The sequence below is a fragment of the Streptomyces sp. ST2-7A genome (assembly GCF_021390475.1).
Classification (GTDB): Bacteria; Actinomycetota; Actinomycetes; order Streptomycetales; family Streptomycetaceae; genus Streptomyces.
On the sequence record NZ_JAJUWS010000017.1, the window covers coordinates 1 to 57,671 of the forward strand.

42 protein-coding genes and 1 pseudogene (1 of these 43 running past the window's edge) are annotated in these 57,671 nt (G+C 73.4%); 23 read left to right on the forward strand and 20 right to left on the reverse strand.

Going from position 1 to position 57,671, the window contains the following annotated elements; all coding sequences use genetic code 11:
• Positions 1–149: 149 nt before the first annotated feature.
• Complete coding sequence (locus LZF96_RS12400; RefSeq protein ID WP_233870506.1) at positions 150–1,709, reverse strand: glycosyl hydrolase family 18 protein; 1,560 nt, start codon at positions 1,707–1,709, stop codon at positions 150–152.
• Positions 1,710–2,111: 402 nt separating this feature from the next.
• Here LZF96_RS12400 and LZF96_RS12405 point away from each other — a divergent pair, with 402 nt between their 5' ends.
• Positions 2,112–2,906 carry an E3 ubiquitin ligase family protein gene (locus tag LZF96_RS12405; RefSeq protein ID WP_233870311.1) on the forward strand — a complete coding sequence of 265 codons (795 nt, stop codon included), beginning with the start codon at positions 2,112–2,114 and terminating at the stop codon, positions 2,904–2,906.
• 328 nt (positions 2,907–3,234) lie between these two features.
• On the opposite strand, the gene LZF96_RS12410 is transcribed toward LZF96_RS12405, so the two are convergent.
• Positions 3,235–3,807, reverse strand: coding sequence for a cob(I)yrinic acid a,c-diamide adenosyltransferase (locus LZF96_RS12410; RefSeq protein ID WP_233870314.1), 573 nt, complete (start codon positions 3,805–3,807; stop codon positions 3,235–3,237).
• A gap of 151 nt (positions 3,808–3,958) precedes the next feature.
• Here LZF96_RS12410 and LZF96_RS12415 point away from each other — a divergent pair, with 151 nt between their 5' ends.
• The 3 genes from LZF96_RS12415 (at position 3,959) to LZF96_RS12425 (ending at position 9,029) form a co-directional block, all read left to right on the forward strand.
• Positions 3,959–4,819 carry a 3-hydroxyacyl-CoA dehydrogenase family protein gene (locus LZF96_RS12415; RefSeq protein WP_233870317.1) on the forward strand — a complete coding sequence of 287 codons (861 nt, stop codon included), beginning with the start codon at positions 3,959–3,961 and terminating at the stop codon, positions 4,817–4,819.
• 678 nt (positions 4,820–5,497) lie between these two features.
• A complete protein-coding gene (locus LZF96_RS12420) occupies positions 5,498–5,791 on the forward strand; it encodes an STAS domain-containing protein (protein WP_233870320.1) in 294 nt (97 codons plus the stop codon).
• A gap of 562 nt (positions 5,792–6,353) precedes the next feature.
• A complete protein-coding gene (locus LZF96_RS12425) occupies positions 6,354–9,029 on the forward strand; it encodes an ATP-binding protein (protein WP_233870323.1) in 2,676 nt (891 codons plus the stop codon).
• A gap of 279 nt (positions 9,030–9,308) precedes the next feature.
• On the opposite strand, the gene LZF96_RS12430 is transcribed toward LZF96_RS12425, so the two are convergent.
• A complete protein-coding gene (locus LZF96_RS12430) occupies positions 9,309–10,631 on the reverse strand; it encodes an FAD-dependent monooxygenase (RefSeq protein WP_233870326.1) in 1,323 nt (440 codons plus the stop codon).
• A gap of 214 nt (positions 10,632–10,845) precedes the next feature.
• On the opposite strand from LZF96_RS12430, the gene LZF96_RS12435 reads away from it, so the two are divergent.
• Complete coding sequence (locus LZF96_RS12435) at positions 10,846–11,094, forward strand: hypothetical protein (RefSeq protein WP_233870330.1); 249 nt, start codon at positions 10,846–10,848, stop codon at positions 11,092–11,094.
• Between the two features lie 207 nt (positions 11,095–11,301).
• On the opposite strand, the gene nucS is transcribed toward LZF96_RS12435, so the two are convergent.
• Positions 11,302–11,985: an endonuclease NucS gene (gene nucS, locus LZF96_RS12440; RefSeq protein WP_233870333.1), complete on the reverse strand. Its 684-nt coding sequence runs from the start codon at positions 11,983–11,985 to the stop codon at positions 11,302–11,304.
• A 393-nt stretch (positions 11,986–12,378) separates the two neighbouring features.
• Here nucS and LZF96_RS12445 point away from each other — a divergent pair, with 393 nt between their 5' ends.
• Positions 12,379–12,771 (forward strand): SCO5389 family protein, encoded by a 393-nt coding sequence (locus LZF96_RS12445; protein ID WP_233870335.1) that lies wholly within the window; start codon positions 12,379–12,381, stop codon positions 12,769–12,771.
• A gap of 229 nt (positions 12,772–13,000) precedes the next feature.
• On the opposite strand, the pseudogene LZF96_RS12450 reads toward LZF96_RS12445, so the two are convergent.
• From LZF96_RS12450 to mce, 6 genes and pseudogenes are all read right to left on the reverse strand, one after another.
• Positions 13,001–14,032 (reverse strand): annotated as a pseudogene (locus LZF96_RS12450) (LLM class flavin-dependent oxidoreductase); the annotation flags it as partial.
• Between the two features lie 508 nt (positions 14,033–14,540).
• On the reverse strand, positions 14,541–15,536 hold the full coding sequence (locus LZF96_RS27030; protein ID WP_308294192.1) for an ABC transporter permease subunit: 996 nt from the start codon (positions 15,534–15,536) through the stop codon (positions 14,541–14,543).
• On the reverse strand, positions 15,533–16,519 hold the full coding sequence (locus LZF96_RS12465) for an ATP-binding cassette domain-containing protein (protein WP_233870341.1): 987 nt from the start codon (positions 16,517–16,519) through the stop codon (positions 15,533–15,535). The genes LZF96_RS27030 and LZF96_RS12465 overlap by 4 nt, the downstream gene beginning before the upstream one ends.
• Positions 16,520–16,858: 339 nt before the next feature.
• A complete protein-coding gene (locus tag LZF96_RS12470) occupies positions 16,859–17,806 on the reverse strand; it encodes a cellulose-binding protein (protein ID WP_233870344.1) in 948 nt (315 codons plus the stop codon).
• Between the two features lie 1,051 nt (positions 17,807–18,857).
• On the reverse strand, positions 18,858–22,130 hold the full coding sequence (locus tag LZF96_RS12475) for a hypothetical protein (protein ID WP_308294193.1): 3,273 nt from the start codon (positions 22,128–22,130) through the stop codon (positions 18,858–18,860).
• Between the two features lie 220 nt (positions 22,131–22,350).
• Entirely contained in the window at positions 22,351–22,803 is a 453-nt protein-coding gene (mce, locus tag LZF96_RS12480) for a methylmalonyl-CoA epimerase (protein WP_233870347.1), read from the reverse strand.
• Positions 22,804–22,938: 135 nt separating this feature from the next.
• On the opposite strand from mce, the gene LZF96_RS12485 reads away from it, so the two are divergent.
• From LZF96_RS12485 to LZF96_RS12500, 4 genes are all read left to right on the forward strand, one after another.
• On the forward strand, positions 22,939–24,120 hold the full coding sequence (locus LZF96_RS12485) for an acetyl-CoA C-acetyltransferase (RefSeq protein WP_233870350.1): 1,182 nt from the start codon (positions 22,939–22,941) through the stop codon (positions 24,118–24,120).
• Between the two features lie 290 nt (positions 24,121–24,410).
• On the forward strand, positions 24,411–25,394 hold the full coding sequence (gene meaB, locus LZF96_RS12490; protein ID WP_233870353.1) for a methylmalonyl Co-A mutase-associated GTPase MeaB: 984 nt from the start codon (positions 24,411–24,413) through the stop codon (positions 25,392–25,394).
• 256 nt (positions 25,395–25,650) lie between these two features.
• Entirely contained in the window at positions 25,651–26,331 is a 681-nt protein-coding gene (locus LZF96_RS12495) for a hypothetical protein (protein ID WP_233870356.1), read from the forward strand.
• A 260-nt stretch (positions 26,332–26,591) separates the two neighbouring features.
• Positions 26,592–27,374, forward strand: a complete 783-nt coding sequence (locus LZF96_RS12500; protein ID WP_233870359.1) for a hypothetical protein — start codon at positions 26,592–26,594, stop codon at positions 27,372–27,374.
• 204 nt (positions 27,375–27,578) lie between these two features.
• Here the strand turns inward: LZF96_RS12500 and LZF96_RS12505 are convergent, their stop codons facing one another.
• Positions 27,579–28,292: a PepSY domain-containing protein gene (locus tag LZF96_RS12505; protein ID WP_233870362.1), complete on the reverse strand. Its 714-nt coding sequence runs from the start codon at positions 28,290–28,292 to the stop codon at positions 27,579–27,581.
• A gap of 182 nt (positions 28,293–28,474) precedes the next feature.
• Here LZF96_RS12505 and LZF96_RS12510 point away from each other — a divergent pair, with 182 nt between their 5' ends.
• Together LZF96_RS12510 and LZF96_RS12515 are read left to right on the forward strand one after the other, a co-directional pair.
• The gene (locus LZF96_RS12510; RefSeq protein WP_233870365.1) at positions 28,475–29,134 is read left to right on the forward strand and encodes a response regulator transcription factor; all 660 of its coding nucleotides are present in this window, start codon (positions 28,475–28,477) and stop codon (positions 29,132–29,134) included.
• The gene (locus LZF96_RS12515; RefSeq protein ID WP_233870368.1) at positions 29,131–30,612 is read left to right on the forward strand and encodes a cell wall metabolism sensor histidine kinase WalK; all 1,482 of its coding nucleotides are present in this window, start codon (positions 29,131–29,133) and stop codon (positions 30,610–30,612) included. The genes LZF96_RS12510 and LZF96_RS12515 overlap by 4 nt, the downstream gene beginning before the upstream one ends.
• A 63-nt stretch (positions 30,613–30,675) precedes the next feature.
• Here the strand turns inward: LZF96_RS12515 and LZF96_RS12520 are convergent, their stop codons facing one another.
• A complete protein-coding gene (locus LZF96_RS12520; protein WP_233870371.1) occupies positions 30,676–31,152 on the reverse strand; it encodes a MarR family winged helix-turn-helix transcriptional regulator in 477 nt (158 codons plus the stop codon).
• Between the two features lie 291 nt (positions 31,153–31,443).
• Between LZF96_RS12520 and LZF96_RS12525 the strand changes: the two genes are divergently transcribed.
• The 3 genes from LZF96_RS12525 to LZF96_RS12535 all read left to right on the forward strand — a co-directional run bounded on the left by LZF96_RS12525 (position 31,444) and on the right by LZF96_RS12535 (position 36,793).
• Entirely contained in the window at positions 31,444–31,821 is a 378-nt protein-coding gene (locus LZF96_RS12525) for a DUF3817 domain-containing protein (protein WP_233870374.1), read from the forward strand.
• A 704-nt stretch (positions 31,822–32,525) separates the two neighbouring features.
• A complete protein-coding gene (locus tag LZF96_RS12530; protein ID WP_374203209.1) occupies positions 32,526–34,790 on the forward strand; it encodes a glycosyltransferase family 2 protein in 2,265 nt (754 codons plus the stop codon).
• A complete protein-coding gene (locus tag LZF96_RS12535) occupies positions 34,787–36,793 on the forward strand; it encodes a galactose oxidase-like domain-containing protein (protein ID WP_233870377.1) in 2,007 nt (668 codons plus the stop codon). Before LZF96_RS12530 ends, LZF96_RS12535 begins: the two co-directional genes overlap by 4 nt.
• Here the strand turns inward: LZF96_RS12535 and LZF96_RS12540 are convergent.
• Together LZF96_RS12540 and LZF96_RS12545 are read right to left on the reverse strand one after the other, a co-directional pair.
• Positions 36,781–37,758 carry a GNAT family N-acetyltransferase gene (locus LZF96_RS12540; protein WP_308294194.1) on the reverse strand — a complete coding sequence of 326 codons (978 nt, stop codon included), beginning with the start codon at positions 37,756–37,758 and terminating at the stop codon, positions 36,781–36,783. The genes LZF96_RS12535 and LZF96_RS12540 overlap by 13 nt on opposite strands.
• Before the next feature lie 113 nt (positions 37,759–37,871).
• A complete protein-coding gene (locus LZF96_RS12545; RefSeq protein WP_233870380.1) occupies positions 37,872–38,906 on the reverse strand; it encodes a glycoside hydrolase family 6 protein in 1,035 nt (344 codons plus the stop codon).
• Between the two features lie 355 nt (positions 38,907–39,261).
• Between LZF96_RS12545 and LZF96_RS12550 the strand changes: the two genes are divergently transcribed.
• The 3 genes from LZF96_RS12550 (at position 39,262) to LZF96_RS12560 (ending at position 42,096) form a co-directional block, all read left to right on the forward strand.
• Positions 39,262–39,768 carry a MarR family winged helix-turn-helix transcriptional regulator gene (locus LZF96_RS12550; protein WP_233870383.1) on the forward strand — a complete coding sequence of 169 codons (507 nt, stop codon included), beginning with the start codon at positions 39,262–39,264 and terminating at the stop codon, positions 39,766–39,768.
• 131 nt (positions 39,769–39,899) lie between these two features.
• Positions 39,900–40,280: a DUF3817 domain-containing protein gene (locus tag LZF96_RS12555; RefSeq protein WP_233870386.1), complete on the forward strand. Its 381-nt coding sequence runs from the start codon at positions 39,900–39,902 to the stop codon at positions 40,278–40,280.
• A gap of 115 nt (positions 40,281–40,395) precedes the next feature.
• Positions 40,396–42,096 (forward strand): methylmalonyl-CoA mutase, encoded by a 1,701-nt coding sequence (locus LZF96_RS12560; protein WP_233870389.1) that lies wholly within the window; start codon positions 40,396–40,398, stop codon positions 42,094–42,096.
• 424 nt (positions 42,097–42,520) lie between these two features.
• On the opposite strand, the gene LZF96_RS12565 is transcribed toward LZF96_RS12560, so the two are convergent.
• A complete protein-coding gene (locus LZF96_RS12565) occupies positions 42,521–43,174 on the reverse strand; it encodes an SPFH domain-containing protein (protein ID WP_233870392.1) in 654 nt (217 codons plus the stop codon).
• 552 nt (positions 43,175–43,726) lie between these two features.
• Between LZF96_RS12565 and LZF96_RS12570 the strand changes: the two genes are divergently transcribed.
• Positions 43,727–44,707 (forward strand): tetratricopeptide repeat protein, encoded by a 981-nt coding sequence (locus tag LZF96_RS12570; RefSeq protein ID WP_233870395.1) that lies wholly within the window; start codon positions 43,727–43,729, stop codon positions 44,705–44,707.
• A 595-nt stretch (positions 44,708–45,302) separates the two neighbouring features.
• On the opposite strand, the gene pyk is transcribed toward LZF96_RS12570, so the two are convergent.
• The 3 genes from pyk to pta form a co-directional block, all read right to left on the reverse strand.
• Positions 45,303–46,727, reverse strand: coding sequence for a pyruvate kinase (pyk, locus tag LZF96_RS12575; RefSeq protein WP_233870398.1), 1,425 nt, complete (start codon positions 46,725–46,727; stop codon positions 45,303–45,305).
• A 161-nt stretch (positions 46,728–46,888) separates the two neighbouring features.
• Entirely contained in the window at positions 46,889–48,100 is a 1,212-nt protein-coding gene (locus LZF96_RS12580; RefSeq protein WP_233870401.1) for an acetate kinase, read from the reverse strand.
• Positions 48,101–48,197: 97 nt separating this feature from the next.
• Positions 48,198–50,345, reverse strand: coding sequence for a phosphate acetyltransferase (gene pta / locus LZF96_RS12585; RefSeq protein ID WP_233870404.1), 2,148 nt, complete (start codon positions 50,343–50,345; stop codon positions 48,198–48,200).
• 426 nt (positions 50,346–50,771) lie between these two features.
• On the opposite strand from pta, the gene LZF96_RS12590 reads away from it, so the two are divergent.
• Positions 50,772–51,797 carry a 6-phosphofructokinase gene (locus tag LZF96_RS12590; RefSeq protein WP_233870407.1) on the forward strand — a complete coding sequence of 342 codons (1,026 nt, stop codon included), beginning with the start codon at positions 50,772–50,774 and terminating at the stop codon, positions 51,795–51,797.
• Positions 51,798–51,953: 156 nt separating this feature from the next.
• Here the strand turns inward: LZF96_RS12590 and LZF96_RS12595 are convergent, their stop codons facing one another.
• Positions 51,954–52,979, reverse strand: a complete 1,026-nt coding sequence (locus LZF96_RS12595) for a threonine/serine dehydratase (RefSeq protein WP_233870410.1) — start codon at positions 52,977–52,979, stop codon at positions 51,954–51,956.
• A gap of 56 nt (positions 52,980–53,035) precedes the next feature.
• Entirely contained in the window at positions 53,036–54,352 is a 1,317-nt protein-coding gene (locus tag LZF96_RS12600; protein ID WP_233870413.1) for an MFS transporter, read from the reverse strand.
• A 102-nt stretch (positions 54,353–54,454) separates the two neighbouring features.
• On the opposite strand from LZF96_RS12600, the gene LZF96_RS12605 reads away from it, so the two are divergent.
• From LZF96_RS12605 to LZF96_RS12615, 3 genes are all read left to right on the forward strand, one after another.
• A complete protein-coding gene (locus LZF96_RS12605; RefSeq protein ID WP_233870416.1) occupies positions 54,455–55,183 on the forward strand; it encodes a TetR/AcrR family transcriptional regulator in 729 nt (242 codons plus the stop codon).
• A 480-nt stretch (positions 55,184–55,663) separates the two neighbouring features.
• Positions 55,664–56,875, forward strand: coding sequence for an amidohydrolase (locus LZF96_RS12610; RefSeq protein WP_233870418.1), 1,212 nt, complete (start codon positions 55,664–55,666; stop codon positions 56,873–56,875).
• Between the two features lie 199 nt (positions 56,876–57,074).
• A protein-coding gene (locus LZF96_RS12615; RefSeq protein WP_233870511.1) for a class I SAM-dependent methyltransferase crosses the window boundary here: on the forward strand, positions 57,075–57,671 show its 5' portion. It continues 111 nt past the right edge of the window; the window shows 597 of its 708 coding nt (coding positions 1–597); its start codon is at positions 57,075–57,077; its stop codon lies beyond the right edge, outside the window.

Here is a 57,671-nt window from a genome sequence, read left to right on the forward strand (position 1 = left end):
GCTCCGCCGGGTCGGGGTCGGTGCCGTCCCCGGCGCGGTGTCCGCCGTGCTGCTCGTCGGGCCCGTCGTGCTCGTGGTGCGAGTCGTCCATGCACGCCAGCATCCCCCGCCTCCGGGGGACGGGCACGGGGTGCGGAGAGGGGACGCGGTTACCGCAGGCCCTCGTGGATGGCGGTGATCAACTCACCGTCGGAGGTGTCGCCGGTCAGCTCCCAGAAGAAGGCGCCGCCCAGGCCCTGCTCCTTGGCGTAGTTCATCTTCCCGGCGATGGTCTGCGGGGTGTCGTAGCTCCACCAGTCGTCGCCGCAGTGCGCGAAGGCGGTGCCGGCGAAGATCCCGGTGGCCGGGCAGGTCTCCTTGAGGACCTTGTAGTCCTCGATGCCCTGCTCGTAGCTGCCGGCGGCCGGACCGGTGGCCGTGCCGCCCGGGTCGGTCTGTGTGACGCCGGTCCAGCCGCGACCGTAGAAACCGATGCCCAGCAGCAGCTTCTCCGCCGGTACGCCCTGCGCCTTCAACTTGGCGATCGCCTGCTCGGTGGTGAACCCGTCCTGCGGGATGCCGTCCCACGGGCTGAGCGCGGAGTGCGGGGCGGTCGGGCCCTGCGCCGCCCAGGCACCGAAGAAGTCGTAGGTCATGACCGCGATGTAGTCCGCGTGCTCGGCGCCGTAGCCGTAGTCGGAGGCGTCGATCTTGCCGCCGTCGGAGGCGTCGGCGGTGATGGCGGCGGTGACCAGCTGGTCGCCGAACTCGGCGCGGAAGGCCCGCATCATGTCGCCGAAGGCGCGCGGCCCGCTGTCGTCGCAGGTCTCACCACAGGCGTTGGGGTACTCCCAGTCCAGGTCGATGCCGTCGAAGACGCCTTCCCAGCGCGGGTCGTTGACCAGGTCGTGGCAGGACTTGGCGAACCGCTCGGGGTTCTGCATCGCCTCGCCGAAGCCGCCGGACCAGGTCCAACCGCCGAAGGACCACAGCACCTTGATGTGCGGGTGGGCCTCCTTGAGCTGCAGCAGCTGGTTGAAGTTGCCGCGCAGGTCCTGGTCCCAGGTGTCCGCCTCGCCGCTCACGCTCTCGGCGGCGGTGTAGGCGCGCTCGATGGCGGCGTAGGAGTCGCCCATCACGCACTCGCCGTTGGTCACGTTGCCGAACGAGTAGTTGATGTGGGTGAGCTTCTCCGCCGAGCCGGAGGTGACGATGTCCTTGACGTGGTAGTCGCGGCCGTAGGTGCCCCACTCGGTGAAGTAGCCGAGGTTGACGTGTTCGCCGGGACCGGTCGGGTTCGGGTCGGGATCCGTCGGGTCGGGGTCGGTCGGGTCGGGGTCGGTCGGGTCGGGGTCGGTCGGGTCCGGGTCCCCGGGGTCGGGGGTGCCGCCGGAGCCGTCGCCGTCGCAGGGGTTGCCGTTGATCAGGCAGTTGATCGGCTCGCCGGCCCCCGTGCCGCCCAGGCCGACGGTGGTGGTGGCGCCGACGGCCAGAGCGCCGTTCCAGTCCTCGTTGGTGACGGTGTAGATGTTGCCCTCACGGGTCATCACCCCGTTCCACAGCGAGGTCACCTCGGTGCCCTCGGGGAACTCCCATTCCAGGGTCCATCCGTCCACGGCGGCGTCGCCGCCGTTCCCGATGGTCCATTGGCCGTTGAAGCCCCCGTCCCACACGGAGGGCTTGGAGAAGCTCGCCGAGACGCCGTCCGTGACGTCGGCGCCGGCGGACATCACCGCGACGCCGCTCAGCGGGACGGCCAGGGCGGCCGCGACGGCCACCAGTCTCTTCTTGCGGCTCCGGGCTCGAGTTCCTGTGCTCACGCTGCTCCTTGGGGCGCTTCCGGCGTACGGGGGCCGGAGGCGAGAGGGGTCGTGTGGGGGTCACCGCGCCGCCCGGCGTCGGCTGCGGGAGCCGAACCGCCGCGGTGGAACAGGACGGTAGAGAGGTCTGGACCACTGGGCAAGGGACTGAACCATCACTTCGGGTGTGGTTAAGGCCCCCTTAAGGAACCCACCCCCGGGACGGGCCCGGTCGGGGACCGATAGAGTGCCGCCGGCTCCCGCGGGAGCCGCACACCACGGGAAGCGCCACGGGGGAAGGCCCGGGGGAAACAGGGGAAGGGGGGCATCTCCATGGTGATGATCTGGATCGGTGTCACAGGTCTGGTCCTGGCCGGAATCTGCCTACTGGTGGCTCGATCGGCCGCCAAGCGGGTGCGCGGTATCGCCGGCACGGAGACCAGCACGATCGCCGAACTCGACGAACTGCACCGCGCCGCCGAGGAGGCGGCCGGTGCCGGCCACTTCCGCTACCGCTGCGAGATCGTCGCCGACACCGTCGCGCCGGCAGCGGGACCGCTGATCTCCGAACTGGGGAAGCGCGAGTGCGTCTGGCACAAGCACCGCGTGACCCACAAGTACTGGGAGACGCGCACCGACAACGAGGGCAACCGGCGCCGCGAGGAGAAGACCCGGGTCGTCTCACAGCACGTCAGCGAGGAGGACCTGCTGGTGCGGGACGCCACCGGGGACATCCTCGTGCGACCGGGGAAGAAGGAGATCGACCAGCCGGAGAAGACCCTCGACCGCTTCGAGCGTGACACCGGTGGCGGCTCAGGGGGGCTCTCCTTCGGTGGGTTCACCCTCAACCTGCCCTCCGGCGGCGGCAGCATCGGCTTCCAGCAGGAGGAGTGGACGGTCGCGCCCGGCCGCCGGCTGTACGTGCTGGGGGAGGCATCCGACGACCACGGCCGACTGATGATCGGACCGCCCTTCGACGGCGGCCTGTTCATCGTCTCCACCCGCAGCGAGGAGGAACTGTTGGGCTCCGCCCGGGGGCGGGAACGCGGCTTCGGGATCGCCGGCAGGGCGCTCGGCGTCATCGGCGCGCTGCTGCTCCTCGCGGGGGCGGTCTCCGCCCTGCTCTGAGCGATGGCGCCCGGTACGGAGCGGCGCGGACGCGTCACGAGGGACGACCGTGGCCGCGCACGATCCCGGCGGTGGTCCTCGCGGTGGTCGTGCCGGAGCTCCTGGTGCGGGTCGCTCCGGCCGCCGATCCCGGCGGGGCGTCGAGACGTTGCGCGGGTGGCGGGCCCGGGCCCTGATGGTGGGCGCGGCCCACGGTCTCATCGCGGCGGGTTGCGCGGTGTGGCCCAAGAGCCCGCCCCGGCCTCGGGACGGGCACCGACGGCGGGGGAGCGGCGGAACGCGCCGGGTGATCGCCCGTCCCGCGTCCCCGCCCCGGGAGGCGGGCGGCTCAGCGTTCGCCGCCGGGCACCCACAACACGTCGCCGACCTCCTTGTTCGCCACCCGGGCCAGGATGAACAGCAGGTCGGAGAGGCGGTTGAGGTAGGTGGCGGTGAGCGGGTTCATCGTCTCCCCGTGCTCCTCCATCGCCGCCCAGGTGGAGCGCTCGGCCCGCCGCACCACCGTGCACGCCTGGTGCAGCAGGGCGGCGCCGGGAGTGCCGCCCGGCAGGATGAAGCTCCGCAGCTTCTCCAACTCCTCCAGGAACCGGTCGCAGTCGGCCTCCAGCCGATCCACGTAGACCTGCTCCACGCGCAGCGGCGGGTACTTCGGGTCCTCCACCACCGGGGTGGAGAGGTCGGCGCCGACGTCGAAGAGGTCGTTCTGGACGCGGATCAGGACCTTGCGGACGTCCTCGGACAGCTCGCCCAGGGCCAAGGCGGTGCCGATCACGGCGTTCGCCTCGTTGGCGTCCGCGTAGGCGGCGATCCGGGAGTCGGTCTTGGCGGTGCGGCTCATATCGCCCAGGGCGGTGGTTCCCTGATCCCCGGTGCGGGTGTAGATGCGGGTGAGGTTGACCATGCGGTGAGCCTACGGCCCGGGCGACCGGCCCGTCCGAAGGTGTGATGTCCGCCATGTGAGACGTGACGCGTGTCTCCATCGCTCCCCAAAGGCCGTTCGCGGCACTACATTCCTGCCGGGGACCACTCAGCGTGCATCGGAGGAAACAGACGTGGCAGGAAAGCTCGCCGTCATCGGGGCCGGTCTCATGGGGTCCGGCATCGCCCAGGTCTCCGCGCAGGCGGGCTGGGAGGTGGTCCTGCGCGACATCACCGACGAGGCGCTGACCCGGGGTCGGGACGGCATCGAGCGCTCGCTGGGGAAGTTCGTCGCCAAGGAGCGGATCACCGCCGCCGACGCGGAGGCCGCGCTGGGCCGCATCACCACCACGACCGAACTCGAGGCCGCCGCCGACGCCGACATCGTGGTGGAGGCGGTCTTCGAGCGGATCGACGTCAAGCGGGAGATCTTCCGTGCCCTGGACGGGATCGTGAAGGACGACGCGGTCCTCGCCACCAACACCTCCGCCATCCCGATCACCAAGATCGCCTCCGTGACGGAGCGTCCCGAGCGGGTGGTGGGCACGCACTTCTTCTCCCCGGTGCCGATGATGCGGCTGTGCGAGTTGGTGCGCGGCCTGAAGACCACCGACGAGACCCTCGCCCGGGCCCGGGCGTTCGCGGAGTCCACCGGCAAGACCTGTGTGGTGGTCAACCGGGACGTGGCGGGCTTCGTGACGACCCGGCTGATCTCCGCCCTGGTGGTGGAGGCCGCCCGGCTGCGCGAGTCGGGGGTGGCCAGCGCCGAGGACATCGACACCGCCTGCCGGCTGGGCTTCGGCCACGCCATGGGACCGTTGGAGACCGCCGACCTCACCGGTGTGGACATCCTGCTGCACGCCGCCGAGAACATCTGGACGGAGTGCCGGGAGGACAAGTTCGCCCCGCCGGAGCTGATGCGCCGGATGGTGGACGCCGGTGACCTGGGCCGCAAGAGCGGTGTGGGCTTCCACGACCACCGCGCCGGGGACTGACCCTCCCGGTTCGGGAGCGACCGACCGGCGAGCCCCGCAGTGTCGTACCGGTTCCCCGGCGCCCGCCGCCGTTCTTCGTGGCATCCCGTCATCCTCCGTTGTCCCGCGCCGTGTTCCGGCTCGTCGACCGGGTCGTGACACCGCTCCCCGGAGTGGAACCGGTCGGGGACCCGGCCCGTCGCATCCTCCGGGGGGCCCGGTAATCTGTGGCCCCCGCCGCCCCGGTTCGGCGGTGTCCGGCACGAGGTGCCGGTGCATTCGGGCCGTGCCGGTTCCCCCACGCTCCTCACCGTTCCTTCCCGGGCATCGGCTTCGTGCCGCCGCATCGCACTCGTTCGGGTGAATCCAGTGCGGTTCCGGTCCGGGGCCGGGCATCGATGGGGAGGAGGTGGGGCACCCCCGGATCGGACCGGGTCCGCGGGGTCGGCGCACCGGCCGGGACTCCGGGGCGCCTCCCGGATCGGGATCGCCCCGCGCGGGTCGATCCCGTACCTCCCCGCACCACGTCACACCCCGCACCACCCCACCGCGCGGGACCGCCCCGGTCCGTGCGGTCCCGCAGCACACCGCACGCCCGGCGGCCGCCGCGCCGACCCCGGCCCACCCGTCCCGACGGGTGCCCGGCCGGACGGACACCGCCGGGGCACAACGACCGACCACGGATCTCGGGAGCGGAACATGCACATCACGGGCGACCACGCGGAGTTGGTCGTCGGGGGCCGCCTGGACGTGCGCAGCGCCGCCGACGCCCGCAGCGCCCTGCACCGGGCGGTCGACCAGGGACAGGGGGACCTGATCCTGGACCTCCGGACGCTGGACTCCTGGGACGCCACGGGGCTGGGGGTCATCATGGGCGTGCACCGCCGCGCCGGTCGCCGGGGGCGGCGGTTGGTGCTGCGGGACGTGCCGCCGCAGATGCACCGGGTCCTGGTCGCCACCCGGCTGCACCGCATCCTCACCTTCGCGAACTGACGCCGGGGTGACGGGTCGGTGGGACGGTCGTCCCGCGCCGGCTTCACGGCGGTTTCCCGGAACCTTCCCGGAACCTTCCCGGAACCTTCCCGGAACCCGACCCCCCGGGCGACTCATCGGCGAATCATCGATGAACGCCGTGGCCCGGCCGCGGACCGTCCGCGCGCTCCCGTGGTCGGTCGGATGCCCGCCGGGCGATCGGGGTCGGGCGCCGTGTGTGGCTTTCGTGACGGGTGTGGGCCGAACGCGGGACGCCATCCACGAGCCGCGCACTCATTGAAACGGGCATGGTGGATCATCCGGGATGAAATGCCGGGCTTTCGATGCCCCACGGGCGGACGTCACGGCTGCTTACCAAGCCGTGACATCGACCCCGGTGCCCCGGTGCGGCGCGAAATGATACGACAGTAACGTTGGGGTAGTCGGTAAGCGTTCGACGCCGTTCGGAGCCGGTCGACCGCACCTGGTGCCGGTCCCGGCGCCTTCCACCCCCGACGCCATCCGATGTCGAAGTCGCCATACCGCCCGGGCGCGAGCCCCGCACCGCTTCCGAGGGAATGCCATGGACCCCAACCACCCCGCACCGCGCGACGAGGAACCGCGGGAGACGACCGGCGGTCCCGAGCGCGTCACCGAGATCGTCGCCGGTGACTTCCTCGTCACCGTCAACCCCGTGGACGGCAGCCACATCCAGTCCTGCCCGCCGGGACGTCGCCCGATCTCCCCCCGGCGTCCCCCGGCCGCCGCCCCCGACGCCCCCGACGCGGTCGAACTCCTCGAACGCGACGAGGAGCGGGCCCACCTGACCCGCCTCCTCTCCCGCGGGCGTTCCGCGCGCCTCGTCGGCCCCGTCGGCTCCGGCCGCACCGCGCTGCTCGAAGCCGTGGCCCGGGAGTGCGCCGGTCTCGCCCCCGACGGCGTGGTCCGCCTCACCGGCCGCGGCCGTTCCGCAGCCGACCTGCGCCACGAGCTGTACGCCGCCGTCCACGCCGCGCCCCATCACCGCCCCGGTGCCACCGAGTTGCGCGCCGCCCTGCGGGGGATCGGCGCCGTCGTGGTCGTGGACGACCTGGAGTTCGGCGGCTCCGCCCTGGACGACCTGCTCGCCTCCACGCCCGAGTGCGCCTTCCTGCTCGCGGCCGATCCCGACGTGCCCGCAGCCGGCGACGACTCCCGGCTCGAGGAACTCCACCTCACCGGCCTCGCCCGTGCCGCCGCCGTCGACCTCGTCGAGCGTGTCGCCGGACGGCCCCTGACCGGCCCCGAGCGCGAGGGCGCGGCGCGGCAGCACTCCGCCGGCGACGGCCTGCCGTTGCGCCTGACTCAGTACGGCTCCCTGCTGCGCGAGCGCGACACCGACCCGGAGCAGGCCGGGAACGGGAGCGACCCGGCGGCCGACACCGGCGCCCCGCCCGCCGCCGAACTCGCCGGCCGCCTCCCCGAGGGGGCCCGGGAAATCCTCAGGCTGGGCCTGGCCCTGGGCGGCGCGCTCCCCGGACTCGCCCAGATCCCCGCCCTCACCGGCGACCACGACGCCTCCGCCCACCTCGACCTCCTCGGTCGCAGCGGCCTGGTCACCGGCAGCGGGGACCACCGCCGGCTGGCCGCCGGGGTGGTCGCCGACCTGGCGGGCACCGAACTCGCCGGAGGCGGCGCCGCCCGCGTCGACATCGCCATCGGGCACTACCAGTGGTGGCTGGAGGAGGGTCGGGCCGAACCCGCCCGGGCCGTCGCCGAACTCGACGCCCTGCTCGCCGTCATCCGCGCCGGCCAGCGCGTCGGCCTGCACGAGGCCGTCGCCGAACTCACCCGGGTCGCCGCCCCGCGAGCCGCCGTCTCACTGCGCTGGAGCCTGTGGGAGCGGATGCTGCGCAGCGGCCAGGAGAGCGCCCGCGAGGCCGGACTGGTCAGCCGCCAGGCCTATTTCCACCACGAGTTGGGCGTCCTGTCGATCTGCAACGGCCGACTCGACCGGGCCCGTGCCGAACTGGAGGCGTCGATCGCCCTGCGGGCGGTCCTGGCCGACTCCAGTGGGGCACACGCCGGGCGCCGCGCCCTCGCGCTGGTCGAGGACCTCGGAACGCCCCCGTCGCCGCCGCTGCGGCTGGAGAAGCCGGCCGCCGCCGGTACCGCCGTGCTCACCGGCGGCCCGGTCGCGTCGACACCGCCCGCCGGCACGCAGATCGCCCCCACCGCGCCGCTCGGCACGCCCGCCGTTCCCGCCACGGGGCCGGTGCCGGCGCTTCCGCCGGCCGTGGCCGCCACCGGACCGGTGCCCGCTCCGGGGACCGAGGCCCCCACCAAGGTGCTGCCGCCCGTCGCGGCGAGTGGCAGCGGGGCCCCGACCGGCCCGCGGCCCACCGTCGGTCACGCGGCCGGGGCGGCCGTGCCGGCGGCCCTCGCCGGCGACGGTGCCGAGGGCTTCGCCGGACCCGGTGGGGACCGGCCGCACGGAGGACCGGGCGGTTCCGGCGCTTCCGGGACGCACGGTGCCCGGCGCGGTGGTCGGTTCGCCGGCATCAGGGACACCGCCGTCGCCGGCACCCGCCGGAACATGGCGGGCGCCGGAGCCGGTGCCCTGCTGGTCGCCGTGCTCGGCACCGTCGTGGGCCTCGGCCTGACCTCCGGTGAGGGCGAGAACCCGGCGGAGACCGGTCGCCCCGACACCACGGCCCCCGACATCGGGTACACCGACGGCGGCACCGGTGCCGCCGCCGAGCCCACCGAGGAGACCGAGGAGGAGGACACCGAAGGGGCGGTCGAGGAACCGGCCGAGGTGGTCCGGCCGGCGAACTCCGAGCCGGAGCCCGAGCCGTCGCCCTCCCCGGACCTCCCGGAGGATCCCACGGGGACCCCGGAGCCCCCCTCGACACCTGGTGGGACACCTCCCGGATCGAACTCCCAAAACCCTTCCCCCAGTTCCCCGGAGACCACCCCGGTGGAGACCGGCACCTCCGGAGGTGGACCCAGCGGGAGTGGGGGTAATGGCACGGGGTCGGTCGGTAATGGTGGCACCACCGACGGTGGTACCGACGGATCCACCTCCGATGGGTCTTCCTCGGAGGGCGGCGGGGAAAACGGCGGCCCCGGCGACGAAACCGGTGGTGGGGACAACAACGGAGGGGCCTCCGAGGGGGTCACCGGTGGGGATGAGGGCAGTTCGGCGGCGCCCTCACCGACGGGCGCGCCCGACCCGTCGCCCACCGGCGGCAACTCCGCCGCGCCGGTCATCACCTGACCGACCCGTCCGTCCAGCGGTCGGAACGGCGTCGGCGGCCGGTAGGCCCGGGGCTCGTCCCCGGCCCGGGCCTCCCCCCCGTTCGCCGTCCCGGGGGCGAACCCGCCCGCCCGCCGGTCGGTCTCCGCCGAGTCGGCGATCGGGATGGGCGGACCCGTCCGGGCACCGGGGCCGGGGCGCCCCCGGACTCTCCCGGGCCGTCCCGGTGCCGCCTCACCCGCCTCGGTATCACCCGGCGGTCCGGGAGGAATCCCGTCGGCGTCCCGACCCGTTGCCCGCTCAGCCCGCTCCGGTCGTCCCGCCGGCTCCGCCCGCTCCGGTCGTCCCGTCGGTGCCCGTACCGGTTCCGGTGGTTCCGGCCCCGGTGGCTTTGTCGGTCTCCGCCCCGGCGTCAGCCGCCCCGGCGGGGGCCGGGGGCGGTGGGGTCCAGTCGAGGACCGGGGCCAGGGCGCGCAGCGCCATCGCCGGCGGGGTCAGCCGCAGCACGGTGTCGCGCAGCGGCGCGGCGAGGGGCAGGTGCCATTGGGCCACCGCGCCCGCCCGGCGGGACAGGGCGACCACCCGCCGGGCACGCGGTCGCCGCTCGGCGTCGTACGCCGCCGTCGCCTCCTCCGGGTCGGGGCGGGTGTCCAGCAGGGCGGCCAGGGTGACCGCGTCCTCCAGCGCCTGGTTGGCCCCCTGACCGAGGTTGGGCGTCATGGCGTGGGCCGCGTCGCCGAGCAGGACGACCCGGCCGCGCGCGTAGCGGGGGAGTGCCGGCAGGTCGTGGATGTCGTGCCGCAGGATCGTCTCCTCGCGCGCGGCGGCGAGCAGGCGCGGCACGGGGTCGTGCCATCCGCCGAACCGGCGGAGCAGTTCGGCGCGTTCGCCGTCCGGGGCCCGGGCCCCCTCGGGCACCCGGGCCGTCGCGAAGGCGTAGATCCGCCCGTCCCGCAGCGGCACGACGCCGAACCGTTCCCCCCGGCCGATCGTCTCCCCGGCCGCGCCCGTGTCCACCGGCTCGTCCACCACCATCCGCCAGGCGGTGTACCCGGCGTACCGGGGGCCGCGCGCGGTCGGCCACAGCGCGCCCCGCACGGTGCTGCGCACCCCGTCGGCCCCGACCACCACGTCGGCGCTCTCCTCCCCGGCGTCCGTGATCACCACCGGGCGTCCCCGGCCGTCGAGGCGCACCCCGGTGACGGTGACGCCCGTCCGCACGGTGTCGGCCGGCAGGGCCGCCCGCAGGATCCCCGTCAGTTCGGCGCGGTGCACGGCGACCATCGGGCCCCGGTCACGGACCAGGTCCCCGATGTCGGTGCGGGAGAGGAACCGTCCCGAGGGGGTACGTATCCCGCCGGTGCCGCCGGGCAGGGACCGGTCCAGCACGGCCGGTCCCTGCCCGATGGCCTCCAGGGCACGCACACCGTTGGGCCACAGGGTCAGGCCGGAGCCGGCTCCCGGCCCCCCGGCGCTCCGTTCCAGCACCTTCACCGGTATTCCCCGGGCGCGCAGCGCGACTGCCGTCGCCAGGCCGCCGACGCCCCCGCCGACGACCAGTACCCGGGGGCGGCCTCCCGTGCCCCGGGCCGTCGCCGCTCCCGCCGTTCGTGCGCGGTCCATCCCGATCGCTCCTCCCCGTCGTCCCCGTGACCCGTCCCGGCTCGCCGGGGCGCGGTCGTTCCCGGGGGTCGGTCGTCGATCCTTCCGCACGTCCACCGGTCGCCGGCGGTCGGCCCCGGGGAGGAGCGTCGCTTCCGGGGGGATTGGGGGTATTCGCGGTGGGCAGGTGCGGAGGGGGGAGAGACCCCCGTCATGCGATCCGAGGAGGCCGAGGATGACCCCACACAACGGTGCCGTCTCGACACCGCAGACAGCGTCGGAGCGGGCCGGCGGGGACCGGGGACCCTCCGCGGCGGGACTCGCGGTGGCGCTGCCGGTCGTCGCCCTCACGATGACGCAGGTACGCGTGGGCGGACTGCTGCGGATGATGCCCGCCGCCCTGGCCGCCTGGCGCGCGGTGAAGCGTTACCGCTCCCGTCGTCAGGGGTCCCGTCAGCAGGGCTCCCGGCATCGGGGACGGTAGCCCCGCCGATCGACCGACCCCGGGAGGGTTCTTCGGTGCCCGCCCGCGGGGGCGGGCACCGAAGAACCCTCCCGTTCGGCGTGGACGCCGGGCGTGCCCGCTCCCGGGGGAGGGACGGGGCAGTGCGTCGGGGGCCGGCGTGAGCGGGCCCCGGGAACCGGCGGGGCGCCCCGCCGTCCGTCGCGCCCGGGGCACGGGCCCCGGGGTTCAGAAGAGGCGGAGTTTGTCGTCCTCGATGCCGCGCAGGGCGTTGTAGTCGAGCACCACGCAGCGGATGCCCCGGTCGCCGGCGAGCACCCGGGCCTGCGGCTTGATCTCCTGTGCGGCGAAGACGCCCCGTACCGGTGCGAGCAGGGGGTCGCGGTTGAGCAGTTCCAGGTAGCGGGTGAGTTGTTCCACGCCGTCGATCTCGCCGCGCCGCTTGATCTCCACGGCGACCGTCGCGCCCTCGGCGTCGCGGCCCAGGATGTCCACCGGTCCGATGGCGGTGGGGTACTCGCGGCGCACCAGGCTCCACCCCTCACCCAGGGTCTCCATCCGGTCGGCGAGGAGTTCCTGCAGGTGGGCCTCGACGCCGTCCTTGATCAGGCCGGGATCCACCCCCAGTTCGTGGGAGGAGTCGTGGAGGACCTCGGTCATGGTGATCAACAGTTTCTCGCCGCTCTTGTTGATTACCGTCCACACCTGTTCGTCACCGTTCTCGCCGGTGCCCTCGTCGATGGCCAGGGTGCACGGGGGCGACATCCAGTTGAGCGGCTTGTAGGCGCGGTCGTCGGCGTGGATCGAGACGGATCCGTCCGCCTTGACGAGGATCAGCCGGGGCGCGAGGGGCAGATGGGCCGTCAGCCGGCCGGCGTAGTCGACGGAGCAGCGGGCGATCACGAGGCGCATGGTCGGTCACGCTACCGGCCCGGGGCGTCCGGGGCGAAGTCGCCCCGGGAAGGGGGCGATCGTTCCGTCGGAGGCGTGGTGGGGGGAGCGCCGAGGGCGTCGGGCGGGCGGTGACCGTTATGTCGTTCATGCGATATGACAGGAGATCGGATGAGAACAGATGGTTCCGTTCGTGGCCAGTTATGTGCTCATTCCACTGACATCGCCGGTCAGGGAGCCGTACGGTGTCCCCGGGGGTGTCGCCGTCCGAATTCATGTGATCACCGATGATCACCAAGGGGTGGTGCGGGGTGCCCGCATCCCGTGCCACCCGATTCGCCGGTGATCCGGAGGACCGACGCTCCCGGCCCGTCCGTCAGGCCCCCGCCCCGGGGGTCGCGAGAGGAGAACCCCATGTCGCTCGACGTCTCACCGGCGCTCCTGGAGCAGGCCGAGCGAGGCGAGGTCGACGAAGCCGCCTTCGTCGACTGCGTCCGCACCTCCCTCCCGTACGCCTGGGAGATGATCGGCAACCTGGTCGCCCGTCTGCAGGTGGACGGTGGCGAATTCGCCGACAACACCACCCCGCCCCCCACCGAGCAGGCCCGTGGTCAACTGCTGCGGGCGCTGGCCAGTGACGCCATTCGGGGCAGCCTGGAGCGTCACTTCGGTGTTCGCCTGGCCTTCCAGAACTGCCACCGGGTGGCGGTCTTCCCGCTGGACCCGGCGGTGGACGACCGGCTTGGTCGCTTCCGTTCCGTCCGGGGTCAACTGCTCAACCAGTCACCGGAGTTGCGGGACTGCTGAGCCGTTCCCCGGTTTCCCCGCCGAGTCCCCTTCCGGACGATTTGATCCACCCGGACGTTTCCGCTCGTCCCCTCCCCCGCCCCATCGGAGCCCCGGCCCCCGCCACCGGGAAGTCCGGGGGGCGGGGGCCGGTGACCGCCGGAACGGCCGGCGGCCGGGGCTCCGGGGGCCTCACGGACGACGGAACCGAGGGGGGTGGGGGCGCCGCGGGGCCGGGAACGGTGTCCGGCAGCAGCGGCACCACCTCCCTCCCCAGCCGCCACAGGGTCTCCTCGGTGAGCTCCGCGTCCCCCGATCCCTCCGCCAGCAGGGCGAACCGGGTGATCCCGGTGGTCTCGGCGGTGGCGGCGAGCCGATCCGCGCACAATCGAGCGGTGCCCACCGGGTGCAACTCGCACAGGAGTTCGGTGTATGCCAGGGGGTCGCGCATGGGGCGTTTCCGGCCGTCCACGGTGCGGTGCGCGGCCAACCCCTGCCGCAGCATGCCCGGCAGCGCGCGGCGCAGGGTCTCCACCGCCTCGGTGTGGCTGTCGCCGATCTGCGCCACTCCCACCGAGACGTGGCGGTCGCAGGCCACGGTCTCCGCGTCGTGACCGGCGTCGCGCGCGGTCTCCCGCCACAGTCGGACCATCGCGGCCTTCTCCTCGTCGCCCGCGTGCATCCCCAGCAGCATCGGCAGGCCGCGCTCGGCCGCCAGCCGAACCGTCCCCGGCGAGGTGCAGGCGACGATCACCGGCGGCCCGGCGGTGGAGCGTTCCGGGCCGGTGGGCACGGTGGGATCGGGGACCACCGGCACCGGACGGAAGCGGTGCTGCTCCCCGTCGGCCCCCACCTTCCCGCCGCGCAGCCACCGCAGCAGCACGTCCAGGGATTCCGGGAAACCCTTCTCGAAGGCGGACAGCCCGGTGCCGAACACCTCCAGGTCGACCCAGGGCCCACCGCGTCCCACGCCGAGGGTGAAGCGTCCCCCCGAGACCAGGTGCAGTAGCGCGGCCTGTTCGCCGAGCGCCACCGGGTGAACGGTGGAGAGCACACTGATCGCGGTGCCCAGGCCGATCCGACGGGTGCGGCCGAGCAGGTGCGCGGCCAGGGTCGTCGCCGAGGGGCAGGTCCCGTAGGGGACGAAGTGGTGTTCGGCCAGCCACGCCTCGGACAGGCCCGCCTCCTCCGCGGCCACCACGGCCCGGACGGCCCGCTCCAGCGCTTCCCGGTCGCTCTGCCCCGGGAATCTGCCGGCCAACACGAATGTCCCCACACGCATGCTTTCACTCCTTCGTGATGCGCCGTGTGCATCACATATCTCCATGGCATCAACGCCCGACACGTGCCAAGGGCACGGTAGGACACGAATTTTTTCCGATGATCATGGCTTTCGGGCGGATTTCGTGGTGAAAGGGGAATGGGGTACGGGAGAGGCGCGTTTTCGGTGCGTTCCGGGGCTTCCGCGCCCGGAGGGCGCGTCGTGGCACCGGGGCGCACATCGACGCGGCGGCCGATGGCGACTCCGCGCCTCCGTCGGAATGCGTAGGCTGGTGGCGCCCATCGGGGCACTCCCCGCACCGGGGCGTCCCCCGCACCGGGGGGAGTGCCCGGGCGGGATGGGCGGCGAGACCGGCGAGCGAACCAACGGAACCGGAGGTGCCAGGTGTCCCCCCGGCGCAACCACCGGCGCGACCGATCCCCCGGACCCCGGACCTCCGGGGAGGGCGGCATGCGCGGTATGGAGACCACCGAGGAGTGGCGTGGCGAGGAGTGGGTGGTGCGGCGCGTCAGCGGTGCCGCCGCCGCGAAGCACTACCGCTGTCCCGGCTGCGACCAGGAGATCGCGCCGGGCGTCCCCCACGTGGTGGCCTGGCAGCGGTTCGGCGCGTTGGAGGACCGCCGGCACTGGCACGGCGGGTGCTGGGGCGCCCGGGACCGACGGGCCCCCGTCGTTCGGCGCTCCCGCAACGCACCCCGGTACTGACCGAGCGGGCCAGTCGCAGCCGGGCGAGGACCAGCGCGACGGCCGCCAGGCAGCCCATGAAGAGAAGGTGGTGCTCCGCGCCGCCGTGCATGTGGGTGTGCGAGATCCGCAGCAGCACGGCGGGCACCGAGTACTCGACGATCAGGATCGACACCTCCGTCATCGCGTCCGACAGGCCGAGGAACGGTGCCGCCAGGGTCGGCACCAGAACCAGCGCGATCATCAGCGTCACCGTTCCCGCCGAGCCGCGCAGCAGGCAGCCGAGAGCCAGGGCGACCAGCGCCAGCAGGGTGATGTAGCCGGCGGTGCCCACCACCGCCCACCACCGGGCCCCGGCCGGCACCGGGTCGGCGTTCGAGCCCTGGTCCCACAGAGTGAAGGCCAACGCCGCCCCCACCGCCACCGCGACCACGGGGAACACCAGCCCGGCGGTGACCACCACCTTCGCGAACAGGATCTCCCCGCGCCGGGGTCGGGCGATCAGGGTCGATCGGATGGTGCCGTGGGTGTACTCGGAGGTGATCACCAGGGTGCCGAAGACGATCGCCCCGATCTGACCGACCAGGATGCCGACGTAGCCGGGCAGGGTGGGCGGCACGGAGGCGCTCGAGCCGGGCACGGCGATCAACATCGCGATACCGACGGTCAACAGCAGGACGGCACCCAGCGTCCACCTGGTCGAGGAGACCGAGCGCACCCGCACCCACTCGGAGGCGATCGCGCTGCCGGGCCCCACCGGACGGATCGGCAGCGGCGAGACGTAGGGCGCCGGACCGGGGGCGCGGGTGGGCGTGCTCATCGGAGGGCTTCCTTCCCGGTCTTCCCGGTCTTCCCGGCGCCGACGGGTGCGGCGCCGGCCCCGGCGGGGGAACGGTACTCGACCGCGTCCTCGGTCAGCGACAGGTACGCCTCCTCCAGGGAGGCGGTGTGCGGGGAGAGCTCCCACAGCCGGATGTCGGCCCCGTGGGCCAGATCCGCCACCCGGGACAGCGGCAGCCCGGTCACCCGCAGCGCGCCGTCCGACTCGGCCTCCACCCCGCCGCCGGCTCCCACCAGCACGCGTGTCAGCCGCCCGGACAGGTCCGCCGGGTCCGGGGGCACCTGCACCCGGGCGAAGCCCTCGGCGTGCCGGGTGACGAAGTCCCGCGCCGGCAGATCGGCCAACAGTTCGCCGCGACCGATCACCAGCAGGTGATCGGCGGTCAGGGCCATCTCGCTCATCAGGTGACTGGAGACCAGCACCGCGCGGCCCTCACCGGCCAACCGGCGCATCAGCCCCCGCACCCAGTGGATGCCCTCCGGGTCCAGGCCGTTGATCGGCTCGTCGAACAGCAGGTTCGGTGGGTCACCGAGCAGCGCCGCCGCGATGCCCAACCGCTGCCCCATCCCCAGCGAGAACCCACCGGTCTCCCGGTCGGCGAGGGCGAACAGGCCGACGGTGTCCAGCACCTCGTCCACCCGCCCGGCGGGCAGGGCGGCCAGTCGGGCCAGGGTCAGCAGATGGTCGCGGGCGGTCCGACCCGGGTGCCGGGCCCCGGCGTCCAGCAGCGCGCCGACGGAGCGGGCGGCGTTGGGCAGCCGGTGCGCGGGCAGGCCGTCCACCGTGGCGGTCCCGGCGCTCGGGTGGTCCAGGCCGAGGATCATTCGCATCGTGGTGGATTTTCCGGCGCCGTTGGGGCCGAGGAAGCCGGTGACCCGGCCGGTCTCAACCCGGAAGGAGAGATCGTGCACGGCCGTCACCGGGCCGTATCGCTTGGTCAACCCTCTGACCTCGACTGTCACATGGTCTCCTCGGCCGGCGGTCCGTGCCCCGCGGCGCGGGGCGATCCGTGGCCCCGGCGCTCCACGTCCCGGTCGGGACGACGCGTGGTGGGGAGGAGCGGGGGCGGGCGGGAGACGGAGGGACGGGGAACGGCCGGTCCATCTCCCCGGTGGCGCCAGGTGATTGTGACAGGCGTTCGGGTCGGCTGTCCCCGGCCCCGGGGTGCCCGGGCGGCCCCGGCGATCCGGAACGGTGGATCGTCGGGACGGCCGGAAAGGGAGAAGCGCCCCGCGCGGGACGCGGGGCGCTTCCACCGGGGTGATCCGACCCGCCCCGGTGGGGGCGGTGGTCGGATTGGTTCAGCGGGACTGCTGGGCGGGGACGCCCTTGCTCAGACCCTCGTTGTCGTCGTCGGTGTCGCCGAGCGTGGCGGCGGCCACCTGGGCGCCGGTCAGAGTGGCCAGCATCTCGCGGACGTTGGTCAGCTGGGCGTTGATGCTGTCGCGGCGGTTGGTCAGCGCCGCCAGCTCCCGCTCGGACTCGCTGCGGACGCGGTCGGCCTTGGCGTTGGCGTCGGCGACGATGTCCTCGGCCTGGCGCTGGGCGGTCTCCACCGTCTGGCGGGCACGGCGCTCGGCGTCGGTGCGCAGCTTCTCCGCCTCCAGGCGCAGCTGCTCGGCGCGGTGCTCGATCTCCGCGAGCCGCTTCTCGGCCTTGGCCTGACGGGCGGCCAGGTCCCGCTCGGACTGCTCCCGGCGCTTGGCGAGGTTGGTCTCGAAGTCGGCGGCGGCCTGGGCGGCCTTGGCGCGGGTGTCCTCGAAGAGGGCGTCCGCCTCCTCCCGCTTGGACTGGGCGGCCTTCTCGGCCTCGGCGCGGGTCGAGGCGGCGTCGTTCTTGGCCTTCTCGACGATGCGGGTGCCCTCGTCCTCGGCCTTGGCCTTGCGGTCCGCGGCGAAGGTCTCGGCGTTGTTGCGCGCCTGCTGAGCCTGCTTCTCGGCCTCGCCCAGCCGCTCCTCGGCCGCGCGACGGGCCTCCTCGCGCAGGTCCTTGGCCTCTTCCTCGGCGAGGCGGAGGATCTTCTCCACACGGGCGCCGAGCCCCGCGTAGGAGGGCTCCGAGTCGGAGATCTGGGCCTGGGCGTTCTGCGTCTCGAGGTGCAACTCCTCGATGCGCTTCTCCAGGGAAGTGATGCGGGCCAGTGCGCTGTCCCGGTCGGCGACCAGCTTGGCGATCCGGTCGTCCACCTGACCCTTGTCGTAGCCACGCCGCACGAGATCGAAGCCGAAGGGGGAGGAAGTCTCGCTCATGGGGTTCCTGTCGAATCAGACGGGTGAGTCGTACGGGGTACCTGTCGGGGTGCGTCCGGCCGGAACACACCCGGAAATGCCCTCGCCCGAATCCTAGGGGGCAAACCGGCGTGTCTTCGAGCGGATCCCCCGGTTCTCCGCGCGAGAATGACCGGTCCGGCACGCCTGTCGCGTCATCCGCCGGCCCGATGATGCCGACCGCCCGTGATCGAACGATCACCCCCTTCGGGCTCTTGACCTGCGGCGACGCTTGGTACGGCGGAGATCGCCCGGGGGTCGTCGGGCGACGCGGGATCGTCGTGACGCCCCCGATGGGGGGTGCGGGCGATTTTCGCCGGTTTCCGTGGTCGTTTTCCGGAATCGCTCGTCGGTCCGATGGGGCGTGGTCCCCGACCCTCGACGCATATCGGATTCCGGTGGTCATCACCGGCTTTCCGGGCGTCGCGAGTCCCTCGGGAGCCGCCGCGGGATCGGGTCCGAATCGCCGCCCAACCGCAGTCGGATCGGAATGCAACCCCCGGGCACTCTCAAGCGTCTGTGACCGGCCCCGGGCGGCTGTGACCGTTTCGGGGTCCGACGCGATCGGGGGATGAACGGGGGCGATCGGTCCGTCCGCCGGGGCCTTCCGCGGACACCGTCGGCCCCACCGGCGTGCCGGCCGCCGTCCCCGAGCCTCCGGGACCGGGGACGCACCCCGCCGTACCGTCCCGCTCATCGAGCCACCGGGGCCCCACGACCGTACCCCGGTCGCCGACCTCACCGCCGCCCCGGCGGATCCGTCCTGTCGGCCACATCGTGTTCGGCTCGGTTCCACCGGGTGTTGTTCCGGCGGCCACGTCCCCCCGGGCGCCGCTTTGACGGGTGCCATCTCGTCGGAGTCCGTTCCACCGGGCACGCTTCGTCGGGCGCCGTTCCGCCGGGCCTGTCGCGTCGGCACGCCTCGCCGGGCGTTGTTCCGCCCGGGCCCGGCTCGTCGGGCGCCGTTCCGCCGGGTATCGAGCCGTCGGTACGGCACTCGGTGAACGCCCGACGGAACGCCCGACGAACGCAGTCACCCGCCGGAGCGCTTGCCCCCGCCGGCCCCGGCCTTCTTCGGGCCCTTCGTGCCGGGCGCCTCCAGCCCCAGTGCCTCCAGCACGTCCTGCACCCGGGCGATCTCCGCGTTGATGTCCTCCCGGCGCCGGTTGAGCTTCTCCAGCTCCCGCCGGCCCTCCTCGACCTTCTCCCGGGTCTCCCGCTCGGCCCGCTCCATGATCTCCTCGGCCCGCTTCAGCAGCTCCGCGCGCTTCGACTCGGCCTCCTTCAGCAGGGATTCGGCCTTCTTCACCGCCGCGATCCGCAGCGACCCCGCCTCGGAGGCGGCCTCCGAACGGATCCTCTCGGACTCCGTCCGCGCCTCCTCGCGCTGCTCCTCGGCGGCCCGCACCAGCCGGTCGACCCGCTCGCCGGCCGCCCGGGCCTGCTCCGCCGACTCCCGGCGGGCCCGCTCGTGCAACTCCTCCACCTCGGCCTCGGTGCGGGTCCGCAGCTCCTCGCCGCGCTCCCGTATGGCCGTCGCGTCCCGCCGTGCCTCCTCCAGCAGGGTGTCGGCGTCCCGACGAGCCCGCTCGACCAGCTCCGAGCCCTCCTCCCGGGCCCGGTCGACCAGCCGGGCCGCCTCCGCGCGGGCGGCGCCCACCATGGCGTCGGACTGCTCCTCGGCCGCGGCGGTGGCGCGCAGCGCCTCCTCCTGCGCCCCGTTCACCAGCTCGTCTGCCTGCTCGGCGGCCTCGGCGCGCCGTCGTGAGGCGTCCGCGCGGACGGTCTCCCGCACCTCCTCGGCCTCCGTGCGGGCCTTGCCCAGTGCCTCCTCGGCGGCCTCGCGGGTGCGCTGCGCCTCGGCGATCGCCTCGTTCATTGTCCGCTCGGCGAGGGCGGCCGCGGCTTCCTTCTCCTCGCTCGCCTGTCGCCGCATCCGCGCCACGTCCAGGTCGGCGTCGGCGCGCAGCGCCGCGACTTCCCGCTCGGTCTCCTCGCGCAGCCCGGCCACCGAGTCCCGGATCTCCTGCGCCCGCGTCTCCGCCGAGGACACCAGCGACTCCGCGCGCCGCTCGGCCTCCTCCACGGTCTCGCGCGCCGACGCCAGCAGTTCCTCGCTGCGTTGGTGGGTCTCGGCGCGCTCCCGGTGGGCGGCCTCGCGCGCCTCCTCCAGCAGCCGGTCGCCCTCGCGCCGCAGCCGTTCGGCCTCCTCGCGGGCGGCGGTCAGCGCCTCGTTCGCCTCCCCGGTGGTGCGCTCGGCGGCGGCGTCGGCGTCCGCCCGCACCCGGTCGGCGGCCTCGCGCGCCTCCGACCGCACCCGTTCCGCCTCGGCGGCGGCCTCGGCGCGCAGCCGCACGGCCTGCTCGTCCCCCTCGGCGCGCAGCCGGGCCGCGTCCCCGCTCGCCTCCTCGCGCAGCCGCTCGGCCTCGGTCTCGGCCTGCTGGACGAGGACGCGGTTGCGTTCGGCGGCCTCGGTGCGCAGCCGGTCCGCCTCGGCGGCGGCCTCGGCGCGCAGCCGCTCGGCCTCGACCCGGGCCTCGCCCAACGCCTCCTCGGCCGCGGTCACCCGCTCCTCGACCTCGGTGCGCAGCCGCTCCAACTCCTCGGTGACGCCCTCGCGTTCCGCCCGGACGGCCTCGCGGGCCTCCTCCCGGATCCGGGAGGCCTCCTCCTCGGCCTCCCGGCCGGCCTCCTCCAGCCGACGGTTGGCCTCCGAGGTCAACTCCTCGGCCTCGGCACGCGCCTTGCGCAGCGTCTCGTCGGCCTGGTTGCGCAGGTTCCTCGCGCGCTCGATCGCATCGGTGCGCACGCGCTCGCTGTCGGCGCTCGCCGCGCTCCGCGCGCTCTCCGCGTCCTCCTTGGCCTTGGCGAGCAACTCCTCCGCCCGCCCGGCGGCCTCTTCGATCTGCCGGGTGGCGTCCCGGCGGGCCTCGGCGCGGATCCGCTCGCCCTCGGAGACGGCCTCGGACCGCAACTGCCCGGCCTCGCCGCGCAGTCGGCGGGCCTCCTCCTGCAACTCGACCGTCTTGGCACGGTAGTCCTTGGTGTCCGCCTGCGCGGAGCCCCTCAACTGCTCGGCGACGTCGTGCGCCTCGGCCCGCAGGCGGTCCGCCTCGGCCTCCGCCTCGGCCCGCAGCCGCTCGGCCTCCTCGGACGCGGCCCGGGTGGTGTCGCGGGCCTCCTCGGCGGCCTTGTTGAGGACCTCCTCGGCCTTGCGCGCGGCCTCCGCGAGCTGGTTGGCCGACTCCTCGGAGGCATGGTTGCGCGCCTCCTCCCCGGCCTTGGAGAGCATCTCCTCGACCCTGGCGCGGGCGTCCTCGAGTGCCTGCTCGGCCTCGGCCCGGGCCCGCTCGGACTCGGTCGTCGCCTCGGAGACCAGCCGGGCGATCTCCGCCCTGGCGGTGGAGGACCGCTGCTGGTACTGGACCTCGGCGGCGTTCCGGCGCTTCTCCGCCTCCTCGGTCGCCTCCGTCAGGACCCGCTCGGCCTCCTCGCGCGCGGTCCGATGGGTCGTCTCGGCCTCGCCCAGCCGCTCCTCGGCCTCCCGCAGCGCCCCGGCCGCCAGCTGCCGGGCCTCCTCGGCCTCGGCCACCGCCTCGGCCCGCAGCCGTTCGGCGCGGGTGGTGGCCTCCTCGGCCTGCGCGCCCGCCGTGGAGAGCAGACGTTCGGCCTCGACCCTGGCCCGCCGCAGCAACTGCTCGGCCTCGTCCCGCGCGGCCCGGGCCTCGGCCGTCATCCGGTGACGGGTCTCCTCGGCGAGCCGCTGCGCCTCCGCCCGGGCCTGCCGGACGGTCTGCTCGGCCTCGGCGCGGGTCTCCTCCATCAGCCGGCGGGCCTGCGACTCGGTGCGGACCCGCAACTGCTCGGCCCAGGCCACGTTCTCGGTGACGTGGTTCTCCACGTTCGAGCGGCGCTCGGCCAGCTCGGCGTCCAGGCGCTGACGGCGGGCGACCGCCTCGGCGTGCAGCTCGGACTCCAGCCGGCCCCGGCGTTCGGCCTGCTCCTGGAGGATGCGCTGGGTGCGGTCGCGGGCCTCGCGCAGCTCGCGCTCGGCGTCCGCGCGCATCTGATCGGCCTGGTGCTGCGCGGTGCGCAGCATCTGCTCCACGTGGCCGGTGGGGTCGTAGACGGGGCGCAGCGACAGAGCGCGCCGCGCCTCGTGCAGCTTGGAGCGCAGGACCTCGATCTGGTAGCCCAGGTCGTCGGCGTGATCGACGGCCTTGTCGCGCTCCTTCTTCAGCCGCTTCATCTCGGCCTCGAACTGCGAGAGCGAGTCCTCAGCCTCGTTGCGGTCGTAGTCCCGCACGGCGCGGTCCCATCCGTCCCCTGATCGTCGTGGAGCCGGTCCGGTCACCACCGGACGCGGGGCGTCGTCGTGGAAGTCGGACCTTCGGCCGAACACGGGAGCCCGGAGTCACGACGTCGAACGACGCCCCGGGACGACGGAAGACGTCGCCCGGCGATCGGCGTTCGGATGTCGGCCCCGTGCCCCGGCTCCGCCACTCTACCGGCCGGCCCGCCCGGCGTCAGTGGCCTCCGGATTCGTCCGCCGGAGCGGAAGTGGCCGATGTGACAAGCTCGGTGAGGACCCCGTGGCAGTCCTTGGGGTGCAGGAAGGTGATGCGCGAGCCCATCGAGCCGCGCCGCGGCTCGTCGTAGAGCACTCGCACCCCGCGCCCGCCGATGATCCCGGCGGCGCCGTCCACGTCGTCGGTCCCGAAGGCGATGTGGTGCACCCCCTCGCCGTTCTTCGCCAGCCACTTCGCGACGGTGGAGTCCTCCCGGGTGGGCTCCAGCAGCTGGATCCAGGAGGACCCGCCGTCGTCGGTACCGTTGATCCTGAGCATGGCCTCCCGCACGCCCTGCTCCTCGTTGACCTCGGTGTGGAACACCTCGAAGCCGTAGGTGGCCCGGTAGAACTCCACCGTGGCGTCGAGATCCAGACAGGCGATGCCGATGTGATCGATACGCGTCAACATCTTCCCAGTTCACCCTCCGCGACCGGGGGAGCGCAACGTGCGCACCATCACATGGCGCGCCCGGTGCCCCGATGACATACCGCTCAGTACATTGGCGTGAACCCTCGTTCACTCCTCATCCGAAGGAGCCGCACCATGACCACCTCCGTGATCGTCGCGGGTGCCCGGACCCCCATGGGTCGTCTCATGGGATCCCTCAAGAGCTTCTCCGGCGCCGACCTGGGCGGCTTCGCCATCAAGGCCGCCCTCGAACGGGCCGGGATCACCGGCGACCAGGTGCAGTACGTGATCATGGGGCAGGTCCTCCAGGCGGGAGCGGGGCAGATCCCGGCCCGGCAGGCCGCCGTGAAGGCCGGCATCCCGATGAACGTCCCCGCCCTCACCGTCAACAAGGTGTGCCTCTCCGGACTCGACGCCATCGCCCTGGCCGACCAGCTCATCCGCGCCGGCGAGTTCGACGTGGTGGTCGCCGGCGGCCAGGAGTCCATGACCAACGCCCCGCACCTGCTCCCCGGCTCCCGGGCCGGTCACAAGTACGGCGCGATCCAGATGCTCGACGCCATGGCGCACGACGGGCTCACCGACGCCTTCGACAACGTCGCCATGGGCGAGTCCACCGAGAAGCACAACACCCGCCTGGGCCTCGGCCGCGAGGAGCAGGACGCCGTCGCCGCCCTCTCCCACCAGCGGGCCGCCGCCGCGCGGAAGAACGGCCTGTTCGAGGCCGAGATCACCCCGGTGGAGATCCCGCAGCGGCGCGGCGAGCCGGTGGTCTTCTCGGAGGACGAGGGCATCCGCGGGGACACCACCCCGGAATCCCTGGCCAAGCTGCGGCCCGCCTTCTCGAAGGACGGCACCATCACCGCCGGCTCCGCCTCCCAGATCTCCGACGGAGCCGCCGCCGTGGTCGTGATGTCGAAGGCGAGGGCCGAGGAGTTGGGCCTGGAGTGGCTGGCCGAGATCGGCGCCCACGGCAACGTCGCCGGCCCCGACAACTCCCTGCAGTCCCAGCCCTCCAACGCGATCGACCACGCGCTGGGCAAGGAGGGCCTGACCGTCGCCGATCTCGACCTGATCGAGATCAACGAGGCGTTCGCGGCCGTCGCCGTGCAGTCCATGAAGGACCTCGACGTCCCGCACGACAAGGTCAACGTCAACGGCGGCGCCATCGCGTTGGGCCACCCCATCGGCATGTCCGGCGCGAGGATCGTGCTGCACCTGGCGCTGGAGCTCAAGCGGCGCGGCGGCGGGGTCGGCGCGGCGGCGCTGTGCGGCGGCGGGGGACAGGGTGACGCCCTGATCATCCGGGTTCCCTGACCCCTTCGGACCACGGGGGTCGGCGCGCGGTCGCGCCGACCCCCGATGAACGCCGGTCGGTCCGGGGCGCAGCGGGGAGGCACGTCCCGGGCCGGCCGGTTCCCGACGCCCGGTACGGTGAGCCGACCGGGCCCGGCCGCCGGTGGCCGCGACCGGGCACCGACATCACGCGAGGGCACGGCATCGCGGGGAGCCCGCCCCCGCGACGGCACGACACCACACCCCCGTGGCACCGCGAGAGCACACCCCGGCGGCACCACGACACGACACGGCAGGGAGAGACGGCGACGATGGCGACGGCGGACGTCCCCGAACTGGTGGCGGCGGCCCGAAAGGGCCGCCCCCGGGCGGTGGCCCGATTGATCTCCCTGGTGGAGGGGGCCTCTCCGCAATTGCGCGAGGTGATGGCGGCGCTCGCCCCGCACACCGGCCACGCCCACGTCATCGGCCTCACCGGCTCGCCCGGCGTCGGGAAGTCCACCTCCACCTCCGCGCTGGTCACCGCCTACCGGCGGGCGGGCAAACGGGTCGGCGTCCTGGCGGTGGACCCCTCCTCACCGTTCTCCGGCGGCGCCCTGCTCGGCGACCGGGTCCGGATGGGCGAGCACGCCTCCGACCCCGGCGTCTACATCCGCTCGATGGCCACCCGCGGTCACCTCGGCGGGCTCTCCTGGGCCGCCCCGCAGGCGGTGCGGGTGCTGGACGCCGCCGGCTGCGACGTGGTGCTCGTGGAGACCGTCGGGGTGGGCCAGTCGGAGGTGGAGATCGCCTCGCAGGCGGACACCTCGGTGGTCCTCCTGGCGCCCGGCATGGGCGACGGCATCCAGGCCGCCAAGGCCGGGATCCTGGAGATCGGCGACGTCTTCGTGGTCAACAAGGCCGACCGCGACGGGGCCGACGCGACCGTGCGCGAGCTCAACCACATGCTCGGCCTGGGCGAGGCCCGCGCCCCCGGTGACTGGCGCCCCCCGGTGGTGCGGTCGGTCGCGGCGCGGAGCGAGGGCGTGGAGGATGTCGTCGAGGCGCTGGAGAAGCACCTCGCCTGGATGGAGGAGCGCGGAGTGCTGGCCGAGCGCCGCAGGAAGCGGGCCGCGCACGAGGTGGAGACGATCGCCGTCACGGCTTTGCGGGAGCGGATCGGCGACCTGCGAGGCGACCGGCGGCTGGGGGCCCTGGCGGGTCGCGTCGCGGCCGGTGAACTGGACCCGTACGCGGCGGCCGACGAACTGGTCGCCGGCGTCACCGACACCCCGCCCGGGGAACGCGTCGGGTGATCGGTGGGGCGGTCGGGTGACCGCCCGGTTCCGGGGTCATCGGCGGGGGCGGAGGGCCGGCCCCGCTCCGGTGGGACCCCGGGGCGTGAAGTCGCGGAACGAGGTGCCCGACGAATTCCCTGCCCGTTGGCGTGTCCGCGTCCTGCCATACAGTGACGTGCGGGGGGGCATCGAATCCCGCGCGTGTACGCGCCGACGCCGTGAGGTGTGGTGTGTCGCGCTCTCATCCGTCGCGCCGTCTTGGGGAGTTCTTGTCATGAAGCGTCGTCTTGCCGGTCCCGCCGTGGCGGGGATGGTGGCCGCGGGTCTGTTGTTGACCGCGTGTTCCTCCGACGGTGAGGGGGGTGACGGGGCCGCCGCGCCGATCGAGGGTGCGGACGGTGCCGGGGAGGCGACGCAGGAGCCGGAACCCGAACCGGAGGAGACCGAGGAGAACTCGACCCCGGGGGACGACGGCATCGACCGTCCGGAGATCCGCGTCGCCGACGAGTTGGAGCTGGTCTTCGAGGAGCCGGAGACGGAGGATCCGGTGGAGCGGGCCATCATCCTCGACAGCCAGCGCCAGTTCGAAGCGGTCTTCGCCCAGATGACCACCCAGGACGTCGAGAACTCGGCGGTCGGTTTCTACACTGCCGGAAACGCTCTGCTGGATGACCTGGAAGCGTTGGGGAGGATAGCCGACCGGGGTAGGTCCTCGGGTGGAGTAATGCGGTTTTATCAATACGACGCAGAGGTCTTGGACGAAGAGTCCGCACTGGTTTCCTTCTGTCGTGAATTCACTCGGGTCCACGCTGTCGATTTCGATAGTCGAGAGACTGTTGAGGAAGCCGATCCGGGCGCGCTCCCCACGCATTATGTGGCCAGGCTGGAACTCAATGAGGGTGGTGTGTGGCAGACTCACGAGAAGGAGAGTGAGGTGGACTCGGAGAAATGCTGACAAGCGGGGGAAGCAAGTTTGTAGGCGCTTCATTTTTGGCGCTCATACTGGTCGCTTTTTCTTCGCCTCCATCTCATGCCGATGAATGGCGGGGGGATGGTGAGGTCGGAAGGGGGGGAAGTTCCGATGGCGCGGGTGGTATCGGGGCGGGTGCCAACCACGGGGTGACTCCCCGGATCACGTTCTCGCCTGCGGCTTCGGGGTCGGAGGGGGCGTTGGCGTCGTCGTCGTGGTCGCCGCCGGCGTGTTATTACGCGCCGGTGCATACGCCTGCGGAGGCGGAGGCGTATTGGACGGCGGTGCAGGGTCGGATCATCTCCGCGCCGTTCCCGCAGGAGGACAAGGATTCGGCGCGGGTCGGTCACGAGGGGCGGTTCGGGGAGGAGGGGGAGTTCCCGGATTTCAATCGTGATCTCGATGGTGAGGGCATGTTCTGGATGCGGGTGACGAACGAGGATTTCCCGGCTTCGGAGCGGTTCGCGTGTGAGTGGCGGTTGTTCTGGGTGGATTTCTCGGAGTCACCGCCGGTGGATGCTTTGGTGGTGTCGGGGGAGACGTTGGCGGCGTTGGCGTGGGAGCAGACGCGGGTGCCGGATACGGAGTTGTCGTTGAATCCGGATGCGGTGCAGACGGTGAATCTGGCGACGTGGGTGTGGTTGGACGGGGATCGGTTCGCGCCGGTGTCGGTGCGGGCGTCGTTGGATGGTTACGGGATCTGGGCGGAGACCACCGCGCGGCCGGTGGCGATGCGGTTGGACGCCGGTACTTCGGACGCGGTGTTGCATCCGTCCGGTGGTCGGTGCGGGATGCGGGGGGCCTCGGTGGGGGAGCCGTACGCGCGGGGTCGTGCGGGTGAGGATCCGCCGTGCGGGGTGACGTATCTGCGCTCCACCCATCAGGCGGGGTCGTACCGGCTCAGTGCCACGGTGACGTGGGAGGTGACCTGGCGCGACCATGCCGGCGCGGGCGGCACGCTGCCGGACGGAGTGGTCGACGGCGGCACGGATGTCACCGTCCGGGAGGTCCAGGCCGTCGTCCGCTGAGGAAGCGTGGGCTGACCGCTCGGCCGTGTGGTGTGGCACGCGGGGGGAGGATCGAAGGCGGACGGGGCGGCCGGGAGGGGATGTCCCTCCGGGCCGCCCCCGTTGGCCCTCCACGTGCGGGCCGGCCGCCCGGGGTGCGGGCGGGCTCGCGGTCCGATCGCGGGGTGCGGTGGCGCGCTCGGCCGTCGCCGTCGGCCGTCCTCGTCAGCCGTCGCGCTCGACGTCGAAGACCTCGCCGGAGTCCACGTGCACCTTCAGCTCCCACTCGACGCCGTTGGTGTCCTTCAGCTCCAGGTCCCAGGCCTTCTCGTCCTTCTCCAGCTCCAGTTCCCTCACGCTCGCGCCGGAGTGCTCCTCGGCGATTCGGGTGGCGTCGCCGGCCAGGACGGAGGCGTTGGAGAGCAGACGCCGCTTCTCGCGGACATCGTCATCGTCGTCGTCCCGCTCGTGCTTGAGGACCTCGGTGCCGTCCAGGCTGATCTCCAGCTCGTGCCAGCGGCCGTCGTCACCGGCGACGTCCACCTCCCAGTGGCGGCCGTCGTCGTCATCGTCGTCGTCCCGCTCGATGTCCACCACGTAGCCGGGGGCGGCGGCCAGGGCTGTTCGCTCCACCTTCTCGGCCACGCCGCTCCAACCGCCGGAGGCGGACGCGTCGGCCGAGCCGCCCGAGCGGCCGGTGCCGCTGCCCGAGGTGTCGTCACCGTCGGAGGCGTCGTCGGGAGAGTCATCCCGTTCGTCGGAGTCGTCGAGCGGCCGCGAGTTCGACGGGGTGCCGCCGTCGCCGCCGGTGATGGAGGCGTTCAGTTCGTCGGCGTGGCTGCTGCGCTCGTTCCCTCCGGTCAGCGCGGCTCCGGCCACGGCCCCGCCGCCGATGACGGCGGTGGCGGCGACGGCCGCGACGATCATGTTCCGCTTCATGCTTGGTTCCTCCCCTGGCCCCGTGGAGCCGATCGGCCCCGGTGGGGGTGGTGCGGTCGAACGGGCCGCCCCGTTCCGGTGGCCCGTCCCTTTCGGACGTTCCCCACCATGGCGGAACCATCCTGAAGGGAAGCTGAAGCCGGCTGAGGATTCCTTCAGGTACCGGGTGCGAAGCTGGTCCCATGCGCGTGCTGATAGTCGAGGACGAGAAACGCCTCGCGACCTCCCTGGCCGCCGGGCTCACGGCGGAGGGCTTCGTCGTGGACGCGGTGCACACCGGCACCGACGGCCTGCACCGGGCGATCGAGAACAGCTATGACCTGATCATTCTCGACATCATGCTTCCGGGGATGAACGGCTACCGGGTCTGCTCGGCGCTGCGGGCCGCCGGGGACGAGACACCGGTGCTCATGCTCACCGCCAAGGACGGTGAGTACGACGAGGCGGAGGGTCTGGACACCGGCGCCGACGACTACCTCACCAAGCCCTTCTCCTACGTGGTGCTGCTCGCCCGGGTGCGCGCGCTGATGCGGCGCCGGGGCGGCTCCGGCGCCTCCCCCCGGCTACGGGTGGGCGACCTGGAGATCGACCGCGTCTCCCGCCGGGTCACCCGGGGCGACCGGGAGATCGCGCTCACCGCCAAGGAGTACGGGGTGCTCGAACACCTCGCCTCCCGAGCGGGGGAGATCGTCTCCAAGACCGGGATCCTCGAACACGGCTGGGACTTCGCCTACGACGGCGACCCCAACATCGTCGAGGTCTACATCAGCGCGCTCCGTCGCAAGATCGGGCCCGGCCTGATCCACACCGTGCGGGGCGCCGGCTACCGGATGGCGCCGTGAAGTTCCGGACCACGGTCGGCGCCACCGTCATCGTCGCCCTCGCGCTGCTGGCGGCGAGCGTGATGATGATCCGGACCCTGCACGACAACCTCCTCGAGCAGGTGGACCTCCAGGCGGAGAACGCGGCCCGCAACGTGGCCGTGCAGTTGGCCACCGGCGCGCCCTTCGACGACCTGGACACGGATGTCACGCTCCCGGTCCAGGTGGTGGACCGGGAGGGGCGGGTACGCGCGGTCAGCCCGGGGCTCCAGGGCATCCGGGGCACCGGCACCGACATCGTCTCGCCGGTCTACTGGGGGCCGGAGCCGGAGGAGGAGACCGGGTTCGAGGAACCGGGCGAGGTCGGCGGCCGGGTCCTGCTGCTGGACGGTGCCGCCAGGGTCAACGGCGTCGTCGGTGACTACCGCTTCGCCGCCATCGAGGCGGAGACCGTCAACGACGTGGACGTCACCGTCTTCGCGGGCGCGCCGCTGGAGATCGAGCAAACGGCCGTCGCCACCGTCCGCTCCTCGCTGATGGTCGGCTTCCCCGCGCTGCTGGCGGTGGTCGCGGGCGTCACCTGGCTGGTCACCCTGTGGTCCCTGCGCCCGGTGGAGGCGATCCGCCGCGAGATGGCCGCGATCACCCGATCGGAGGATCTCTCGAGGCGGGTGCCGGAACCGGGGGAGCGCGACGAGATCAGCCGGTTGGCGGTCACCACGAACGAGACGCTGGCCGCGCTCGAGGCGTCGGTGGAGCGACAACGGAGATTCGTCGCCGACGCCTCCCACGAGCTGCGCAGCCCGATCGCCTCGCTGCGCACCCAATTGGAGGTGGGCGAGGCCCACCCCGAACTGCTGGACGTGTCCGGCGCGGTGCAGGACACCGTGCGACTCCAGGCACTCGCCGCCGACCTGCTGCTGCTCGCCCGGCTCGACGCCGGCGAGGGCCCCGCCCCCGGCGGGACGGCGGAGTTGGCCTCGCTGGCGGGTGAGGAGTTGGCGCAGCGCGAGGGTCGCGGACGCGTCCCGGTCACCGTGGCGCGGCTGGAGACGGTGACCGTGACCGGCTCGGACGGACAGCTGGGTCGGGTGATCGGGAACCTGCTGGACAACGCGGACCGGCACGCCGCCGAACGGGTGAGGCTGTCGGTGGGGCGGGACGGGACCGGCCACGCCCTGGTCGAGGTCGCGGACGACGGCTCCGGGGTGCCGGAGGATCAGCGTGAGCGGGTCTTCGAGCGGTTCGTGCGGCTGGACGAGGCGCGGGCGCGCGACGACGGCGGCGCCGGGCTGGGTCTGGCCATCGCCCGGAACGTCGCCGAGCGGCACGGCGGCACGCTCACCGTGCACGAGGCCCCGGAGGGCGGGGCGCTGTTCCGGCTGCGGCTGCCGGCCGTCGGGGGTGACACGGCCGACGCCGACGCGGACATCGGTACGGACACCGACGCCGACCCGGCGGCCGGTCGGCGGGTGGCCGGGGCCCGCCGGGGCGGCTGACCGTTCCCCGGGCCCGGTCCCATCGGCGGCCCGGTGCGGGGTGGTGCGGCGGGGGTCGGCCGGCTACGGTCGACCGCGCAGCTCGTGGAGATGGTCGGCGATCGGTCGCAGCGTCCGGTGCAGGGCGTCCAGTTCGGGTGCCGGGATCAGGTTCATGAAGTGCCGGCGGACCGAGGCGACGTGGTGCGGGGCGACCTCCCGCATGGTCTGCCAGCCGTGGTCGGTCAGTACCGCGTACAGGCCGCGTTTGTCCGAATCGCAGCTTTCCCGATGGACCAGGCCGGCGTGTTCCATACGGGTGATCTGGTGGGAGAGCCGGCTCTTGGACTGCAGGGTGGCGGCGGCCAGGTCACTCATCCGCATCCGGCGACCCTTCGCCTCGGAGAGGTTCACCAGGATCTCGTAGTCGTTCATGGTCAGGCCGAACGGCTGGAGATCCCGCTCCAGCTGGTACGTCAGGAGGCGGCTGACGGCCAGGTGGGTGCGCCAGGCGTGCTGCTCGGTCGCGCTCAGCCAGGAGGTGCCGTTCTGGGTGTCCATGGTCCCGACTGTAGCGAGCCGACGGGTCCGAACCGACATGTGGTGGACGCCCCGGGAGCCGGAACCGGTGCCGATCGAGGGCACGCGACGGCTTCCGGCGCCCCGGCGCGGGGCGGGCGACCCGGCCCGCCTCCCCGCATCCCGCCGCGACCCCGCCCGGGGTGCCCGGGGGGAGGCCTGCCACAATGGGACCGGGCTTGTGAACCGATGCACAAGCGCGGTGCGCGGGCCCGACCACCCCGGCGTGCCCGCGTCGTGGGTGCCCCCGTCCGTTCCCACCGGGAGTGTCCCTTGGACCCGAAGACCGTCTCCGCCCTGCGACGGCTCCGACTGGTGTCCGCCCCCGAGGCGGTCTCCTTCCTTCTCCTGCTCGTCGCCTCCGTGCTGCGCCGCACCACCGATTTCGACGCCGTGCCGGTGCTCGGAATGGTGCACGGCATCCTCTTCGTCGTCTACGGCCTGTTCTGGCTGGACGCCTGGAACCGCGCGCGCTGGTCCCTCGCCACCGCCGCCTGGTACATGGCGATGGCCGTCGTGCCGACCGGTGGCTTCTTCGCCGAGCGCCGGCTGCGTCGCGAGGAGGCGGAGGGCGTCGCGGATGGCGCCGGGGCCCCCGCCGACGCCCCGGCCGGTACCGCCGCCGAGCGATCGGACACCGTCGGCGCCTGACGCCCCGGCGGTTCCCGCCGCGCGAACACCCCGCCCCGTCGAGTCCCGCTCGGTGGGGCGGACCCGTTCGGCCGAGCGGCGTGTCGGGCCCCCACCGTCCGCCCGTCCCCGTCGGTTCCCACCGCTCCGCCGGGGCCCGTGCCGTGCCGGTTCGGGCCGGTACGGGCTTCCGACTCCCGGAGTACGGTGGTGTTCCGAGGGGCCCGGTCCGGCCTGCGCGGGCCTTCGGCCCCCCGGCCGTTGTGGCGCTGCGCGGGCTCGGGATCGGCCGGTGCGGGCCTTCGGCTCTCCGGGGCGCCGGGGCGCCGGGGTACCGGGGTGCCACGCGGGTCCCCGGGCCGCTCCCGGGGTGCGGGTCCCGACGGGCGGCGGATGCGACCGGCGCCCGCCGGGGCGAATCCCCGACGGCCCCTCCGCTCCCGGCCCGATCGGGGGAGCACCCCTCGGATCCGACGCGGGGTCACGCCGCGGAGGGGCGGGTCGGCTCCGGACGCCCACCGCCCGCCGGTACCCGTCACTCCTTCGGCGTCATCCGTCCCGGGTTCCGGTGGGCACCGCTTTCCGGCCCCCGGCCCCGTCGGACCGGGCCCTCCCGGCTTCCGCCGCGGCGCGATGTTCCCCCTCCCGGACCGCCCCCGTTCGACATCCCTTTCGTCCTGTCGTGTTGTTGTTCCAACGCTTTTGTCGGTTGGACGGAGGACGTTGTGCGGCGAGAGGGCTACGACTACGAGACCTACAGCCGCCTGGCGGGGCCACTCGTGGAACCTGCCCCCGGCTACCGGGTCCGCTACCGCAGCCTGTTGTCCCGCGAGCCACATCGGATACGTGCCCTGGCGCTGATGACGCTCGCCCCCCTGTTGTCGCTGTCGCTGTTGCTGTGGCTGGTGTGGCCGTCGCACTGGACGGACCGGGACCAGGCCCCCACCCATCTACTGGTGGCCGACGCCGTCATGCTCGGCTGCATCGCAGTGATCGAACTCTTCCGCCTGGTCAACGTCTGCTCCATCGCACACGCCACCCTGATGGCCCGCGATCCGGTGCCCGTGGTCCCCGAACCCGGCACCCGGGTGGCCTTCCTGACCACCTGCGTACCGGGCAAGGAACCACCCGCCATGGTGCGGGCCACCCTGGAGGCGGCGGTGCGCCTGCGGCACACCGGACCGCTCGACATCTGGCTGCTCGACGAGGGCGACGACCCCGGAATGCGGGAACTGTGCGCCGAACTGGGCGTGCGACACTTCAGCCGGCACGGCGTCGAGCGCTGGAACCGCCCCTCGGGACCGTTCCGGGCCCGCACCAAACACGGCAACTACAACGCCTGGCTGGACGCACACGGGGACGAGTACGACCTCTTCGCCTCGGTGGACACCGACCACGTGCCGCTGCCGAACTACCTGGAGCGGATGCTGGGGTACTTCCGCGACCCCGACGTGGCCTTCGTCGTCGGCCCGCAGGTCTACGGCAACTACGACAGCCCCGTCACGAAGGCGGCCGAGAGCCAGCAGTTCCTCTTCCACGCCCTCATCCAGCGCGCCGGGAACCGCTACGGCGCCCCCATGTTCGTCGGCACCAACAACGCCGTGCGGATCTCCGCCCTGCGCACCATCGGCGGGCTGTACGACTCCATCACCGAGGACATGGCCACCGGCTTCGAACTGCACCGGGCCCGCAACCCGGAGACCGGTCGGCGCTGGCGCTCGGTCTACACACCGGACGTACTGGCGGTGGGGGAGGGCCCCAGCTCCTGGACGGACTTCTTCAGCCAACAGATGCGCTGGTCCCGGGGCACCTACGAGACGATCCTGCGCCAGTACGGACGCGGCGGGCTCGACGGGCGCACCCGCCACGCGCCCGGACGCCTGCTCAGCTACTCCCTCATGCTGGCCTTCTACCCGATGGCGGCCGTCACCTGGGTCCTCGGCGCCACCGGCTGCGCGCTGTACCTGACCCTCGGCGCCTCCGGCACCCAGGTACCCGCGGCGGTGTGGCTGATGCTCTACAGCGATGTCGCGGCCCTGCAGATCGGCCTCTACCTGTGGAACCGCCGGCACAACGTCAGTCCGCACGAACCGGAGGGTTCCTCCGGTCTGGCCGGCATGGCGATGTCGGCGATCTCCGCCCCCATCTGGGCCCGATCCCTGATGGACGCGCTGCTGCGCCGCCGCAGCCGCTTCGTCGTCACCCCGAAGGGGAACGAGGCCAGTCCCGACCGGCCCGCCACCTTCCGACTCCACCTGTACTGGGCCGCCCTGCTCGCCGCGTCCCTGACGATCTCGGTCCTCCTGAACCACACCCATGTGGCGATGCGCACCTGGGCCGTCCTCGCCCTGGCCGCCTCGCTGGCCCCCATCACGATCTGGTGGGTGGGTCGGCTGCGGGCCCGGCGCGGCGGTGCCGAGCCGGTGGCCGTGCCGGCGCGGGTCGCCGGCCCCACCGGTCCGGGCGGGGTCGACGCCCCCGCCCGGACCGGGACGGACGCCCGGGCCCACCCGACGCCCCTCGTGCCCGTCTCGCCGGGGCACGACGCACCGCTCGTCGGGGCGGGCGCGACGACGAGCGGGGAGGGGACCGCGCCGGTGGACCCCGTTCGTCCCGCCGGGCCCCCCGACCCCGGGGGGCCGATCGCCCCGGCGGCGCGGGCTCCGGCGACCGCGCCGGCCGAGCCCGTCCCGCTCACCGGTGTCGCCCTGTTGACGGACCCCACCGGCCCACCCGCTCCCGACCCACCCGCTCCCGATCCCGCCGAATCCCCGGACCGGGCCGAACCCCCCGATCCGGCGGGGCTCCCGCCCCCCGACACCCGCCCGGCTCCCCCCGCGGAGCCCGTCGGCGAAACCCCCGCCCCCGCGACCGCGTCCGCACCGACTCCGCCGCCAACCGGACCGGGAACGGCCGTCGAGCCGACGGAGACACCGGCCGCACCGGCCCTTCCCCCCGCCGCACGACCCGTGGGAGTTGACGCACGATGAGCACCACGAGCCGCCGCCGGACCCCGCCTCCCGGCGCCCGCCTGCGCAAGACCGTCCTCGGCACCGGGGTCACCCTGCTGCTGGCCGGGATGAACATGCCGGCCGCCGTCGGGTTCACCCAGGACCGCCTGCACGACTACCGCATATCCCGTCCCGAGTACCGGGCCGAATACGGCTCCTGGGCGCTGGTCGACGTGCCCGAGCGGTACCGCACCAACGCCATTCACGCCGCGCTGCTGCACACCGGCAAGGTGATGCTGATCGCCGGCTCCGGCAACAGCCAGGAGGAGTTCGACGCCGGCACCTTCGAGACGGTCCTGTGGGACCCCTCGGACAACACCTGGACCGCCGTGGACACCCCGGAGGACCTGTTCTGCGCCGGCCACTCCCAACTCGCCGACGGTCGGTTGCTGGTCGCCGGCGGGACCGCCCGCTACGAACTCCTCGGCGACCAGGTGACACACGCCGGCGGCGGCATGGTCGTCAAGAACGAGGACCCCGACCGCGAGCACACCTTCCCCGCCGGTACGGTCTTCCGCTCCCCCGACGGCGTCGCCTACGAGACGGAGCTCGAATTCACCCTCCCGTCCGCCGACAAGGAGGAGCGGGTCGAGACCACCGGCACCGGGGAGGACGCCGAGGAGACCACCGTCGTCGAGGTCACCGCGAGCGAGGTGCGGGTCTTCGTCGTCGCGGTGGAGGAGGGCGAGGGATCGGTCACCGAGGAACCCGCCCAGTACTCCGTGGACGGGCTCACCGGCGAGGACGCCGAGAACGTCTACGGCCTGGCCGAGTCCCTGACCCTGGACGACCAGGACTTCCACGGCATCAAGGCGGCCTACGAGTTCGACCCCGTGGCGGAGCGGTACATCCCGGTCGCCCCCATGGCCGAGGCCCGCTGGTACCCCACCCTCACCACCCTTCCCGACGGCCGGGTGCTCACCGTCTCCGGCCTGGACGATATCGGCGAGGTCGTCCCCGGCATCAACGAGATCTACGACCCGGAGACGCGGACCTGGCAGGAGGGGCCCGAGCGGTACTTCCCCACCTACCCGGCGCTGTTCCTCACGCAGGGCGGGAAGATCTTCTACACCGGTTCCAACGCCGGGTACGGGCCCGCCGACCAGGGTCGCGAACCCGGCGTCTGGGATCTGGAGACCAACACCTTCACCGAGGTCGGCGGCCTGCGCGACGCCGACCAACTGGAGACCTCCGCCTCCCTGTTGCTGCCCCCCGCCCAGGACCAGCGGTTCATGGTGCTCGGTGGCGGCGGGGTCGGCGAGTCCGAGGACTCCACGCCCCGCACCTCCGTCATCGACCTCACCGAGGACGAGCCCCGCTACCGCGACGCGGCCGAACTGCCGCAGGGCACCCGCTACCTCAACAGCGTGATCATGCCGGACGACACCGTCTTCACCACCGGCGGCTCGGAGGACTACCGGGGACGCGGGAGGAGCGATGTCCTCAAGGCGCAGTTCTACGACCCGGCGACCGACTCCTTCCGGGCCGCCGCCGACCCGACCGTGCCGCGCAACTACCACGCCGAGGCGCTGCTGCTGCCCGACGGCCGGGTCGCCACCTTCGGCTCCGACCCGCTGTTCGCCGACGCGGACAACACCCGGATGGGCCGCTTCGAACAGCGGGTGGAGGTCTACACCCCGCCCGCCCTGCACCGCGCGGAGAGCGCCGCCAAGGACGGCGTGGCCGGCCGGCCGGTCATCGAGGACGGACCCCGGGAGCCGGCGCGCGGCGCCGAGTCCGTCTTCCGGGTGCCGGACGCCGAGCGGATCGGGGCGGCCCGCCTGGTCCGACCCGGCGCGGTCACCCACACCACCGATGTCGAGCAGCGCTCGATCGCGGTGGGGATCACGGCGGCGGACGGCGACGAGCTGACCCTGGACATCCCGGAGGACCGTTCGCTGACCCCACCCGGCTGGTACATGCTCTTCGTCGTCGACGCCGGGGGCGCCTTCTCCGAGGCGCACTGGGTTCACCTGCCCTGACGGGGTGCCCCTTCAGGGGCGCCCCCGGGCCCCGATCGCCGGTCCCGGTCCGTCGTTCCCCTCGACGGGCCGGGGTCGGCTCCCCCGTGCGGGACGAACGGTGATGTCGGCGCGGGGCCCGGAGCCGGGCCCACCCGGCGGGGTGACCCGGAAGGACGCCCGGAGACGTCCCGGGGCGCGCACAGGTAGGGCGTCGTCGTGCCGAGGCGTTCGAAGCCGAGCCGCCGGAGGATCGGGCGGCTCGTCGGCATGGCGTCGACCAGGAGGAGGGGTACTCCCCGGCAGGCCGCCAGGCCGGACCGGTGTGCCACCAGGCCCCGGTAGAGGCCACGACCACGAAACTCCTCGACGATGCCACCACCCCACAGACCGGCGAAGTCCGCGCCCGGGGCGAACTCGACGCGAGCCGATCCGACGGGCCGGTCACCGGTCATGGCCAGGGTCACCACGAAGCTGTCGGGGGCGTGCGCGAGCCGCTCGAGCAGTTGGCCGCGCAACCGCCCACCGTCGGTGCCGAACGCGGCCTCGTGCACCTCGATCGCCAGGTCGATGCCCACCTCGTCGGTCATGTCCACGAGCCGGAAACCGCCGGCGCGTTCGACTTGATCGGTCGGGGCGGTCGGGGCGGTCGGGGCGGAGGTCTCGGCGACCATCAGGCTCTCGGGATCCCCGGCCGTGAACCCGGCGCGCAGCAACCGCTCGCCGAGGTCGGCGGGGGTGTCGTGTGAGTAGGTCTTCCATTCGAATCCGAACCCGAGCGCGCCGTAGTGCCGCACCTGCTCGGCGATCGCGGCGTCCGCGTTCGCGGCGTCGAGGTCGGACCACACGACACCGTTCCAGTCGTTCGGCCCGCCGGTCCACCGGACCACGTTCCCCACGCGCTCGACACGCACGCCGGCATGGTCCGGCGGGGCGTCACGCCGCATCCGGTGGTCGAACAGGCGCAGCACCTCGTCATGATCCATGCGCGCATTCCAACACCGGGGACGCGAGGACACCAACGGATTCCCGTGACCGGGCGCGGTACGGAAACGCCCGCCCGCCCGCTCCGCGAACGGCCGGCGGCCGGTGGCGGCGGTCAGCGCCGGCCGGCGCTGACCAGTTCCAGCGCGTACTCCGGCCACCACTCCCCGGCGGGCGGTCCGCCCCGGCACTCGCCGTCGGACTCGCCGGGCCGTTTGATCCACAGGTGGGCGTCGATCAGCGGGTCGCCGGTCTCCGTGGTGGGCGGCGTGCCCAGCGCCCGGCCCGGCGGGTTGCACCACGCCTCCGCGGGGTCGCCCTCCAGCGGCCCGTTGCCGTTGCGGCTGGTGTCCACCACGAAACGGGCGCCGCCCAGCAGTTCGGAGAGTTCCCGACCGTAGGCGACGACCTCCTCGGTGGGGCGGTAGTTGGAGACGTTCAGCGCGAAGCCGTCCGCCCGGTCGATCCCGGCGCGGCGCAGCGGTTCCACCAGGTCGGCCGGGTCGGCGATCCAGGTGGGGTTGCCGGCGTCGATGTAGACCCGGGTGCGCGGCAGCGCGCCGAGCCGGTCCACCGCCTCGGAGAGCGCGGTGTACCGCTCCTCGTGGTGGATGGGCGCGGTGCAGCCGTCCACGATGTGCGGCACGGCGTCCGGCTCCAGGATCACGATGGCCTCGGCGTCGCCGATGTTGTCGGCGAAGGAGCCGATCCAGGACCGGTACGCCTCCCCGTCGCCGGCGCCGCCGCGCGAGTACTGGCCGCAGTCGCGGTGGGGGACGTTGTAGGCGACGAACACCGCGGTGCGCTCCTGCGCGCCGGCGGCGCGCGCCACCTCGCGGATGCGCGGGCCCGGGTCACCGCCCTCGCCGGGTGGCCACTCGGCGAGCGGCTGTTCGGCCAGCGTCCGCAGCATCTCGGCGTCCTCGTCGCGGCCCTCGGCCCGCCACTCGGCGATCTGCAGGGCGGCGGGGCTGCGCGGGTCCACCCACAGCTCGCCGTCCACGACGATCCGTCGGCCCTCGGTGTCCCCGTCGGTGGGGACCGGCAGGGTGCTGCCGTTGCTGCCGGGCTGCCCCTCGGAGGAGGCGTTCCCATCGGGGCCGGCGCCGGAGCAGCCGAGGGTGAGCAGCGCGGCGAGCAGGACGGGCACGCCCGGGAAGGCACGCGACCCCCGTCCCGGGGGCGGGGCCGAACGCGGGGATCCGAAGGAACGGGCAAGACGGGCAAGACGGAGAAGGCGGGGAAGAGGAGCGGTCGGGCCGGGGTCGGTGGTCGCCGAGGGGCTGCCGTGCATACCGCAATCGTGTCATGACGCCGCGTGATCGGGAGGGAGGTTCGAGGGTGCTTTCGGGTGGGGTGTACCGTCCCGGCCCCACCCCGCCGGAGCCCCCGGATCCGGTGGGGCGACCGGTGTGCGGGGCCGGGACCGGGGTCCGGGGAGGAGGGCCGGCCAATTCCCGAGACGGCCCCGCCCCGCGATGTGACCTGCCGGTAGGGTCGGGGCCGTGCCGAAACCGCTCAGCCTGACGTTCGATCCGATCGCCCGTGCCGCGGAGCTGTGGACCGACCGCTGGGGCGAGGTCCCCTCGATGGCGGCCATCACCTCCATCATGCGCGCGCACCAGATCCTGCTCGCCGAGGTGGACTCCGTCGTCAAGCCCTACGGTCTGACCTTCGCCCGGTACGAGGCGCTGGTGCTGCTCACCTTCAGCAAGGCCGGCGAGCTGCCCATGTCCAAGATCGGGGAGCGCCTGATGGTGCATCCCACCTCGGTGACCAACACGGTCGATCGACTGGTCCGGGCCGGGCTGGTCACCAAGCGCCCCAACCCGCACGACGGGCGGGGCACGCTCGCCTCGATCACCGACCGGGGCCGCGAGGTCTGTGAGGCGGCCACCCGCGATCTGATGGCGATGGACTTCGGGCTGGGCGTCTACGACGAGGAGGAGTGCCGGGAGGTCTTCGCGCTCCTGCGCCCGCTGCGGGTCGCCGCCCGCGACTTCGAGGAGTGACAGTCGGGGACCGGCGCGGAGCGCGGGACCGGCGGCCGAGGCGGCCTTGGCACGACGACGCCGGTGGCGCGGGGGCGGTTTCGCCGGCCCCGGGTGGAATCACCGGAAACCGGCCGCGTTAGGCTGCGGGCATGAAGCCGAGTGTGCTGACCCGCTACCGGGTGATGGCCTACGTGACCGCGGTCATGCTGTTGGTGCTGAGCACCTGCATGGTCTTCAAGTACGGCTTCGGGATGGGGGAGGACATCACCTTCGTGGTGTCCCAGACCCACGGCGTGCTCTACATCGTGTACCTGATCTTCGCCTTCGACCTGGGGCAGAAGGCCCGCTGGTCGTTCGGCAAGCTGCTGTGGGTGCTGCTGTCGGGGACCATCCCGTTCGTCGCCTTCTTCGTGGAACGCACCGTCCGTGCCGAGATCGAGCCGCTGCTCGAGCGGGACGACGACTACGCCGACGGTTCCGGAGCCCTCGACGGGGAGGCCGGTACCTCCGCGAAGGTCGGCTCCGCCTGACACCCGCGCCCCGGCGCCTTCCACCGCCCCGCCCCCGCACGCCCGGGGGCGGGGCGGTGTCGTCCCGGCGGGTCGCGCCCTGGAAATTACTTGGACGTCCAAGTAAATTGGGGGCATGGACGCTGACGCCATCGCTGAGGGCCGCCGACGGTGGCAGGCCCGGTACGACGCCGCACGCAAGCGGGACGCCGACTTCACCACGCTCTCCGGGGACCCGGTGGATCCGGTCTACGGCCCCCGCCCCGGCGACCGCTACGAGGGCTTCGAGCGCATCGGCTGGCCCGGTGAGTTCCCCTACACCCGCGGCCTGCACCCCACCGGCTACCGGGGCCGCACCTGGACCATCCGCCAGTTCGCCGGCTTCGGCAACGCCGAGCAGACCAACGAGCGGTACCGGATGATCCTGGAGGCCGGCGGCGGAGGCCTCTCGGTGGCCTTCGACATGCCCACCCTGATGGGCCGCGACTCCGACGACCCCCGATCGCTGGGCGAGGTGGGCCACTGCGGCGTCGCCATCGACTCCGCCGCCGACATGGAGGTCCTCTTCCGGGACATCCCGCTGGGCGACGTCACCACCTCGATGACCATCAGCGGCCCCGCCGTCCCCGTCTTCTGCATGTACCTGGTCGCCGCCGAGCGCCAGGGCGTGGACCCCGCCGTGCTCAACGGCACCCTGCAGACCGACATCTTCAAGGAGTACATCGCGCAGAAGGAGTGGCTGTTCGCCCCCGAGCCGCACCTGCGGCTGATCGGTGACCTGATGGAGCACTGCGCGGTCGGCATCCCCGCCTACAAGCCGCTCTCCGTCTCCGGCTACCACATCAGGGAAGCGGGCTCCACGGCCGCGCAGGAGCTGGCCTACACCCTCGCCGACGGCTTCGGCTACGTCGAACTCGGCCTGTCCCGGGGCCTGGACGTGGACACCTTCGCCCCCGGCCTGTCCTTCTTCTTCGACGCGCACCTGGACTTCTTCGAGGAGATCGCCAAGTTCCGGGCCGCCCGCCGGATCTGGGCGCGATGGATGCGTGACGTGTACGGCGCGCGCACCGAGAAGGCGCAGTGGCTGCGCTTCCACACCCAGACCGCCGGTGTCTCGCTCACCGCCCAGCAGCCCTACAACAACGTGGTGCGCACCGCCGTCGAGGCCCTGGCCGCCGTCCTGGGCGGTACCAACTCCCTGCACACCAACGCCCTGGACGAGACCCTGGCCCTGCCCAGCGAGCGCGCCGCCGAGATCGCGCTGCGCACCCAGCAGGTGCTCATGGAGGAGATCGGCGTCACCAACGTCGCCGACCCGCTCGGCGGCTCCTGGTACGTCGAGCAGCTCACCGACCGGATCGAGGCCGACGCGGAGAAGATCTTCGAGGAGATCACCGAACGCGGCCGGCGGGCCGTCCCGGAGGGCAACCACCCCATCGGCCCGATCACCTCCGGCCTGCTGCGCGGCATCGAGGACGGCTGGTTCACCGGCAACATCGCCGAGGCCGCCTTCAGCTACCAGCGGGCGCTGGAGAAGGGCGAGAAGAGGGTCGTCGGCGTCAACTGCCACACCGGCTCGGTCACCGGGGACCTGGAGATCCTGCGGGTCGGCCACGAGGTGGAACGCGACCAGGTGCGGGCCCTGGGCGAGCGCCGCGCCGCGCGGGACGACGCGGCGGTGCGGGCCGGGCTGGCGGCCATGGTCGAGGCGGCCCGTTCGGGGGCGAACATGATCGAGCCGATGCTGGTGGCGGTCCGGGCCGAGGCCACCCTCGGGGAGATCTGCGACGCGCTGCGCGAGGAGTGGGGCACCTACACGGAACCGCCGGGCTTCTGAGGCGTCCGGCTCCGGGCCCCGAGAGGGTTGCCACCCGTGGAGAGGTGCCGGGGCGGTCCCCCGTGCCCGGCACCCTTCCGTGCCCGGCGCCCGGCGCCCGGCGCCCGGCGCCCGGCGGTGCCGTGCCACCGCCCCGGTTCGGTGGTCGAACACCGTGGGTTCCCGGCGGGGTGACCCGTGCCGTGTCCGGTGCGTGGCCCGGGTATCGGCGCGCGTGCCGGCGGGGCCCGGTCCGTGGTCGGGGCCGGGTTTTCCCGTCGGGCGGCCCGGTCGCCGACGGAGACGGCGCGGGGCCCGTGCGACGGGGCCCCGGAGGGCGCCGCCGCCCTCCGGGGCGGTGTTCCGGGAAGCGGCGTGCGCACCGTCGGGGCCCGGCACCCCGTCGCCGCCGGGCCGGTATCGGGGTTCCTCCGTGCGGCCGGGATCAGCCCCGGCCGTACCGCGCCGGGCCGTCCGGGTCGGGCCCCGGGCCGGTGGGGCCGGGCGGGCCCGGCATACCACCGGACCCACCGCCGGCGCCCCCGGGCGAGGACGGACCCGGTGGGAGCCGACGGGCGGCCTCGGGCCGGGTGGGCGCCAACTCGTCGAACTCCACCGCCAGTACGTTCATCCCCCGCTCGGCCCCGGCCTCCCGCATCGCCTCCCACAGTCGCTCCTCCAACTCCACCCGCCGGTGCGGGACCTCCGCCGCGAGCATGGTGGCGACCGCCGAGCGGATCTCCACGTCCAGCAGGTGCTCCAGGGCCCGCGGCCCGTCCGCCGCCGTGTACACGGCCCGCTCGGGGTCGCCCACCGTCCAGCGCACCCGGCAGGCCACCGTCACCTGGTGTCGGTCCCCGGCGTGCGCGGTGCGCGGGGACAGGTTCAACGCTCGTTCCCCGAGGTCGAGCCGGGCACGGACGCGGTCGCGCAGCGGGACCAGCAGGTGGGTTCCGGCCGGCAGCGTGCGGTGGAGCGTGCCGGCGCGCTCCACCACCGCCACCTCGCCGGGCCGGACCCTCTTCACGCCGGCGGCGAGCAACCCCGCCGCGATCGCCGCGATCACCCCGAACAGCAGCAGCACCATCGGTGCACGCACCCCTTCGTTTCGTTTCCGGTCGTGCCGGCCGTTCCCGTACCCCTCACCGGTCCCCGTCGTTCCTCCCCGGGCGGCACGCGGTCGATGCGGGAGGGGCGGTGGGTTCCGTCGGTGGGGAGACGTGATCCGGACACGGGGCGGCCCGGCCGGGGCCGGGTCGGCCGGGCCGCCGAGGCGTCGGCGGCTCCCGGGAGCCGGCCCGATCACCGCCGGGTCCCCGGTGGTGGCCCGGCGCCGTGCGGTCCGACCCGTCACGCCGGCCCGGGCCGGGACATCCACCGTGACCGCCCGCTCCCCCGACCTCCGTCGGGACGGCGCGTACGGTGCGGTGGGATCGCCGGGGACCGCCCGGGACGACCCCCGGCGGTCCGTTGAGGGGTCCTCGGAAGGGTGTGCGCCGCGCGGCCCCGCCGGGACGAGAGCCCCGACCCGGTGCGGTTTCGACCACGGAGAGTGGTGCGCGGGAGTCGTGCTGCCATTTCGCGGGGACCCGCCGCCGGATGTCACCGGTGCGCGTACCCGATCGGTCGGCGGAGGGGGGAGACTGTTCCCATGCAGCCACGCAACATGCCGATGAGCGGTGCCGTCGATCTCTCCGCAGTCAAGGCGGCGGCCGAGGCCAAGCAGAAGGCCGAGGAGGCTCGCGCCCGGCGCGCGACCGAAGCGACGGGGGACGGGGAGGGAACCCCCGCGGCCGGAGCCGTTTCCCTCGTGTTCGACGTCGACGAGGCGGACTTCGAGCGGGAGGTGCTGCAGCGCAGCGCCGAGGTGCCCGTGGTCATCGACTTCTGGGCCGACTGGTGCCAGCCGTGCAAGCAGCTGAGCCCGGTCCTGGAGAACCTGGCCCGGGAGTACGCCGGCCGCTTCCTGTTGGCCAAGATCGACGTCGACCGCAACCAGATGCTGTTCCAGCAGTTCGGCGTCCAGGGCATCCCCGCGGTCTTCGCGGTGGTCGCCGGACAGGCACTGCCGCTGTTCCAGGGGGCCGCTCCCGAGGCGCAGATCCGGCAGGTGCTGGACCAGCTCATCCTCGCCGCCGAGCAGCGCTTCGGGATCACCGGCGCGCCGGTGGATCCCGCCGCCGTGCCGGAGCCGACGGCGGTGCCCGAGCCGCCCTCGGACCCCGCCCTCGCCGCCGCGCACGACGCGCTGGACTCCGGTGACCTCGCCGGTGCCGTCCGCGCCTACCGGAATGTCCTGTCCGACGATCCGACCAACACCGAGGCCCGGTTGGGGCTGGGTCAGGCCGAACTCCTCAATCGCCTCCAGGAGTTGGGTGACGGCAGGGAGGCCCGCAAGAAGGCGGCGGACGACCCGACGGACGTGCGGGCCCAGTTGGCGGTCGCGGATCTGGACCTGGCCGGTGGCCATGTCGAGGACGCCTTCGCCCGGTTGGTGGACACCGTCCGGCGGTCGGTCGGTGAGGACCGGAACGTCGCCCGGGTGCGACTGCTGGAACTCTTCGAGGTGGTCGGCTCCGAGGATCCGAGGGTGCTCTCGGCGCGGGGCGCGCTCAGCCGCGTCCTCTTCTGAGAAAGCGCCGGGCCACCGACCCGACGCGTCGTCATCCCGGGATCCCGACACCACCACGCCCCGGCCCGCCGACTCCCGGCGGGTCGGGGCGTCGTGTTTCGGCGCACCCGTCCCGTCCGGCCCGGGGGAACCGCTCGACACATCCCGACCACCCGCCCCGGGGGTGCTTTCGACGGTCGTGCTTCGCCGAAACCCGGTAATCGCGACCGCCGTGGCTTTCCGTGTCCGTCCGCTTGGATCACCGGCGCGTTTCATGCGTATTCCAGTGGGCGAGCTCGAAAGTCGAATCGCCGTTCCGATGGCTCTCCGTGATCGATGAGGAGGGGGATCCGCTCCTGCCGGGGCCTTGTCCTACTCGTCGGTAGTCGATGTCTTGTGCCCTCTCGTGTTCTGCGCCACCATCGGCGCACAGCCGGGCGGGGGCCACGCACCGGCCTCGGCCGGGGGCGCTTCCCCGGTCGGCGGACCTCTCCCCGGGGCGTGCCCGCGCACGACGGCGCCCCGCCCGGGGCCCGTCCCGACGAGGGGGAGGGATGACCCGGCGCGGGGCGCCGTTCGAGGGGCCGGGCCGGTCGCGGTGTCCGGCCCGTGGGGCTCAGCTGTCGCGGCCCAGGTGCAGCACCCGCACCATGTTGGTGGTGCCGGCGACGCCGGGCGGGGAGCCCGCCGTCATGATCATGACCTCGTCCTCGTGGAAGCGGTTGAGCTTCAGCAGTTCGGAGTCCACGGTCCGCACCATCTCGTCGGTGTGGGCGGCGTGCGGCACGACGAAGGTCTCCACGCCCCAGCTGAGGGTCAGCTGGTTGCGGGTGGCCTCCTCGGTGGTGAAGGCGAGGATCGGCTGGCTCGCCCGGTAGCGGGAGAGCCGGCGGGCGGTGTCACCGGAGTGGGTGAAGGCGACCAGGGCCGTGGCGGCGAGGAAGTCGGCCATTTCGCAGGCGGCACGGGCCACCGAACCGCCCTGGGTGCGGGGCTTCTTGCCCGGTACCAGCGGCTGCAGGCCCCGGGAGATCAGCTCCGCCTCCGCGGCGACCACGATCTTCGACATGGTGCGCACGGTCTCGATCGGGTACTGCCCGACCGAGGACTCGGCGGAGAGCATGACCGCGTCGGCGCCGTCCAGGATGGCGTTGGCCACGTCGGAGGCCTCGGCGCGGGTGGGCCGCGAGTTGGTGATCATCGACTCCATCATCTGGGTGGCGACGATCACCGGCTTGGCGTTGCGGCGGCACATCTCGATCAGCCGCTTCTGCACCATCGGCACCCGCTCCAGCGGGTACTCCACGGCGAGGTCGCCGCGCGCCACCATGACGCCGTCGAAGGCGAGGACGATCTCCTCCATGTTGTCGACGGCCTGCGGCTTCTCCACCTTCGCGATCACCGGGACACGCCGGCCGACCCGGTCCATCACGGCGTGCACGTCCCGCACGTCGTCGGCGTTGCGCACGAAGGAGAGCGCGACCATGTCGCAGCCCATCCGCAGGGCGAACTCCAGGTCCTCGACGTCCTTCCCGGACAGCGCGGGGACGTTGACCGCCACGCCCGGCAGGTTGATCCCCTTGTGGTCGGAGATCACCCCGCCCTCGATGACGATGGTGTGCACCCGGGGGCCCTCGACCTCGGTGACCTGGAGGGCGACGTTGCCGTCGTTGATGAGGATGCTCTCACCCTTGGTGACGTCACCGGGCAGTCCCTTGTAGGTGGTGCCGCAGATCGTCCGGTCGCCGGGGACGTCCTCGGTGGTGATGGTGAACTGGTCGCCGCGCACCAGCTCGACCGGGCCCTCGGCGAAGGTCTCCAGCCGGATCTTCGGTCCCTGGAGGTCGGCCAGCACGCCGACGGCCCGTCCGCTCTCCTCGCTCGCCTTGCGCAGGCGGTGGTACCGGTCCTCGTGTTCGGGGTGGCTGCCGTGGCTCATGTTGAAGCGGGCCACGTTCATGCCGGCCTCGATCAGGTTCTTCAGCTGATCGAAGGAGTCCACGGCGGGGCCCAGGGTGCAGACGATCTTGGAACGGCGCATGGAAACGATCCTATCGTTTGTTCAGCCGGAGAATAATCCTGGCGGGTGGGAACGGGCGCGGGGCGGGCGACGGCCACGCTTCCGGCGGCCCGGGGGCCGCCCCGGGGCGGGGCCCCGACGGGCCGGGACGGCGGCCGGACCACCGGGCGCCCCGGGATCGGTCAGCCGGTCACCAGCGCGTGCGCCTGCACGGCGATCTCCAGCTCCTCGTCCGTCGGAACCACGGCGACCGCGACCCGAGCGTACTCCGGGGAGATGATCCGGGGGCCGTCCGTCCGGCGCGCGTTGCGCTCCGGATCCACCACCGGGCCCAGTCCCTCCTCCATACCGGCGACGACCGCCGCCCGCACCTCGGCGGAGTTCTCCCCGACGCCGGCGGTGAAGGCGATCGCGTCGACCCGGCCCAGTACGGCGGTGTACGCCCCGACGTATTTCCGCAGCCGGTGGGTGTACACGTCGAACGCCAGCCGGGCCCGCTCGCCGTCCTCCCCGCCCGCGTCGATCCGGCGCCGGATCTCCCGCATGTCGTTGTCCCCGCACAGGCCGATCAGCCCCGAGCGCATGTTGAGCAGCTCGTCGACCGCGTCCACCGACATGCCCGCCACCCGCGTCAGGTGGAAGATCACCGCCGGGTCCACGTCGCCGGAGCGGGTGCCCATCACCAGGCCCTCCAACGGGGTGAGCCCCATCGAGGTCTCCACGCACCGGCCGCCCGCCACCGCCGAGGCGGAGGCGCCGTTCCCCAGGTGCAGCACGATGACGTTCACCTCCGACGGGTCCCGGCCCAACAGTCGGGCGCAGGCCCGCGAGACGTGGGCGTGCGAGGTGCCGTGGAAGCCGTAGCGGCGGATGCGGTGCGCGTCGGCCACCTCCGTGTCGATCGCGTAGCGGGCGGCGGCCTCGGGGACGGTGGTGTGGAAGGCGGTGTCGAAGACCGCGACCTGCGGCAGGTCCGGGTTGAGCGCGCGGGCGGTGCGGATGCCGGTGAGGTTGGCGGGGTTGTGCAGCGGGGCCAGCGGCACCAGCCGCTCGATCTCGGCCTCCACCTCGGGCGTCACCCGGGTCGGCTCGGTGAACCGCCGCCCGCCGTGCACCACCCGGTGGCCGACCGCGACCAGGCCGGGGGAGTCGAAGCCCATCCCGTCGGCGGCCAGCTCGGCGGCCAGCGTCTCCAGGGCGGCCCGGTGGTCGGGTATCGACTCCTCGCGGCTCCGACGGCTGCCGTCGGCGGCGGTGTGCGTCAGCCGCGCCCGCCGCTCCCCGATCCGCTCCACGATCCCGGCGGCGGGCCGGGACCGGTCGGCCATGTCGACCAGCTGGTACTTCACCGAGGACGAACCGGAGTTCAGCACCAGGACGCGGCCGTCGGTCATCGTGTTCCTCTTTCTTCGATGGATGGGCACCGTCTGTGGGCGGGCGCCGTCGGGGAGGGGCGCGGTCGGGGCCGGCCGCCCCCGACCGCGCCCGGGGTCAGTCGGTGTCGGCGGCGGGGCCGGCCCCCGGGCGCCGGCTCAGGGCCTGCGCCTGGATCGCGGTGATCGCCACCGTGGTGACGATGTCCTGCACCAGTGCCCCGCGCGACAGGTCGTTCACCGGCTTGCGCAGCCCTTGGAGCACCGGCCCGACCGCCACCGCTCCGGCCGACCGTTGCACCGCCTTGTAGGTGTTGTTGCCGGTGTTCAGGTCCGGGAAGATCAGCACCGTCGCCTTCCCGGCCACCTCGGACTCCGGCAGCTTGGTCGCCGCCACGGACGGCTCGACCGCCGCGTCGTACTGGATGGGCCCTTCGACCGGCAGGTCCGGCCGGCGCTCGCGGACCAGTTCGGTGGCGGAGCGCACCTTGTCCACATCCGCGCCCGAGCCGGAGGTGCCGGTGGAGTAGGAGAGCATCGCGATCCTCGGCTCCACCCCGAACCGGGCGGCGGTGTCGGCGGACTGGATGGCGATGTCGGCCAGCTGCTCGGCGTCGGGATCCGGGATCACCGCGCAGTCGCCGTAGACCAGCACCCGGTCGGCCAGACACATGAAGAACACCGAGGAGACGTTGGAGGCGTCCGGGACGGTGCGGATCACCTCGAAGGCCGGGCGGATGGTGGCGGCGGTGGAGTGGGTGGCGCCGGACACCATGCCGTCGGCCAGGCCCTCGCGGACCATCAGGGTGCCGAAGTAGGAGACCTCCGCGACCACGTCGTACGCCAACTCCGGGGTGACGCCCCGGTGCGCCCGCAGCCCCGCGTACAGCTCGGCGAACCGCTCGCGCAGCGGGGAGGTCTGGGGATCCACCACCCGGGCGTGCGCGCCGGACCCCTCGGGAACCTCGTCGGCGGCCAACAACGGGAGGGTCAGGCCCAGTTCACCCGCCCGACGGCGCACGGCGGTCTCGTCGCCGAGCAGCGTCAGATCGCACACCCGCCGCCGCAGCAGTACCTCGGCCGCCCGCAGCACCCGCTCGTCGGTACTCTCCGGGAGCACCACGTGTCGGCGGTCCGAGCGGGCCCGCTCGATCAGCTCGTGCTCGAACATCATCGGGGTGACCCGGCCGTTGCGGGCCACCGAGAGCCGCTCGGTGAGCTGGTCGGTGTCCACCCGGGTCTCGAACAGGCCGAGCGCGATCTCCGCCTTGCGCGGGGTGCCGGCGGTCAACTTGCCCTCCAGGCCGAAGAGCTCCTGCGCGGTGGGGAAGGAACCACCCGGCACCGACAGCACGGGCGTGCCGGGAGCCAGCCGGTCGGCCAGGGTCAGGGTCTCCCCGCCGGGCTTCTCGCCCAGGGTCAGCAGGATGCCCGCGATCGGTGGTGAGCCGGCGGAGTGCGCGGCCAGCGCGCCGACCACCAGATCGGCCCGGTCGCCGGGGGTCACGACCATGCAACCCTCGGTCAGCGCGTTGAGGAAGGTCGGCAGCATCGCGCCGCCGAAGACGAAGTTCCGCACGTCCCGGGCCAGGCCGTTGTGGTCGCCCAGCAGCACCACGGCGTCCAGGGCCTCGGCGATCTGCGCCACCGTCGGAGCCGACAGCGCCGGATCCTCGGGTAGTACGTAAACCGGCTCCGGTAGGTGACGTCCCAGCTCACGGGCGGCCGCGCGGGCGTGCGAGTCACGCACCCGGTTGGCGATGGTGGCGATCACCTGGCAGCCCAGCGAGGTGTAGGCGTGATGGGCGTTGCGCACCTCGGCGACGACCGCCTCGGCGTCCCGGTCCAGCCCCGCCACGACCGGCAGGACCACGGCGCCGAACTCGTTGGCCAGCCGGGCGTTGAGCGCCAGCTCGGCCGGCAGTCCGGTGTCGGCGAAGTCGGTGCCCAGGATCACGACCGCCTCGTGTTCCTCGGCCACGGCGTGGTAGCGGTCCACCAGGCGGGAGACCAGCTCGTCGGTGCCCAGTTCGGCCTGCAGCGAGGCGGCGGCGGCGTAGGTGGTGCCGACCATGGAGGCGATGGGTTGCACCAGCCGGTAACGGGAGCGCAGCAGGTCCAGCACGGGATCGGAGCCGCCGTGGCCGAGTGGTCTGAAGACCCCGACCCGGTCGACCCGCCGGGTCAGCAGCTCCATCACCCCCAGCTCGATCACCTGCCGGCCGTCCCCTCGGCCGATGCCGGTCACGTACACGCTGCGCGCCACGCGGGTCCTCGCCTCCCGGGCCGGTCGGCCCGTCGTCGTTCGGGGTCCTCGGTCGGTTCCGCCGTACCGGACACACCGGTCGGGCGACCGGCCGTGCCCCCGGGCCGGTCGGCAGGGGTCTCCCACCGGGACGGCGCCGGGTTGGGTACCGGGATCGCCGGGTACTCGAACAGACGACCGCCCGCTTCGCCCGATCCAGGATGTCCGCACTCTTGACATTACCCGGCCCCGGGGGTTAGGCCCTCGCTATGGGGGTGGTTCGGGGGCGCGCCCCGCCCGGACCGGGGCCGGGTGACCGTGCGGACGCGTGGTACGGGCGTGACACAATCCCGATGGCCTCGAGGGCGCGGCCTCCCGCCTCCCCCGACCCATGCGACCGGGGGGCCGGTGAACCCGAGACTTCCCCTACGACCAGGAGAGAGACCCATGCGTATTGGCGTTCTCACCGCGGGCGGAGACTGCCCGGGACTCAACGCCGTGATCCGCTCGGTGGTCCATCGCGCGGTAGTGGACCACGGTGACGAGGTCCTCGGTTTCGAGGACGGCTTCAAGGGCCTCCTCGAGGGCCGCTACCGCAAGCTCGACATCAACGCCGTCAGCGGCATCCTGGCCCGGGGCGGCACCGTCCTGGGCTCCAGCCGACTGGAGCGCGGACGGCTCCGGGACGCCTGCGCCAACGCCGAGCAGTTGGGACGGGAGCTGGGCCTGGACGCCCTCATCCCGATCGGCGGCGAGGGCACCCTCACCGCCGCCAGCATGCTCTCCGACGCCGGGCTCCCCGTCGTGGGTGTGCCCAAGACCATCGACAACGACATCTCCGCCACCGACCGCACATTCGGTTTCGACACCGCGGTGATGGTCGCGACCGAGGCCATAGACCGTCTGAAGACCACCGCCGAATCCCACCAGCGGGTGATGGTCGTCGAGGTGATGGGCCGGCACGCCGGGTGGATCGCGTTGGAGTCCGGCATGGCCGGCGGCGCCCACGGCATCTGCATCCCCGAGCGACCCTTCCGCGTGGACCGGCTCTGCGACATGGTCGAGGAGCGCTTCGCCCGGGGCAAGAAGTTCGCGGTGATCTGCGTCGCCGAGGGGGCCCGCCCCGCCGAGGGCAGCATGCCCTACGAGAAGGGCGAGATCGACCAGTACGGCCACGAGCGGTTCGCCGGCATCGGCTACCGGCTCGCCGGCGAGTTGGAGCGGCGCCTGGGCAAGGAGGCCCGTCCGGTCATCCTCGGCCACGTGCAGCGCGGCGGAGTCCCCACCGCCTACGACCGGGTGCTCGCCACCCGCTTCGGCTGGCACGCCGTGGAGGCCGCCCACCGGGGCGACTTCGGCATGATGACCTCCCTGCGCGGCACCGACATCGCGATGGTGCCGCTGGCCGACGCCACCACCGAGCTCAAGCGGGTGCCGGAGAACCGGATGGAGGAGACCGAGGCGGTCTTCTGATCGCTCTCCACCCGTCCCTCTTCGCGTCGGTCCGAACCCGGTCCGAACCCATCGGTCCGGCCGCCCGCCGGCCCGTCACCCGACCCTCCCGGCGTCCCCTCACGCCGTCGGCCGGAGAACGGTCACGCCGGTCGGCCCCGCGCCGGCCGCAAGCCGTCACGGGGTGGTCGGCACCCCGGGGTCGGCGACCGCGGACAGATCCGCGGGGTCCGTGTTGGCCCCGCACAGCACGACACAGGGTTCCTCCCCCTCCTCGGGACGGAACACGCCGGACCACGGCGCGGCCAGTGCGGTGGCCGCGCCGAACTCGACGGCGATCCGGTGCTCCGTCCACAACCGGCGGCGTGCCGCGACGATCTCCGTGTCCGGCACCAGCACCGAGCGGACGTGCTCCGAACGCGCCCGACGCAGGGCCTCCGCCGACACCCGCCGCGCCCCCAGCGAATCCGCCGCCACCGACTCCACCGGCACGTCCACCGGCTCCCCGGCCTCCAGCGCGGCGCCCAGCGCCCTCGCCCCCTCCGGCTCCACCGCCACCACCCGCAGGCCGTGTTCGGCGGCGGCCGTGGCCACTCCCGCGAACAGTCCGCCGCCGCCCACCGCGACCACCAGCGTGGTCACCGACGGTCGGGCGGCCAGGATCTCCTCCACCAAGGTTCCGGCCCCGGCCGCGATCAGCGGGTGATCGTAGGCGTGCGAGGCCAGTGCCCCGGTCTCCGCCGCGAAGTGCCGGGCCGCCCCGGCGGCCTCCGCGTACTCCCGGCCCACCGCCTCCACCCGGGCCCCCAGCGCCCGCAGTCGGGCCACCTTCACGGCCGGCGCGGTCTCCGGCACGAACACCGTCGCCGGCACCCCCACCCGGCCGGCCGCCAGGGCGCAGGCCAGTCCGGCGTTCCCGCCCGACGCGATGACCACGCCCGCCCCGGGGATCTCCCCGGCGTCCCGGTGGGCGACGGTGAAGTTCAGCGCGCCGCGCATCTTGAACGAGCCGGTGTGCTGGAGGTACTCCAGGGCGAACGACATCGGGCCGCCGTCCGGGTCCTCCACCGGGGCCACCGTCACCGGTCGCACGCCCCCCGCGATCCGTTCCGCCGCGCGCTTCACGTCCTCGTACCCGATCACACCGCCGTCGCACGCCCCGGGGGCGTCCTCCGGTCCGCGCGTTCCCCTCGCCGAGCCCATGCGTCCGCTCCGTTCGATTCGTCGGTTCAACGGGTGGGACGACCCGCGCCCCGACCCTATGTCCTCTTCTCGTCGACGGAGCGGGGTGCGGACCCCGGATCGGAGGTCCGGTGAACGGCGCCCCGGGGTTCCGTTACCGCCGGGGCCGGGAGAGCGCGGCGCAGGCGGGTGAGGGCGAGGAGCAGGAGGACGGTTCCCGCCGCCGCGGCCAGAGCCGCCGAGGTGACCGACCGGGAGTCCACCAGGGAGCCGAAGATCAACGGGGAGGCGAACTGCCCCCCGAACATCGCCGTGGCCTGGAGGGAGGTGGCCAGCCCGCGTCGTCCCTCCGGTACCGCGCGGTCGATCAGCGCGGTGGTGGACGGCATCACCAGACCGTTCCCCACCCCGTTCAGCAGGGGAACGGCGATCAGCAACCAGGCCCGATCCGCCACGGCGAACACCAGGAGGGACACGGTCCACAGCAGGACGGCGGTCCGCAGGAGGACGATGTGGTCGAAGCGCTCGCGCAGTCGCCCGAAGAGCAGCCCGACCACCGCCGAGGCGGCTCCACCGGTGACCATCACCATGATCGCCACCACCAGCGGATCCCCCACGCCCAACTCGGCCAATCGACGCGGCAGTTGAATACCGACCACCATCATCAGGGCGGCGGCGGCCGCCCACAGGCCGGTGAGTCCCGCCACCACCGGGTGGTCCCGCAGCAGACGCACGACTCCGCCGCGCCCCGTTCCCGTGGTGCCGTCGACCGGACCCCCGGCCGGGGCGGTCGCGCCCGGGCCGGAGCGCGGCGCGGGACGTGCGGGAACGACGAGCAGGCAGGCCACCCCCAGGGGCAGGCCGATCAGATAGACGGCGAACGGTGACTGCCAGGAGATGTGCCCCAGCGCGCCGGCCGCCACCGGGTAGACGAAACCGCCCACGCTGATGGCGGTGGTGCGCAGGCCCAGCATCCGATCCCGCTCCGGCCCCCGGTACAGCGCGAGGAGGGCGACGGTCGAACAGGTGAAGACGGCCCCGCACCCCACGCCGAGCACGACACGGAAGGCCATGAGCGTCGGGTAGTGATCGACGAACAGCCCGGCACCGCCTCCCACCGCGAACAGCACGAGGCCGAGGCCGAGCGGCACCCGGGGGCCCATCCGGTCGCAGAGCCGGCCGATGAGGGGAGCGGTCACCGCGATCGCCAGGCTGTGCACCGTCAGCAGCATCCCGATCGCGGTGGCACCGATCCCCAACTCCCCGCGGATCACCTCCACCATGGGCGCGATCGCCGCTCCACCCATCACCCCGAGGGTGGAGGCCAACAGCAGCACGGCCGCGACCGGCCGTCCCCGGCGCGCTCCGGATCGTTTCGAATCGTCGACGGACACCGTCGCCCCCCAAAAAAAGAGACTCCATCCAAAATGACATCGAGTCTTATTTTCCCGGGTTCCCGGGGAGCGGTCCAGTCATCGGTGCGATACCGTCCCCCGATGGCCGAGGACGACGACTCCCTCCCCCTGCGCGAACGAAAGAAGCGGCGCACCCGCCGGGCGCTGGCCGACGCCGCGCTCCTCCTTTTCGCCGAGCACGGATTCGACGGGGTGACCCTGGAACAGCTCACCGCCCGGGCCGACGTGGCCCGCAGCACCTTCTTCCGCTACTACGCCTCCAAGGAGGACGTCGCGCTCGCCGCGGAGGGGGAACTGTGGGAGACCTGCCTCGAACGCGTCCGAACCCGTGCCGCCGGGCACGAGGGCGTAGCGGTCCTCGATCTGCTGGGCACGGCCCTCCCGGAGGCCGTGGACCTCATGGAGGAGGACTGGACCGACCGTTTCCTCGCCACCCGTCGGCTCGCCGCCGGTACCCCGGTGCTGTGGAACCGCAGCCTGGCGATCGCCTTCGCGGTGCAGGAGGAACTGGTGGGCGTCCTGGAGGAACGCCTCGGCGTCGGCGGGCGGGACGATCTCCGGCTGCGCCTCCTCGGAGAACTGGCTCTCGGCGCGTGGCGCTGCGCCGCCCGCAACTGGGTGGCGGGCCGCGCCATCGGCGACGGCCCGTGGGGCGGTGGAGGGCGTCCCGCCCTGCGCCGGTGTGTCGAGGACGCCTTCGCGGCGATCCCCGCCGCGGTCGATCTCACCCTGCCCTCCCTCCGTCCGGACGGCTCGGGGGCCGGCTCGGGGGACGGGGGCCGGGCGGGACGGTACGACGTGCGGGAGTGACCGGGCACGGTCCCGCCGGCACCGGCGCCGGCGCGGTGTGCTGCGTCGACGCCGCCGACGGCCGGGAACGAAGGCGGCTTCCGGTGTCGGGCACCCCTTTCCACCTGTCCGCCGCCGACGGCGTGGTGTGCGCGGGCACCATCGACGACCCCGGGGGCACTGCGTCGCCGGGTGGCTCCGAGGTCGATCCGGGTGGGAGGGGGCGAAGCGGTGTGGGCGTCCGCCGGAATCCGTCGGGTCCGATGCGGGGTGGTCCGTCCCGCCCCGTCCCTGTCGCCCCGCATCGCCCCGCATCGCTCCGGTCCCTCCGGTCCCTCCGGTCCCTCCGGTCCCTCCGGTCCCTCCGGTCCCTCCGGTCCCTCCGGTCCCTCCGGTCCCTCCGGTCCCTCCGGTCCCTCCGGTCCCGCCGGGGCCTCGGCGCCCGCCCCGGCCCCGGCCCCGGCCCCGGCCCCGGCGCCGGGCCCGGGTTAGGTTGCCGGCATGGACATCGCGATCACCTCCGGATACGTGCTCCCCATCGACGGCGACCCCATCGAGGGCGGCACGGTGCTCATCGAGAACGGCCGGATCTCCGCCGTCGGCCCCGACGCCGGGGTCACCGTCCCCGACGGCGTACGGGTCATCGACGCCACCGGCAAGTGGGTGCTGCCCGGCCTGGTGGAGGCGCACGGCCACCTCGGCGTGCACGAGGAGGCCGAGGGCTGGGCCGGTCAGGACACCAACGAGATGACCGACCCCAACGGCGCCCGGATGCGCGCCCTGGACGCCATCAACCCCGCCGACACCGGCTTCGCCGACGCCCTCGCCGGCGGCGTCACCACCACCGTCGTCAAGCCCGGCTCCGGCAACCCGATCGGCGGGCAGACCGTCGCGGTGAAGAACTGGGGCCGCATCGTGGACGACATGCTCGTCCGCCAGCCCATCAGCGTGAAGAGCGCGCTGGGCGAGAACCCCAAGCGCGTCTACGGCGAGAAGAAGCAACTGCCCTCCACCCGGCAGGGCGTGGCCGCCGTGATCCGCGACGCGCTCACCGCCGCGCAGGACTACCGCGCCCGCCGCGAGCACGCCGCCGCGGAGGAGAAGCCCTTCGACCGCGACCCCGGCCTGGAGGTGCTGGTCCGTGTGCTGGACCGGGAGATCCCCTGGTGTCAGCACACCCACCGCGCCGACGACACCGCCACCGCGCTGCGGCTGGCCGACGAGTTCGGCTACCGGCTGATCATCAACCACGCCACCGAGGCGCACCTGATGGCGGACGAGATCGCCCGCCGGGAGATCCCGGTGATCACCGGCCCGCTGTTCACCACCCGCTCCAAGGTGGAACTGCGCAACCGGACGCTGGCCAACCCCGGCATCCTCGCCCGCGCGGGCGTGAAGCTGGCACTGACCACCGACCACCCCGTGGTGCCGATCAACTTCCTGATCCTGCAGGCCATCCTCTGTGTCAAGGAGGGACTGGACCGGGACACGGCGCTGCGCTCGGTCACCCTCAACCCGGCGGAGATCATGGGGTTGGACGACCGGGTCGGCGCGTTGACCCCCGGCCGGGACGGCGACGTGGTGGTGTGGTCCGGTGACCCGTTGGAGGTCATGAGCCGGCCGCTGCACACCGTGATCGACGGCCGGGAGGTGTACTCCTGGGACGAGGAGATCCGCGAGGGCACCGTCGCCGATCCCTGGTACCGGGGCTGAGCGGAGCGGATCAGGGTGGCCCGCCCGGCGTCCGGGAGCCGTCGGATCGACACCCGGGCCCGGGTCCGCGGTCGGATTCCGGGGCGACGACCCCGGGGAGGTCACCGGGAGCGGGAGACGGGCGCCGAGCGGCGCCCGAACGGGACAGCACCGAACGGGAGGAGACGGGGACGTGGACCGGGACACGGGCGGAAGCCCGATCGGGGACGGCGACACCGGGCGCACGGGGGACACCGGCGGCGGACCGGGGGAGCGCCGGGACCGCTGGGCGGAGGTGACCGGGGCGCGGGATGCCTCCGGCCGGTACGCGGAGGAGTACGCCGCCCGCTTCGCCCGCCTCGCCGCCGAGGGACACGACCCGCACGGGGAGGCCCGGTTCTGCGACGCACTCCTGGCCCGGGGCTCGCGGGTGCTGGACGCCGGCTGCGGCACCGGCCGGGTCGCCGCCCGCCTCGCCGAACTCGGCCACGCCTGCACCGGCGTGGACGTGGACCCCGCCATGCTGGCGGTCGCCCGGCGCACCGCGCCCGGCCCGGACTGGCACCTCGGCGACCTGGTGGCCCTGGACGCGGTGGGCCTGACCCCCGGCTACGACCTGGCCGTCGCCGCCGGGAACGTCATCCCGCTGCTGGCCCCCGGCACCGAGGGGGCGGTGATCGGGCAGATCGCCCGACTCCTGCGCCCCGGCGGCCTGTTGGTGGTCGGCATGGGGCTGACCCCGGAACACCTGCCGCTGGAGGAGGCGCCGTTCGGCGTCGAGGAGTACGACGAGTGGTGCGCGACGGCCGGGCTCGAA

Coding starts and splice junctions, on each gene's coding strand:
- LZF96_RS12400 (WP_233870506.1), bottom strand. CDS start 1,709: ATGTCCGCCGGCGCCGACGTCACGGACGGCGTCTCGGCGAGCTTCTCC.
- LZF96_RS12405 (WP_233870311.1), top strand. CDS start 2,112: ATGGTGATGATCTGGATCGGTGTCACAGGTCTGGTCCTGGCCGGAATC.
- LZF96_RS12410 (WP_233870314.1), bottom strand. CDS start 3,807: ATGGTCAACCTCACCCGCATCTACACCCGCACCGGGGATCAGGGAACC.
- LZF96_RS12420 (WP_233870320.1), top strand. CDS start 5,498: ATGCACATCACGGGCGACCACGCGGAGTTGGTCGTCGGGGGCCGCCTG.
- LZF96_RS12425 (WP_233870323.1), top strand. CDS start 6,354: ATGGACCCCAACCACCCCGCACCGCGCGACGAGGAACCGCGGGAGACG.
- LZF96_RS12430 (WP_233870326.1), bottom strand. CDS start 10,631: ATGGACCGCGCACGAACGGCGGGAGCGGCGACGGCCCGGGGCACGGGA.
- LZF96_RS12435 (WP_233870330.1), top strand. CDS start 10,846: ATGACCCCACACAACGGTGCCGTCTCGACACCGCAGACAGCGTCGGAG.
- nucS (WP_233870333.1), bottom strand. CDS start 11,985: ATGCGCCTCGTGATCGCCCGCTGCTCCGTCGACTACGCCGGCCGGCTG.
- LZF96_RS12445 (WP_233870335.1), top strand. CDS start 12,379: ATGTCGCTCGACGTCTCACCGGCGCTCCTGGAGCAGGCCGAGCGAGGC.
- LZF96_RS27030 (WP_308294192.1), bottom strand. CDS start 15,536: ATGAGCACGCCCACCCGCGCCCCCGGTCCGGCGCCCTACGTCTCGCCG.
- LZF96_RS12470 (WP_233870344.1), bottom strand. CDS start 17,806: ATGAGCGAGACTTCCTCCCCCTTCGGCTTCGATCTCGTGCGGCGTGGC.
- mce (WP_233870347.1), bottom strand. CDS start 22,803: ATGTTGACGCGTATCGATCACATCGGCATCGCCTGTCTGGATCTCGAC.
- LZF96_RS12485 (WP_233870350.1), top strand. CDS start 22,939: ATGACCACCTCCGTGATCGTCGCGGGTGCCCGGACCCCCATGGGTCGT.
- meaB (WP_233870353.1), top strand. CDS start 24,411: ATGGCGACGGCGGACGTCCCCGAACTGGTGGCGGCGGCCCGAAAGGGC.
- LZF96_RS12495 (WP_233870356.1), top strand. CDS start 25,651: ATGAAGCGTCGTCTTGCCGGTCCCGCCGTGGCGGGGATGGTGGCCGCG.
- LZF96_RS12505 (WP_233870362.1), bottom strand. CDS start 28,292: ATGAAGCGGAACATGATCGTCGCGGCCGTCGCCGCCACCGCCGTCATC.
- LZF96_RS12510 (WP_233870365.1), top strand. CDS start 28,475: ATGCGCGTGCTGATAGTCGAGGACGAGAAACGCCTCGCGACCTCCCTG.
- LZF96_RS12520 (WP_233870371.1), bottom strand. CDS start 31,152: ATGGACACCCAGAACGGCACCTCCTGGCTGAGCGCGACCGAGCAGCAC.
- LZF96_RS12535 (WP_233870377.1), top strand. CDS start 34,787: ATGAGCACCACGAGCCGCCGCCGGACCCCGCCTCCCGGCGCCCGCCTG.
- LZF96_RS12540 (WP_308294194.1), bottom strand. CDS start 37,758: ATGGATCATGACGAGGTGCTGCGCCTGTTCGACCACCGGATGCGGCGT.
- LZF96_RS12555 (WP_233870386.1), top strand. CDS start 39,900: ATGAAGCCGAGTGTGCTGACCCGCTACCGGGTGATGGCCTACGTGACC.
- LZF96_RS12560 (WP_233870389.1), top strand. CDS start 40,396: ATGGACGCTGACGCCATCGCTGAGGGCCGCCGACGGTGGCAGGCCCGG.
- LZF96_RS12570 (WP_233870395.1), top strand. CDS start 43,727: ATGCAGCCACGCAACATGCCGATGAGCGGTGCCGTCGATCTCTCCGCA.
- pyk (WP_233870398.1), bottom strand. CDS start 46,727: ATGCGCCGTTCCAAGATCGTCTGCACCCTGGGCCCCGCCGTGGACTCC.
- LZF96_RS12580 (WP_233870401.1), bottom strand. CDS start 48,100: ATGACCGACGGCCGCGTCCTGGTGCTGAACTCCGGTTCGTCCTCGGTG.
- LZF96_RS12590 (WP_233870407.1), top strand. CDS start 50,772: ATGCGTATTGGCGTTCTCACCGCGGGCGGAGACTGCCCGGGACTCAAC.
- LZF96_RS12595 (WP_233870410.1), bottom strand. CDS start 52,979: ATGGGCTCGGCGAGGGGAACGCGCGGACCGGAGGACGCCCCCGGGGCG.
- LZF96_RS12605 (WP_233870416.1), top strand. CDS start 54,455: ATGGCCGAGGACGACGACTCCCTCCCCCTGCGCGAACGAAAGAAGCGG.
- LZF96_RS12610 (WP_233870418.1), top strand. CDS start 55,664: ATGGACATCGCGATCACCTCCGGATACGTGCTCCCCATCGACGGCGAC.